The organism is Dyadobacter sp. CY261 (assembly GCF_021440085.1).
GTDB lineage: Bacteria > Bacteroidota > Bacteroidia > Cytophagales > Spirosomataceae > Dyadobacter.
On the sequence record NZ_JAKCPW010000012.1, the window covers coordinates 1 to 57,671 of the forward strand.

At 51.1% G+C, this 57,671-nt stretch carries 42 protein-coding genes (1 of these 42 running past the window's edge); 30 read left to right on the top strand and 12 right to left on the bottom strand.

All coding sequences use genetic code 11. The features are described 5' to 3' along the window. The first annotated feature begins 282 nt into the window (after positions 1 to 282). Positions 283 to 1,323 carry an LLM class flavin-dependent oxidoreductase gene (locus LZD49_RS27735; protein WP_234671079.1) on the top strand — a complete coding sequence of 347 codons (1,041 nt, stop codon included), beginning with the start codon at positions 283 to 285 and terminating at the stop codon, positions 1,321 to 1,323. Between the two features lie 113 nt (positions 1,324 to 1,436). Further along, positions 1,437 to 1,859, top strand: a complete 423-nt coding sequence (locus LZD49_RS27740) for an SRPBCC family protein (protein WP_234671080.1) — start codon at positions 1,437 to 1,439, stop codon at positions 1,857 to 1,859. Between the two features lie 80 nt (positions 1,860 to 1,939). Here LZD49_RS27740 and LZD49_RS27745 read toward each other — a convergent pair whose 3' ends face one another. After that, on the bottom strand, positions 1,940 to 2,512 hold the full coding sequence (locus LZD49_RS27745; RefSeq protein ID WP_234671081.1) for a cupin domain-containing protein: 573 nt from the start codon (positions 2,510 to 2,512) through the stop codon (positions 1,940 to 1,942). A 232-nt stretch (positions 2,513 to 2,744) separates the two neighbouring features. Here LZD49_RS27745 and LZD49_RS27750 point away from each other — a divergent pair, with 232 nt between their 5' ends. The 3 genes from LZD49_RS27750 (at position 2,745) to LZD49_RS27760 (ending at position 5,570) form a co-directional block, all read left to right on the top strand. After that, a complete protein-coding gene (locus LZD49_RS27750; RefSeq protein WP_234671082.1) occupies positions 2,745 to 3,845 on the top strand; it encodes a sensor histidine kinase in 1,101 nt (366 codons plus the stop codon). Continuing rightward, positions 3,842 to 4,615, top strand: coding sequence for a LytTR family DNA-binding domain-containing protein (locus LZD49_RS27755; RefSeq protein ID WP_234671083.1), 774 nt, complete (start codon positions 3,842 to 3,844; stop codon positions 4,613 to 4,615). The genes LZD49_RS27750 and LZD49_RS27755 overlap by 4 nt, the downstream gene beginning before the upstream one ends. Positions 4,616 to 4,745: 130 nt before the next feature. Then, entirely contained in the window at positions 4,746 to 5,570 is an 825-nt protein-coding gene (locus LZD49_RS27760) for an AraC family transcriptional regulator (protein ID WP_234671085.1), read from the top strand. Positions 5,571 to 5,572: 2 nt separating this feature from the next. On the opposite strand, the gene LZD49_RS27765 is transcribed toward LZD49_RS27760, so the two are convergent. Further along, positions 5,573 to 6,373 (bottom strand): AraC family transcriptional regulator, encoded by an 801-nt coding sequence (locus tag LZD49_RS27765; protein WP_234671087.1) that lies wholly within the window; start codon positions 6,371 to 6,373, stop codon positions 5,573 to 5,575. Positions 6,374 to 6,796: 423 nt separating this feature from the next. Beyond that, entirely contained in the window at positions 6,797 to 7,633 is an 837-nt protein-coding gene (locus tag LZD49_RS27770) for an SDR family oxidoreductase (protein WP_234671089.1), read from the bottom strand. A gap of 456 nt (positions 7,634 to 8,089) precedes the next feature. Here LZD49_RS27770 and LZD49_RS27775 point away from each other — a divergent pair, with 456 nt between their 5' ends. Beyond that, positions 8,090 to 9,883, top strand: a complete 1,794-nt coding sequence (locus tag LZD49_RS27775; RefSeq protein ID WP_234671090.1) for a DUF885 family protein — start codon at positions 8,090 to 8,092, stop codon at positions 9,881 to 9,883. Positions 9,884 to 9,973: 90 nt separating this feature from the next. On the opposite strand, the gene LZD49_RS35600 is transcribed toward LZD49_RS27775, so the two are convergent. The 6 genes from LZD49_RS35600 to LZD49_RS27800 all read right to left on the bottom strand — a co-directional run bounded on the left by LZD49_RS35600 (position 9,974) and on the right by LZD49_RS27800 (position 22,293). After that, positions 9,974 to 10,108, bottom strand: a complete 135-nt coding sequence (locus tag LZD49_RS35600) for a hypothetical protein (RefSeq protein WP_255721239.1) — start codon at positions 10,106 to 10,108, stop codon at positions 9,974 to 9,976. Positions 10,109 to 10,119: 11 nt separating this feature from the next. Then, on the bottom strand, positions 10,120 to 11,505 hold the full coding sequence (locus LZD49_RS27780) for an aminopeptidase P family protein (protein WP_234671093.1): 1,386 nt from the start codon (positions 11,503 to 11,505) through the stop codon (positions 10,120 to 10,122). A 105-nt stretch (positions 11,506 to 11,610) separates the two neighbouring features. Next, a complete protein-coding gene (locus LZD49_RS27785; protein ID WP_234671094.1) occupies positions 11,611 to 13,194 on the bottom strand; it encodes a RagB/SusD family nutrient uptake outer membrane protein in 1,584 nt (527 codons plus the stop codon). 21 nt (positions 13,195 to 13,215) lie between these two features. Then, a complete protein-coding gene (locus LZD49_RS27790) occupies positions 13,216 to 16,215 on the bottom strand; it encodes a TonB-dependent receptor (protein WP_234671096.1) in 3,000 nt (999 codons plus the stop codon). Between the two features lie 39 nt (positions 16,216 to 16,254). After that, complete coding sequence (locus LZD49_RS27795; protein ID WP_234671098.1) at positions 16,255 to 19,797, bottom strand: PVC-type heme-binding CxxCH protein; 3,543 nt, start codon at positions 19,795 to 19,797, stop codon at positions 16,255 to 16,257. Positions 19,798 to 19,887: 90 nt separating this feature from the next. Beyond that, the gene (locus tag LZD49_RS27800) at positions 19,888 to 22,293 is read right to left on the bottom strand and encodes a S9 family peptidase (protein ID WP_234671100.1); all 2,406 of its coding nucleotides are present in this window, start codon (positions 22,291 to 22,293) and stop codon (positions 19,888 to 19,890) included. Positions 22,294 to 22,537: 244 nt separating this feature from the next. Here LZD49_RS27800 and LZD49_RS27805 point away from each other — a divergent pair, with 244 nt between their 5' ends. Further along, positions 22,538 to 22,804, top strand: a complete 267-nt coding sequence (locus tag LZD49_RS27805; RefSeq protein ID WP_234671101.1) for a CBU_0592 family membrane protein — start codon at positions 22,538 to 22,540, stop codon at positions 22,802 to 22,804. On the opposite strand, the gene LZD49_RS27810 is transcribed toward LZD49_RS27805, so the two are convergent. Then, entirely contained in the window at positions 22,787 to 23,404 is a 618-nt protein-coding gene (locus LZD49_RS27810) for a TetR family transcriptional regulator C-terminal domain-containing protein (protein WP_234671102.1), read from the bottom strand. The two genes, LZD49_RS27805 and LZD49_RS27810, sit on opposite strands and share 18 nt — an antisense overlap. Positions 23,405 to 23,605: 201 nt before the next feature. On the opposite strand from LZD49_RS27810, the gene LZD49_RS27815 reads away from it, so the two are divergent. The 9 genes from LZD49_RS27815 (at position 23,606) to LZD49_RS27855 (ending at position 38,877) form a co-directional block, all read left to right on the top strand. Then, positions 23,606 to 26,866, top strand: a complete 3,261-nt coding sequence (locus tag LZD49_RS27815) for a TonB-dependent receptor (RefSeq protein WP_234671103.1) — start codon at positions 23,606 to 23,608, stop codon at positions 26,864 to 26,866. A gap of 24 nt (positions 26,867 to 26,890) precedes the next feature. Next, positions 26,891 to 28,690 (top strand): RagB/SusD family nutrient uptake outer membrane protein, encoded by a 1,800-nt coding sequence (locus tag LZD49_RS27820; RefSeq protein ID WP_234671104.1) that lies wholly within the window; start codon positions 26,891 to 26,893, stop codon positions 28,688 to 28,690. A 23-nt stretch (positions 28,691 to 28,713) separates the two neighbouring features. Continuing rightward, positions 28,714 to 29,607: a metallophosphoesterase gene (locus LZD49_RS27825; protein WP_234671105.1), complete on the top strand. Its 894-nt coding sequence runs from the start codon at positions 28,714 to 28,716 to the stop codon at positions 29,605 to 29,607. A gap of 130 nt (positions 29,608 to 29,737) precedes the next feature. Continuing rightward, entirely contained in the window at positions 29,738 to 31,567 is a 1,830-nt protein-coding gene (locus LZD49_RS27830) for a right-handed parallel beta-helix repeat-containing protein (protein WP_234671106.1), read from the top strand. Positions 31,568 to 31,647: 80 nt separating this feature from the next. Further along, positions 31,648 to 34,005 (top strand): glycosyl hydrolase family 95 catalytic domain-containing protein, encoded by a 2,358-nt coding sequence (locus LZD49_RS27835; RefSeq protein WP_234671107.1) that lies wholly within the window; start codon positions 31,648 to 31,650, stop codon positions 34,003 to 34,005. Positions 34,006 to 34,139: 134 nt separating this feature from the next. Further along, positions 34,140 to 34,769, top strand: coding sequence for a (2Fe-2S)-binding protein (locus tag LZD49_RS27840; RefSeq protein WP_234671108.1), 630 nt, complete (start codon positions 34,140 to 34,142; stop codon positions 34,767 to 34,769). Then, positions 34,766 to 35,758: a xanthine dehydrogenase family protein subunit M gene (locus tag LZD49_RS27845; RefSeq protein WP_234671109.1), complete on the top strand. Its 993-nt coding sequence runs from the start codon at positions 34,766 to 34,768 to the stop codon at positions 35,756 to 35,758. Before LZD49_RS27840 ends, LZD49_RS27845 begins: the two co-directional genes overlap by 4 nt. 6 nt (positions 35,759 to 35,764) lie before the next feature. Continuing rightward, on the top strand, positions 35,765 to 38,020 hold the full coding sequence (locus tag LZD49_RS27850; protein ID WP_234671110.1) for a xanthine dehydrogenase family protein molybdopterin-binding subunit: 2,256 nt from the start codon (positions 35,765 to 35,767) through the stop codon (positions 38,018 to 38,020). A gap of 14 nt (positions 38,021 to 38,034) precedes the next feature. Further along, positions 38,035 to 38,877, top strand: a complete 843-nt coding sequence (locus tag LZD49_RS27855) for a sugar phosphate isomerase/epimerase (protein ID WP_234671112.1) — start codon at positions 38,035 to 38,037, stop codon at positions 38,875 to 38,877. Between the two features lie 149 nt (positions 38,878 to 39,026). On the opposite strand, the gene LZD49_RS27860 is transcribed toward LZD49_RS27855, so the two are convergent. Further along, entirely contained in the window at positions 39,027 to 40,817 is a 1,791-nt protein-coding gene (locus tag LZD49_RS27860) for a hypothetical protein (protein ID WP_234671114.1), read from the bottom strand. Between the two features lie 111 nt (positions 40,818 to 40,928). Further along, positions 40,929 to 41,378 (bottom strand): hypothetical protein, encoded by a 450-nt coding sequence (locus LZD49_RS27865; protein ID WP_234671116.1) that lies wholly within the window; start codon positions 41,376 to 41,378, stop codon positions 40,929 to 40,931. A 112-nt stretch (positions 41,379 to 41,490) separates the two neighbouring features. Between LZD49_RS27865 and LZD49_RS27870 the strand changes: the two genes are divergently transcribed. From LZD49_RS27870 to LZD49_RS27935, 14 genes are all read left to right on the top strand, one after another. Continuing rightward, positions 41,491 to 42,279, top strand: coding sequence for a sialate O-acetylesterase (locus tag LZD49_RS27870; protein ID WP_234671118.1), 789 nt, complete (start codon positions 41,491 to 41,493; stop codon positions 42,277 to 42,279). A 120-nt stretch (positions 42,280 to 42,399) separates the two neighbouring features. Beyond that, positions 42,400 to 43,254, top strand: coding sequence for a sugar phosphate isomerase/epimerase (locus tag LZD49_RS27875; protein WP_234671120.1), 855 nt, complete (start codon positions 42,400 to 42,402; stop codon positions 43,252 to 43,254). A gap of 246 nt (positions 43,255 to 43,500) precedes the next feature. Next, positions 43,501 to 44,088, top strand: a complete 588-nt coding sequence (locus tag LZD49_RS27880; protein ID WP_234671121.1) for a DUF4255 domain-containing protein — start codon at positions 43,501 to 43,503, stop codon at positions 44,086 to 44,088. A 28-nt stretch (positions 44,089 to 44,116) separates the two neighbouring features. Next, entirely contained in the window at positions 44,117 to 45,214 is a 1,098-nt protein-coding gene (locus LZD49_RS27885) for a hypothetical protein (protein WP_234671122.1), read from the top strand. 27 nt (positions 45,215 to 45,241) lie between these two features. Further along, complete coding sequence (locus LZD49_RS27890; protein WP_234671123.1) at positions 45,242 to 47,065, top strand: phage tail sheath C-terminal domain-containing protein; 1,824 nt, start codon at positions 45,242 to 45,244, stop codon at positions 47,063 to 47,065. Between the two features lie 34 nt (positions 47,066 to 47,099). Beyond that, the gene (locus LZD49_RS27895) at positions 47,100 to 47,576 is read left to right on the top strand and encodes a phage tail protein (RefSeq protein ID WP_234671124.1); all 477 of its coding nucleotides are present in this window, start codon (positions 47,100 to 47,102) and stop codon (positions 47,574 to 47,576) included. A gap of 8 nt (positions 47,577 to 47,584) precedes the next feature. Then, the gene (locus LZD49_RS27900; RefSeq protein WP_234671125.1) at positions 47,585 to 48,040 is read left to right on the top strand and encodes a phage tail protein; all 456 of its coding nucleotides are present in this window, start codon (positions 47,585 to 47,587) and stop codon (positions 48,038 to 48,040) included. A gap of 228 nt (positions 48,041 to 48,268) precedes the next feature. After that, positions 48,269 to 48,460 (top strand): DUF5908 family protein, encoded by a 192-nt coding sequence (locus tag LZD49_RS27905; protein ID WP_234671126.1) that lies wholly within the window; start codon positions 48,269 to 48,271, stop codon positions 48,458 to 48,460. A 2-nt stretch (positions 48,461 to 48,462) separates the two neighbouring features. Continuing rightward, positions 48,463 to 49,215: a hypothetical protein gene (locus tag LZD49_RS27910; RefSeq protein WP_234671127.1), complete on the top strand. Its 753-nt coding sequence runs from the start codon at positions 48,463 to 48,465 to the stop codon at positions 49,213 to 49,215. Between the two features lie 31 nt (positions 49,216 to 49,246). Next, positions 49,247 to 51,046: a phage baseplate assembly protein V gene (locus tag LZD49_RS27915; protein ID WP_234671128.1), complete on the top strand. Its 1,800-nt coding sequence runs from the start codon at positions 49,247 to 49,249 to the stop codon at positions 51,044 to 51,046. A 65-nt stretch (positions 51,047 to 51,111) separates the two neighbouring features. After that, positions 51,112 to 51,408, top strand: coding sequence for a PAAR domain-containing protein (locus LZD49_RS27920; protein WP_234671129.1), 297 nt, complete (start codon positions 51,112 to 51,114; stop codon positions 51,406 to 51,408). A gap of 13 nt (positions 51,409 to 51,421) precedes the next feature. After that, on the top strand, positions 51,422 to 51,859 hold the full coding sequence (locus tag LZD49_RS27925; protein WP_234671131.1) for a GPW/gp25 family protein: 438 nt from the start codon (positions 51,422 to 51,424) through the stop codon (positions 51,857 to 51,859). Positions 51,860 to 51,871: 12 nt separating this feature from the next. Continuing rightward, positions 51,872 to 55,555 carry a hypothetical protein gene (locus LZD49_RS27930; RefSeq protein WP_234671132.1) on the top strand — a complete coding sequence of 1,228 codons (3,684 nt, stop codon included), beginning with the start codon at positions 51,872 to 51,874 and terminating at the stop codon, positions 55,553 to 55,555. Positions 55,556 to 55,569: 14 nt separating this feature from the next. Further along, positions 55,570 to 57,671 carry the 5' portion of a hypothetical protein gene (locus LZD49_RS27935; RefSeq protein ID WP_234671133.1) on the top strand. 1,222 nt of this gene lie beyond the right edge of the window, so 2,102 of the gene's 3,324 nt are visible here — the first part of the coding sequence; it begins with the start codon at positions 55,570 to 55,572; its stop codon lies off the right edge, out of view.

The window sequence follows — 57,671 nt, forward strand, 5'->3', positions numbered from 1 at the left end:
TTTTGACGAAGTCATGGTCTATGGTCCATCGTCCATGGTCCAACTTGCATGTTGTTTTGACGAAGTCATGGTCTATGGTCCATCGTCCATGGTCCACAAGCATTCGGTCAACAACTCCCCCCAACAGCTATACTTTTGGATACTGGGATGACGGCCTTCTCGCGGAATCTATGTCGCATGTTGCTGGTTTGGTTATTGGGTGCATCATTTTGCCACGAATGGATAAATGTCTTTGTGCCAAAATAGAAATGCCCAAACTGAAATCAGCACTTAACAAGCATCATGGAAATAGGAATCAGTATGTTCGGGGACCTGGCTTTTAACAATGCCACCCGTTCTTTTCAATCACCGCAGGAGCGTTTGCAGGATATGTTGGAGGAAATCAAGCTGGCCGATGAGGTTGGGCTGGATGTATTCGGAATAGGGGAGCACCACCGCCCCGATTTCGCAGTGTCGACACCCGAGATCATCCTCGCCGCTGCTGCATCGGTCACTAAGAATATTAAACTAACAAGTTCAGTTACGGTGTTGAGCTCTGCCGATCCCGTTCGTGTTTATCAGAATTTCTCGACAGTCGACCTCATTTCCGGTGGCCGTGCGGAGATTACCGTAGGTCGCGGCAGCTTTATCGAGTCGTTTCCGCTGTTTGGTTATGATCTCAACGATTACAATGGTCTTTTTTCGGAAAAATTGGAATTGTTAAAGGAGATTAACGACAATGACGTGATCACCTGGAAAGGCAAGTTCCGCGCGACGCTCGACAGACAGGAAGTTTTACCACGTGCTGTCAATAACAAACTGAATATCTGGGTGGCAGTAGGCGGCACGCCGCAGTCGGTGGTACGCGCAGCAAGGCTCGGCTATCCGTTGATTATCGCGATCATCGGCGGTATGCCATCTCGGTTCAAACCGTTTTTTGAATTATATAAAACAGAATACCTGGAAGCAGGCCACGATCCCGCTACAATGCAGGTAGCTACGCATTCACACGGGCTCGTGGGAGCAGATGGGAAAGCATTGAGCGACTTGTATTTTCCATCGTATGCGGCACAAATGGACCGGGTAGGCCGCAGTCGCGGATGGGCATCTTACACCCGAGCGCAGTTCGAGGGCGGGCAGGGCCGTGAAGGGGCTTTATTTGTAGGAGAGCCTGATGCGGTGATCGATAAGATCCTTTACCATCAGGAGATGTTCGGCCTGACGCGCTTTCTGATGCATACGGATGTGGGCGCACCGGCGCACAAGGACCTGATGAAATCCATCGAGCTGCTCGGAACCCATGTGGCCCCTGCGGTAAAAAAGGCTCTGGCGGTAAAACAATGACAGTTTTAAGGCGGGTGTCGCAAACGCACCCGCTTTTTGTCGCAACAGGCATCGCTCCGTTTCCGAGAAACCCGGCAACTTTGTAACATCAATCAACCAATAAAAACAAAGAAATGGAAACGACAACACAACCTGTAACTGTTCAAGCGACTGTCAACACGCCGATCGAAGAAACCTGGAATAAATTCAATGCACCGGAGCACATTACCCAATGGTGCTTTGCCTCCGACGACTGGCATGCGCCTTTTTCTGAAAACGATGTGCGCGTAGGTGGAAACATTAAAACCACCATGGCCGCCAAAGACGGGAGTTTCAGCTTCGATTTCGGTGGTACTTATACTGAGGTGGAGGAAAACCGCTACCTGGCCTACACGCTCGGCGACGGCAGGAAGGTCACCGTGTTGTTCGAAAAAGAGGGCGATGCAACGAAAGTAACCGAAACGTTCGATCCTGAAAATATCCATCCTGTGGAGTTCCAGCAAGCCGGCTGGCAGGCAATTCTTGACAATTTCAAGAAATACGCGGAAGGAAAATAGGCAATCAGCATTTAAAAAGCGGCCGTCAACACGGAGTTCCAATCTTACGGGACCTGTGCAGACGGCCGCTTTTATTTACATTAAATACAATACTTTCTGATCATTTCGCGGTCATAGCCCTTCCGGCAAGCAATCCGGTAGAGGATTGGCATAAGTGGGTTGAGGATCGCTTTTTTACCAGCAAGCCGCATATCGCTGATCACCAGGACGACAGACGCCCGAAGAAGGCCATCCCAGGTTTTAACGTCGGCCAGGCCCTCGTTTTGAAGTCCGTAAAGCATTCGCAGCGAACGTTCAAATCCTTCATGTCCGGGTTCGATCACGACCCTGAAACGGATGGGTTGGCTGCCGGGGTTCGAGAAGTTGTGCGGCATACCGATCGGCACTGTATACTGTTCGCCGGGTTTCAGCAGCAGTTTGTTCGGACCAACCTGCACTCCCAGCGCACCTTCCAGTGGGATGAATGTCTCGGCAAAATTGAGGTGCTTATGAAGCTCGTTTCCTCCCCCTGGCGATAATAAAATCTCCATTTCCGACATCCGGTTCCCGCTTTCGGCGGCGGTGGTCAGGAAAATGACCGTGTACTCGGGATTTGAAATGACACGCTGAAGTGCCTTCTGTTCAATGAGTTCTGATTCGATAAAAGTTTCCATGGCTATTTTGAATGGTTTTAATTGACGATACAAAATAACCCGACTCGCTTCTGAAAAAAGCTGACATTTCACGACAGGAATATGATACTTTACGCCAAATGGACGACGCGTAATAATGCATCCGGAAGCAGATTGATAAGATATTAGTGCGAGACGCCGCCCGACTTGAAAAATAGTAGATCACACATAATGGTACTTTGTTTACTTTTGAGGTTCAGAATTTGGAAAGTAAATGCAATCCCCAATAACATCACGTCTTACCAGCCGTCAAAAATGGGAGCTTGGTCTGGGCCTTGCGGTCATATATGTGCCTATACGCATTTATATGAACGTTTTGCAGATCGATCTGCCCACATTTTGGCACCGGCTGCCACTGTGGACGATGGAGGTGTTGTTCAGCATTGCGTTTTTTATCCTCTGGATCAACGTGATCGAGTGGGTGCAATACTTTACTTCCCGTTTTTTAGGAGAGGATTTTCCGGAACGGTTCCGAGTGGTGAACCAGGCGCTTATGCTAGTCGTCGCGATTGCATTGGCGATGGTTTTCAACCATTGGTACCGCTATCTCTGGCATTGGATGGAGGCTGTTTTTGATAAAAGGAGCTTCGACGTGCTGCCGATCGTGCTCAACGATTCGCCGGTGCTCAAACAACGGGCTAATACCAGCATTACCGTGATGGCGCTCATGGCGGAGTATTATCTCGCTGCCAATAAGCGGGTGTACGAGCGTCTGCAAAGGGTGGTGATCAACGAAGAGCGCTTGCAGAAGGAGAATGCTACGGCGAATTTCAATGCATTGAAAAACCAGGTAAGCCCCCATTTTCTCTTCAATAATTTCAGCGTGCTAACCTCACTTGTGGAGACCAACCAGGAGCTTTCGGTGAAGTTCATCAACCAGCTTTCGAAGGCTTACCGCTATATTCTTGAAAAGTCGGTGCACGATTCCATCAAGCTGGCTACGGAGGTGGAGTTCCTCGAAACCTACATGTTCCTGTTGATGATCCGGTTTGAAAACAAACTAAACCTTGATATTCACATTTCCTGCCAGGAAAAGGAAAAATATTCGATTGTGCCGCTTACGTTGCAGCTACTCGTGGAGAATGCCGTGAAACATAATCGTATGTCGACCAGCAATCCGTTGGTTATTAAAATTGGGGTTGATGGCGATTATCTGGTGATCAGCAATCCGTTGCAAGTCCGCGAGTTACCCGAATCTTCTACCCGCCTGGGTCTTCAGAACATTGTAAACCGTTACAAGTTGCTGATCGATAAGCCTGTGATGGTCGATAAGACCGATGGCTGTTTTACCGTTAAAGTGCCGCTGCTTTCATGAATGTGCTGATTATCGAAGACGAGTCGCTCAGTGCCAACCGTCTTGAAAGCCTTGTTGGTAAGTATGATCCCAAAATTAACGTCATGGGCAAACTGTCGTCAGTCCGGGAAAGCATCCAGTGGCTGAGCGACAATAACAATAGCCTTCCCGACCTGATTTTCATGGACCTTCATCTCGAAGACGACCTCGCATTCAAGATCATCGAAGAACTGAAACTAACCATTCCCATTATTTTTACCACCGCTTACAGCGAATATACGCTTAAAGCATTCAAGGCGAACAGCGTGGATTATCTGCTCAAACCGGTGGACAAGGTCGAATTGGCGGCGGCGATCGACAAGTTTGTCGCGTTGCATGCGAAAGCGGCAGTGGCTCCCGTCCCCGACTTCGCGGCGTTAATGGCCATGTATCAGCCAGTAGGAGAGGAGGGTTACAAAGAGCGCTTCCTTGCCTCGGCAGGACCCAAATTATTCAGCATCCGCACGAGCGAAATTGCCTATTTCACCATCGAACAAAAGGCCACCTTCCTGCGGACTTTTGACGGACAGCACCTCGCTATGGATTACAGCCTGGATAAATTGGCGCAAATGCTCGATCCAAAGGAGTTTTTCCGGATCAATCGCTCGCTTATCATCGCATTAAACAGCATACGCTCGATTTACACGGTATCAGCCGGGCGTTTGAAGCTCGAACTCACACCAGCGGCGTCACAGGAAGTATTTGTTAGCGGTGACAGGATGGCTGATTTCAAGCAATGGCTTGGAAAATAATTTTCTTTCTTCCTCCAAAACCGGGCATTCGGTATTCTAAATCCGGCATTAGCCACCTTTAATTTTCAGGTTTCACCATTGGTAAACATCTTTGGTTACTGACGGTGTTTTCACTGAAACCGACAGTAAGTTGACCATAAACCTAAACCCCGTTTCGCAGGCGCCACAACGACGGCTGTGGAAACTGGTGACTATTCCTAAACCCTTCTTCAACGTGATGAAAGAATTCAATATCGATCAAACCCTAAATCTGGTAAGCTGCGAAGCCCGTGAGCTTGAACAGTCATCCCGCTACGACGGCTTGTTTGGTATTGCATTTGTCACCGAGGGGGAGGGTGTTTTATCCTTTGACGACAGCTCGTGGCATTACGACGAGCACGCGATCTTTCTCCTTTCCCCCGGCCATCATTTCCAATTCAAGTCCTTTTACAGGACCAACTTGCTTACTATCTTCTTCGATCCGTTCCGCATAGCCGGGGCGGCGGATCCTCTCAATGGCTTCGCAGGCATGTTCCGGGCCGTGCGCGATTTGTTTTCTGTACCTGATTTCCTCCGGCAGAAGGAGCTGCGTAGCGAAATTGACCGCCATGCCGTGACACACCTGGTGCGATTGATTGAAAGCGAGCTGAACCAATTGCAGGAAAGCAGCCGCGATCTTGTGACCAATTCGGCTGCACTACTGGTAAGCCTGGTGAAGCGTAATTTTTCGGGTCGAAAGCATATGGAGACTGAATTGCCATACAATCCTGAAACCGAGCGTGTTCTGGCAGAGGTAAGGAAGATGGTGCGCCAGAATGAGCCTTTGACCATCCAGGAAATAGCCGCGGCGATGAATATGTCGCAGTACAATCTAAACAAAATGGTGATCAAAGGGACGGGCGAAACGTTGAAAGCGATTATTTCGCGTTACCGGACTGAAAACGGGAAAGCCAGACAGCTGGATTTGCAGGAATAGCGTCAGGCCTGAACTTTACGGAACTGATTTGGCGATGAGCCGAACATTTTTTTGAAAGCAAAGGAGAAGTGTGATAAATCCTCAAAACCTACTTCGAGATACACTTCGGATGGCATCCGGCCCAGCGTTTCTATTTGAAAGCGCGCTTCTGTCAACCTTTTTTCCATCAGCCATTTTCCCGGCGATGTGTTAAAAACTTTTTTGAAATCTTCCTTAAAGATCGTCAGGCTGCGTCCCGATAGATAACTGAACCGTTGGAGGTTCACATTGAAGCGGAAATTACGGTTCATGAAATCTTCAAGGTCGATCTTGCCGGGATCGCTGAAGTCAAAAAGAATATTCTTTAATGCGGGATTGGTTTTGAGTAGCAAAAGAACCAGCTCTTTGGTTTTTAAGACCATGAAATCACTCTTTTCCTCGCCATCGAGTTGCATGTAGGGACGCATCGATTGCACATAACTTTCCAGCATGGGATGGTGGTTGAGTTGAATAATCGCATTATCCTCCGTGCATTCAACCGTTTCGGCAGTATGCCCGTATTCTTGGGAGAAAACCCGCAAAAATTCCTGGGAGATAAAAACCGACACTGATTTGAATGGTTTCCCGTCGAGCTCGCCTTTATGATACCGCGCCAGATGGTTGCGCGTCACAAAGCAGTAGTCGCCCGCCCGCAACTCGTACATGCTGTTTCCATAGAAAACATTCATAAAGCCCGTTTCGAGGTAAACAAAAATGTGGTCCGGAATGAACTGCTCATTCGAAATCGTCGGCTCGAAATGGCAGGGGTAGCGTGAGGTTTCCATGGTGCTAATATAGGGGATGTTTGGTGTTTTTTGACCGCCGGCCGCCGACCGCCGACTGCCGACCGCTGACCGCCGACCGCCGACTGCTGACCGCCGACTGCTGACCGCCGACCGCTGATGCGGTATGGAGACGGTGGGGTGGAGACCATGGACGACAGACCGCGGACGATGGTTTTACTGTCATGTTGAACTGTTAATGCGGGGGCCGCACCAGCGGTCGGCAGTCGGCGGTCAGGAAACCCCATGGTCCATCGTCCATGGTCTCCCCACGCTGACCGCTGACCGCCGATGCGGTATGGAGACGGTGGGGTGGAGACCATGGACGATAGACCGCGGACGATGGTTTTACTGTCATGTTGAACTGTTGATGCCGGAGCCGCACTAGCGGTCAGCGGTCAGCGGTCATCCGCCGGCGGTCATCCATCACTCCGCCCCCATAAACGGCAAATACGCCTCCCTGACCGACTCAATGTACTCCTGATCCGGAAGATTTAGCCGGTTGTTTACCCGCCGTTTGAAATCCTCATTTCCGATCAGGTAACGAAGCGTATGGGTCCCATCGGTTGCGGCTTCGTAGATCACTTCGGCGACTTCTTCGGCAGTGGCGAGTTGCATACCTTTCAGATTGTCAAACATTTTGAAAGCCGCGCCAAGGAATTCGTCGTACTCGGGCAGCGGTTTGGCAGAGAATTTTTCCTCGCTGGTTTTGATGAAATTGGTGGTAGTACCGCCCGGTTCCACGATCTTCACTGTAATATTCAACGCAGACAGCTCGAATGAAAGCGCCTCGGAAAAGCCTTCCAAAGCGAATTTGGAAGCATTATAAAGCGAGATGAGCGGTAATGTAAACCGGCCCGCACCCGAACTGATGTTAATGATCATACCCGTTTTTCGTTCCCGGAAATGTGGCAGGATCGCCCGGATTGTATTCATGACACCAAATACATTCACATCGAACTGCGCATGAACCTGCTCTGGTGTAATGGCTTCGAAAACACCGTACTGCCCATAACCGGCATTGTTCACCACCGCATCGATAGCACCAAACCGCTCGATGCCCGCCGCAATGGCCGATTCGATGGTTTCCGGTGATTGTACATCCAGCTTGGTAACCAGGATATTATCGCGGCCTGTGAGTTCAGTTTCCCTTTCGGGGCTACGCATGGTAGCAACCACATTCCATCCATTGGCAGCGAAGTGCCGCGCAGCCGCTTTCCCGATCCCGGAAGAAGCGCCTGTAATCAAAATTGTCTTATTCATAATTGGGTTGTTGACGTTTAACAATACAAATTTCGCTAATTGAGCGACCGTCGACTTTGTTGTGGAGTCGGGATTGCTTTGTTTTGGGGCTGGGGGGGAGGACCGCTGACCGCTGACTGCTGACCGCCGACCGCTGACCGCCGAGGCTGACCATGGACGATGGACGATGGACCATAGCTGCCGTAGGCAACGGTTCATCTTCACAGCAATAAAAAATGGTCTATGGTCTATCGTCCATGGTCGGCAGTACAAGCACGTCGGCAACGGTTCATCGTCATCAGTGATAAGGAATGGTCCATCGTCTATCGTCCATCGTCACACATCCGTCGGCGGTCCGGCCGTTAGCTGCGCACCCCTACCTGCTAAAATCAGTCAATAAATGATTAAAACCTGCCTCGTTTCTGCCGGGATTTTCGGGTAATTTTGGTAAAATCCATTTTTATATTCCTGAATCCTATGACGCATATGTACGTAACGCGCACGCGTTGGGCACTTTTCTTATTTTTTTGTTTAGCGGCTTTCGGAGTGAAGAGCCAGGGTACCAAATCGAAGTTTAACTTATATGAACAGACGAGCGAGGTGGCCGGGCTGGTTGTTCAGTATGCGCAGGATATTCACGCAGTAGACTATTTTTACGGACCTATGCCTACCGGCGGACGTGGAAGACAGGGTTCGGGGCCTGCATTGAACTCCCCCGAGCAACGGAAGCGCCTGCGTGAGGTAGACCAAGATTATATAAGCAAACTTGCGAAGACCGATTTCAATGCGATGAGCATTTATGGCAAAGTGGATTACCTGCTGCTGAAACGGAATATCGATGACCATTTGCGCGCATTGAGCCAGGAAGAAAAGGAATATGCGCAGATTGAGAAATACATTCCATTTGCCCCTGCTATTTATGAGCTCGAAAAAGGGCGCAGGCGTGGTGCTACCGTCGATGGACAAGCGGTGGCTGGAAAATTGAATGATCTGCAAAAGGAATTGAAAAAGGCAGAAGAATCGTTCAAAAAGGTGGAATCGATCGATATGTCGCTGTCGCGCATGGGTGTGGAAGCAGTGAATGGCCTGGAAGCGCGGTTGAAAAGTATGTATGAATTTTACAATGGTTACGACCCGATGTTCAACTGGTGGGTGCCGAAGCCTTACAAAACACTGGACAGTACATTGCTGGCCTATTCGAAGCTCATCCGCAGCAAAGGAAAATTGAATACGACACAGAAGGAGGATGCCAGCGGGATCCGGGGCGTGCCCATTGGAAGGGAGGAATTGATCCGTCAGTTAGGTACTGAAATGATCAGCTACACGCCAGATGAATTGATCGAACTGGCAAATAAGGAATTCGCCTGGTGTGATAAGGAACTCCTGAAAGCTTCGGCGGAAATGGGTTTTGGTAACGATTGGAAAAAGGCGCAGGAAAAGGTGAAAAACAGCTATGTGCCAGCCGGCACCCAGCCCGAACTGATCCTGAAACTTTATAATGATGCGAAGGAGTTTATTCTCAAAAATAACCTGATAGATTACCCCGAAATAGCTGACGAGACTTGGGGAATGCAGATGATGACGCCTGAAAGACAACTCGTTAATCCATTCTTTCTCGGCGGTAGGGATATTATCATTTCGTACCCGACCAATACGATGGCGCATGAGGACAAGCTCATGAGCATGCGCGGTAACAACCCCTACTTCTCGCGCTCTACGGTACACCATGAACTGGTACCCGGCCACCATTTGCAATACTATATGAGCAGTCGTTACAAATCCTATCGCAGTGACTTCCGCACGCCATTCTGGACGGAGGGCTGGGCATTGTATTGGGAGCTTCTGCTGTACGATAAGGGCTTTGCCAAGACGCCGGAGGAGCGGATCGGGATGCTGTTCTGGCGCATGCATCGCTGCGCACGTATCATTTTCTCGTTAAACTATCACCTGGGAAAATGGACGCCCCAGGAATGCATTGATTTCCTGGTGGATCGCGTCGGACATGAACGTGCGAATGCGGAAGGGGAGGTAAGGCGTTCATTTGAAGGAAGTTATAGTCCATTGTATCAGGTTGCTTATCTGATTGGTGGTTTACAATTATTTAGCCTCAAAAAGGAGTTGGTGGACAGTGGTAAAATGACTTTCAAGCAATACCACGATGCGGTCATGAAGGAAAACAATATGCCGATCGAGATGGTAAGGGCCACGCTCATCAACCAGCCTCTGAAAGCAGATTTTAAGACGCAATGGAAATTCTATCAGTTTAAATAACCCTTACATTTGAAGGCTAATAGCAAGGACAGCGTCCGGCTGAAAATACCGGATCGGCAGCCAGGTTATTACCAATTGATGGATCACGCTTCACATATCGACAAGCTTCCTGATTTTACCTTCCGGCCCCATGCTTGCGAACTTGTAAACGAAGCGATTTGTGCCCGTCGTGTAACGATATTTCGGCTGTTTCAATGTTTGCAGGCTGAGGAGTTCTGCCTGCAAACATATACTATTTATCCCCTCAGCCCCTCCACCTCCGCCACACTTTTCACTAGCCCCTTCCCAAGTACCCTATTCCCATTCTCAGTGATTAAAAGGTTGTCCTCAATGCGGATGCCCGTGAAATCGCGAAACAGTTCCAGCTTATCGTAGTCGATGAATTGCGAGAGTTTATTTTCGGCTTTCCAGCGGTCGATGAGAGTGGGGATGAGATAAAGGCCGGGTTCTACGGTGAGAACGAAACCGGGTTCGAGGGCGCGGCCGAGGCGGAGTGATTTCCAGCCGAATGCGGTCCCTTTTTGGAGATCGTCGGTGTAGCCGACATATTGTTCACCCAGGTTTTCCATGTCGTGAACGTCCATGCCCATCATGTGGCCGAGGCCGCATTGAAAGAACAATGTGTGTACGTCGTGCTCAACAGCTTCGGCAGGGTCGCCTTTGACAACGCCCATTTGTTTCATGCCTTCCACAAGTTTGGTACAAGCCAGTTTGTGCACATCTTTGAACAAAACACCCGGTTTACATGCTGCAATGGCCGCTTCCTGCGAGTTGAGTACGATTTCGTACATTTCTCTTTGATGGGTCGTGAATGTTTTGCCGACGGGTATGGTACGCGTCAAATCGCCGCAGTAGCGCATCGCGGTTTCGGCACCGGCGTCGCAAAGTGCCATCTGCCCTTCCCGGATGGCGAGGTCACGGGCGTGGGTGTGCAGGATTTCGCCGTTGACGGTCAGGATAATGGGATAAGAGATATCTCCGCCTTGTGCGATGGCGATACTCTGCAAATTTCCCGCGATTTCCTTTTCAGTCATGCCCGCACGGGTGGTACGCATGAACGCAAGATGCATATCGATGGACGTATCCACGGCCTTTTCGATTTCGGCCACTTCTTCCTCCGTTTTGTAAGACCGCATGGAAACTACCGCCTTAATGAGGCTTACAGAGCTTTTTTGCTCTGCTTCGGCTGGATTGATGCGCAGCCATTCCTGTAATTTCAGGTAATGCTCGCCGCGGTAGGGAGGTAGGAAATGAATGGTCTGCTGGCGGGATAATGCGTCTTTCAGAAAGCCAGCAATCGCGGAAGCGGGTTTTACTTCGGTAACACCCACTTTTCCTGCTTTTTCGGTAAGGGCCTCCTTCGGGCCGGTCCAGACGATGTCGTCGATGGTCAGCTCGTCGCCGAAGATGATTTCGCGATCGTTATCAATGTCGATCACAGCGGTCAGCGAAGCCTGGTCAATGCCGAAATAATATAGAAATGTGCTGTCCTGGCGGAATGAATATACGTTATCGCGGTAGTTCATGCCGCTTTCTTCGTTGCCAAGCAGAAGAACGAGGCCGCTGCCGAGTTTTGATTGAAGTGTCTGCCTGCGGTTTAAGTATGTCGATTTAGAAAACATGGGATAAAGACGGTTTTGGGATAAAACAAAAAATTTGCCCACCGAAGCAAATATACTTCGTCCGGTGAGCAAATAGGAACTACCTAACCCAAATTAATACATGTATCAGTAACCCAGGTTCTGTTTCAGATTAGGGTTTTTATCGATTTCATTCTGCGGGATCGGGAACAGGGCGCGCTGGGCAGCTTGCGGACGGTGGTTGAACCATTTTTTGGTTTCATATATCCCAAAACGGATCAGGTCCTGACGGCGGTGCGCTTCGGCCGCGAACTCCCAACCCAGCTCATCGAGGAAACGCCCGAACTGGACGTCGTCACCACCCTGCCGTTCGGTAATGGTTCCATCGGTGGCCTGGTAGCCATAATTGTACTTGCTGCCTTTGGCCAGATCTGCTGCCGTGACAGTGGCTTTGGCAGGATTGCCTTTGAATGCACGCTGCCGCACCTGCGTTACCAGTTCAGCGGCTTCGGCTGCCTTCCCGGTTCTCAGCAATGCTTCGGCTTTGATCATCAGCACATCCGCGTAGCGCAGAAATGGGAAGTCGTTGTCGAGACTGCCGGTGGCGTTCGGTTTGATCTTATATTTACCAATGCGATAGCCGTCGGTAGAAGCCGTTTTCTCCATTCCCGGAACGGATTTGCTGTATGTGATCACCACAGCTCCGGTGGCCGCACTTTTTTGCGGTCCCATGATCCAGGTGTCGGCCAGGCGACTGTCTTCGGCATCGTAGGTGTCGATAAACTGTGGCACGGCGCAGTTTCCACCCCACGGACCAGCATTCATCGGGTATACCGAACGGCTCAGCGGGTCGAGGGTTTTCATGTGAATCTGGTTGCCGGTTCCATAGATTTCGTCATAAGGAATCGCAAAAATGATCTCTTTGGAATTGAAGTTAGTCCAGGTGAAAACATCCGAGTAGTTGGCGTCCAGTACATATTTGCCGCTTTTGATCACATCGTCGGCCTCCTGGATCGCCTTCGCCCATTGGGGAGTGCCGGTATATACCTGGGCATTGAGGTAAATTTTGGCAAGCAAGGTTTTGGCACCCCATTTGTTCATCTGGCCATAGGTAGTGGTTGCGTTCTCGCTCAGGTTTGGAAGCGATTCGGTCAATTCTTTTACCACAAAATCATAAACTTCCTTACGCGTGCTTTGCTTGGGTAGAGTAACATCCTTAAAATCAGTCACAATGGGCACATTTCCGTGATTGTCCATTAAGAGATAATAGGCAAAGGCGCGTACGGCACGGAGCTCTGCGATGGTTGCTTCCTTGCCATTCGTAATGGGCAGATCGCCTTCGGCTATTTGCGATAGTACACGGTTTGCGGTGGTAATGCTCCGGAATGAGCTTTGCCAGGCGTTTTCGGGTTGCCATTGCAACGCTGTCCAGGCGTGCTGGTGCATGCGGCGGTAGGTGCCACCATCGTCCCAGCCATTCGGGCGTACAGGCGTGATGATAGCATCGGCGGCTTCTTCCTGCAAATCGAAATAGCCTTGCCAGCCCAGCATCAGCGAGCGCAACGATGAATAAACAGGCGCTACAATGGCAGGCAGGTCTTTTTCAGTAGGCTGGTAGCTGCTGCCGAGTACTTCGGAGTACACTTCTTCATTGAGGTCCGTGCAGGAGTAAAGCGGCGCTCCGGTCAATAATGCAGCGAGGACCGCGTATTTTATATTTCTATTTTTCATTGTTCCAAAAGAATTGAATGGTCAGAATGTTACGCTCAGGCCGGCAGTGAATGTCCGGGTAGTCGGGTACTTGTCGCGGTAGTCGCTGCCCGGTGAAAAGCCGGTGAATGTCACACCTTCGGGATCAATACCCGTATAGCCGGTAATGGTCGCGAGGTTAAGCCCAGATACGAAAATGCGGGCGTTTTTAAGACCTTTGATCGTATTGGCAGGCAGCGTATAGCCCAGCGTCACGTTATCGATTTTCCAATAATCGCCTTTTTCGATATAGTGTGAAACATATACGAGGTCGGAGTTGAGCACCTTGCCGTCGATCGGGTCATAGGCGGTTTTGAGCATATTGTAAGCCTTGTTGCGCGGGTTGTTGTAGAACATGCTTTGGAAATTCAGGATGTCGAACCCGAATGCGCCACGCATGTTTACAGCGAGGTCGAACTGCTTGTAGCGGACGTTGTTGTTCCAGCCCACGATGTGCTTTGGAATGCCATTACCATAGTACTGGCGGTCGCCCGGAGTAGCGTCGGCAATAGGGATCACCTCACCATCTTTGTTTTCCACAAGCCAGGCGCCTTTATCATCCACGCCTACGCTTTTCCATACAAAGAAACGGCCGATAGGCTCTCCCACTTTCACGCGGTGGGTACTCACCTGGATCGGCTCGCCGGTATATCCTGCGTCGAAGAAGTCGTTGGCGGCCTGGAATTGGTCATTCGAAAGGCTTACGAGCTTGTTTTTGTTGGTAGAGTAGGTAAATCCGGTGTTCCACTGGAAATCGCCTGTTTGAATAGGCACGATATTCACCAATACTTCAACGCCTTTGTTTTCCATTACCCCGGCATTGATAAACATGCTGCCCGTTAGATACGGCGGAACAGGTACCGGGAAATTGTAGAGCAGATCTTTCACCTTGCGGCTGTAAAAATCGATCGAACCATTAATGCGGTTTTTCATGAAACCGAAATCGACCCCGGCATTGTATTCTTCTTTCTTCTCCCAACGCAAATCGGGGTTGAAGTTACGTGCAGGAACGAAGCCTGGTACCCATTTGCCGTTGATGAATGCCCCTTGTCCGCGATCGAAATTGTAGCTGATCTGAGACATGTACGGGTTGTTCGCGATGGTACCCGTCACCCCGATACCCGCACGGAGTTTGATATCGGAAGCCGCACCAAAGCCGCCCATAAAGTTCTCTTTGCTGATCCGCCAGCCAATGGAGGCCGCGGGGAAAGTACCCCATTGGTTGTTCACACCGAAGCGGGAAGATCCTTCGCGGCGTACGCTGGCCATGAAAAGGTATTTTTCGTCGAGGCTGTAAGTCAAACGGCCAAAGAAACCTGCGAGTTGCCATTTGTTTTTCGAACTGCTCATACCGGCCTGCCCTCTTTGCAATGCGCCGCCCGCACCGAGGTTGTTCCAATCGTAAGTGTCGGTTGGAAAATCCCAGTTATTTGCGGCAAAGGTTTCGTAAGTCGCATCCTGCCAGCTATAACCTCCAAGCACCGAGAAACGGTGTTTACCGATGGTTTTCGAATAATTTCCGGTTAATTCCAAAAGGTTTTCATTGTTGGCATAGGTGTTGCGGAAAGCGGTCGCATTCTGGTTGCCAAGTCGGGTACTGGTGTGGTTAAATGTGGTTGAACCGCCTTCCAGGTTGCTGTTTTGTACATTTGAAACCAGCAACTTGAAATTCAGATCGTCGATCGGTGCGTAGTCGAGGCTACCGGCCATCCGCATTTCTTTGAACGAACTTTCGAAATTGGATTCATTCAGTAGCGAAACGGGGTTTTCGTAGAAATAGCCGTCGCGTTCCTGCCATTTGCCATTATCGTCTTTCACGCGATCGGTGGGGTTGCGGATAATAGCCTGGCGGTAGGCATATCCGTAAGCGGCATCGTCGTTGGCCGGGCTTACCGCGCCATTCGAGCGGGTAATGCGGTTGATGAGTTGAAGATTGGTTTTCAGTTTGTTGTTGAACATGGAATGGTTCAAATCCGCACGACCGGTGAAACGGTTCTGTCCGGACCTTAGAAATATCCCTTCCCAATTCCGGTAGTTCACCGAGCCGGTAAAGTTGGTCGTGCTGTTACCTCCAAAAAACGTCAGATTATGGTTGTGGCTTACCGGCTTTTGCATGATCTCGGAAAGCCAGTCGGTATTGCCGCCGTGGTCTGTATAATCAATGCCTTCCTTGATTTTCTGACGGTAATCATCGCCGGTCAGCAGTTCGGGACGGCGGGCGATGGACTGGATGTTGACATAATTGGAATACTCGATCGTCGAACGGGCATTGCCGCGGTTTTTACGCGTCGTGATCAGGATCACCCCTCCGGTAGCGCGGGTACCATAAATCGCCGCAGCCGAACCGTCCTTCAATACATCCACCGACTCGATATCTTCCGGTGCGACGGTATTCAGGCCGCCGGGGATACCGTCGATCAGGATCAGCGGGTTGGAGGCACCTTCAATGGAGTTGACACCCCTGAGGTTGATCTGCGTGTTGGAGGTAGGAGAGCCGCTGGGTGTCGTAATACGCAAACCAGCTACTTTTCCCTGAACAAGCTGCGCCGCATCACGCACCGTTCCCTGGACGAAATCCTCGCGCTTGATACTCGCCACAGAGCTGGTAATGTCGCCTTTTTTTTGCGTACCATACCCGATCACCACCACCTCCTGCAATTGTTTCTGGTCGGGGGCCAGTTCTACATTCACTTCGCTCTGGTTGCCCACGGCTACTTCCTGGCTCACATATCCGATGTAGCTCAGGATTAATGTAGCCCCCTCTGGCACTTCCAGCTTGAATTTTCCTTCGGTATCAGTCGCTGTACCAACGGTATTTTTACCCTTCACAATAATGGTCACGCCGGGCAGCGGGTTCTTGTCCTCGGTGGACACCACTTTGCCGGAAATCTGTCGGTCGGCAGCGAATGCCAGGGCATTTTCGGTCAGGAAACAGGCGACCGCCGCCGCGAGGAAGCAAAAGCGGTGCAGTTCCCGGATCAGGCGGGATAATGGTCTTTTCATATCAATTGGAGTTAGATGGTTAAACTTATTTGAGGGTACTCATTGCACTTTCATAATACCGTTCATGATCCGCCAATGGCCGGGCACGGTGCATAGGAACGGGTAGTCACCGGGCTTTTCGGGCGCGATGAACACCAGCGTCGCATTGCCTTCGGGACTGACAAGTTCCGTTGCATGCAGTACTTCGGACATTTTAGGCACGTAGTTCATCGCGATCGCATTGGCTTCGCGCGCCAGCAGGTCGGCCGCATTGCCGACTTTTTCCAATGTTCCGGGTTTGATAATGAGCAAATTGTGCTGCATAAAATCCGGATTGGTAAACTGGACCGTCACTTTCTGGCCAGGCTTCACGGTAAATGTTTTCTGGTCAAATTTCATTTCATGCTCTATCACTTTGAGCTTCACTGTTACCGGCGTGCCTTTGCCTTTCATTACTTCCACAGGTGCCTCAGGGTTTACAGCGACCTTTTTAGGTGCCTGATCATGAATGACCTGGTTCAGTTGCAGCGTGCTTTTAATGTCCAGCCAGCCTTTCAATCTGGCATTATCACCATATTCGCCCACCTGGTTGCCGTCACGCAAGTCGCGGCCCAGCCGGATATCGTCCGGGTTAAATGGATGGTGAAAAAGGCCTGTTGCCTGGCCTGCTACGGGAGTTTCATCCTCAATCGCCAGCGTCATTTTGCCGCCTTCCGACAGGGTTGCATAAGCCGTAAAGCGCTCGTCGGGCAGTTTGCGGGTGGATGTTACCTGATACGATTTACCATCCTGCCGCACAAGCCAATGCAATTTGCCATCCTGCATGTACAGGCTGTAACCATTCTGTCGGTTGCCCTGGGATGCTACCACACCCGAAAGGTCTTCCTGCGCTTTTGTAATGATAGCTTTAATCCTGAGTTCTTTGTGCGAAACATCCGGAGGGTAGATCGGTGGCGACCAAAGATTGAGCATATAAGTTTCCTCAATCAACCCGCGTTCGATGCGTGCCGTTAATGTCGAGTCTTTCAGTTTCGCGGCGGTCGCTTTGAAACCGGCCTCGTGTTTGATCACGCCAGTGAAAATGGCTTGTGCAAGGTATTCGTCGGCTGCATTCTGGGAATCCTGCCCTGCCAGGTAGAGCATTCTTCCAATTTCCTCGGAAGCTGGCAGGTCGGTCAATGCCTGGATGGTCGCGAGCCTGACTTTCAGATCTGGGTCATTCAATGAATTTGTCCATTTCAATGCGGAGAGCGTCTTGTCGTTCCGAGGAAGCAGTTTTACGGCTGTTTTCCGCACGCCTGCCGCCGGGTGGCGAATAGCGCGTACCAGTGTGTGATAGGCCTCTTCGTTCGAGCCATTCAGTGCGTCGAGTCCATCCAATGTCCATAATGCATGTACTGCGGGGCTGTTCAATCCGATCTCGTCCACGGATTGATCATTCATCAATTTGATGAGCTCGGGAATCACCGAAGTGTTTTTCGATTCCACGATCAGCCGCTGCGCCGTGGTGCGCCAGAACATGTTATCGTTTTTCAAACCTGCCACCAGACTGGCTGCGTCGTTTTTATCAAGTTTTGGATAGGAAGGGTTTGTAGCGTTTTTCCAAACGACCCTATATATACGTCCGTGCTGGTTGTCTCGCAATGGATTGATATAAGCATTCCCCTTCCCATTCTCGAAACCGCGCGGGGTAGGATTGTGCTGGATGATGAAGCTGTACCAGTCCGCAACCCAAACAGCGCCGTCGGGACCTACTTCCGCATGCACAGGCGAGAACCATTCATCCGCGCTGGCGAGGAGGTTGAACCCATTCTTTTCCTTGAAACCTGCCCCTTTTGGTTTCAGTAAAGCCTGGTAGAGCAGCCGGCCGGTTGGTTCGCAGACGAACGCTGTCGAGTTCCAGTAAGATTTAGGAAAATTACGGGCGGTATAAAGGTTATGACCCGCAGCAGCAGTAAATCCGCCGTGAAAGTCCACCTGGCGCAATGCAGGTGTTAAATAGTTCATTTCGTAATGCGAATCCAGTTTGTAAACCGTATTGCCGGAGCCGTCCGCCACGGAACGCTTCACGTATTCGAGTGGCATGGCGAAATGCCCGCTGTAATTGCCGTTCGCTGTTGATATAAACACTTCGAAATCCTCCGAAAAACCCAAACCCCAGGTATTATTGGAAGTGCGGCCAATGTATTCCAGGTTTTTGCCATCGTTGTCAAACCGGTAAATACCCTGACTGAAATTCAGCTGCTTGCCTGTATTCGTGCCGCGGAAACCTGCATAGCCCAGCACACCCCAGATCTTGTTGTCCAAGCCATACTTCAAATTCGAAGGCCCGGCGTGCGTATCGCTTTTACCCCAACCGGAGATAATATTCTCGCGGATATCGGCCTTGTCGTCTCCGTTGGAGTCTTTCAGGAAAATGAAATGTGGTGCCTGAGCCACGATTATGCCACCATTGGCAAACACTATACTGGTCGGGATGTTGAGGTTATCCGCGAAAACTGTGAATTTATCGGCCTTGCCATCTCCATCGGTGTCCTCGCAAATCTTGATACGGTCCTTACCAATGCCGTCCTGATCGCGGACTTCGTTGGGGTAATCCTGGGTTTCGGCTACAAAAAGGCGTCCGCGCTCGTCCCAGGCCATGGCGATCGGCTTGGTAATATCGGGCTCCGATGCGAATAATTTCAGTTCAAAATCAACCGGTACCTGCGTCAGTTTCTGCGATTCGGCAGGGGATAATGGCTGCTGGAATTTCGGTGCGGGATCCCGTTTTTCGTAGTTGGGCACATCGGCGTCAGTGAATGTTGGTTTAGGCAAATTGAGTTTCGCCAAACGCGCTTTTGCATCGTCATCAACAGCCCACATAATGCCGTTGGCAACCAGTTCCTGAAATGCTGCCTGCTTCCAGGTGCGCTCGTCGTGCCCGTAAGCAGTGTAAAATACGCGACCCTTACCCTGCATCCGCACCCACGTCCACGGCTCGTGGTGATCGCCTTCCACACGCTCTTGCAGTACGGTAATGTCGGGATTGAGCTTGGAATGCACATAGGTTTCATCCCAGGTTTCAAAAGTTTTCCAGCCCTGCATCACCGGGTGGTCGGCCTTCACGACCGGCGCGGTAAATGTGCCATACTTATGCGACAAAAACTGACCGCCTACCGCTTTGATGTACCAATCCGAATTCTGAAAACAGAATGATGCCGCATGCAATGGAATAAGCGCTTTTCCACCTTCCACGAATGTCTTCAACGCAGTTTCCTGCGCAGGCGTGATCGTGTTATGGTTAGCATAAATCACCACGCCGTCATAGCGGCTGAGGTTTTCCGTGTTCAATGCATTGGGGTCGGAAGTGTAGGTCAGGTTAATGCCTCTTTGGAACAATGGTAGCGAGAGCATCGGGAAGTATTTCTCCGAGTAATGGTGTTTGCTGTCGTGCCCAAGGAAAAGGAGTTCGATGCGGTGGCCGTCGCCACGGCGGCCGTCGCTACGGCGGCCGTCGGTGCTTTCGGCGGATGCCGTCGGTGTTTTTAGGGCGACCTTTTTTCGTGCGCAACCCACGAAAAGCATTTGAAGAACGGCCAGTATGAGTAGTGTTTTTTTCATAGAATTTAAAGCTAAGGGCAAAAGGGTAACTGCAAGGCGGGAGGCCGCCTTCTGACAAATGCAATCGTCAATTCAATATTCAGGCACGCTTCATCGCCCAAGCGCAGTTGGCTGAGCGGCGATCTGCCTGTTTCTGTTCGGAGGATTTACACCTAAAAGTTTTTGTACAAAAAAGTCGCGTTTCTTGCGGCGTCCATACGGCCCGCCGTCGCTATGGCCCATACCGGGCACCACCAGCAGGTCAAATTCCTTATTCGACTTGATCAATGCATCGGCCACGCGATAAGTGCTTTCCGGCGGTACATTGGTATCCACCTCGCCCACGATCAGGAGCAAATCGCCCTGTAAATTCGCCGCGTTGGTCACGTTCGACTGCTCGTCGTAATGCTTCTCGATGGGGTAACCCATCCATTGCTCATTCCACCATTGCTTATCGACACGGTTGTCGTGGCAGCCGCATGCCGAAACCGCCGCGTCGTAAAAGCCCGGGTGGAAGAGCAACGCACCCAGTGAATTTTGTCCACCGGCAGAGGTTCCGTAAACGCCAACACGCGTCGAGTCCACCTGAGGATATTTTTCGGCCAATGCCTTCATCCACGCGATCCGGTCGGGGAAGCCGGCGTCGGCCAGGTTTTTCCAGCATACGTCGTGGAATGCTTTGGAGCGGTTATAAGTACCCATGCCATCCATTTGCACCACAACAAAACCGAGCTCGGCCATGCTCTGCATCTCGCCGTAATGGCGGAACGCTTTCGGGACGAATGAATCTTGCGGACCCGCATAAATGTTTTCGATGATCGGATATTTCTTCTTCGGATCGAAGTTGCTGGGGCGGTACACGATGCCCCAGATGTCTGTCTTACCATCGCGGCCCTTGGCTTTGAAGATCTCGGGCAGTTTGAAACCTAATGCGAGATAGGGAGAAAGGTCGGCGGTTTCGAGTTTCAGTACGAGCGAGGCATCAACTGTTTTCCGGAGCTCCGAAACCGGTGCTGTCGTCATAGTCGAGTAAGTGTCCACATAGTACGTTCTGTCGGGAGAGAATGTGAGCTGGTGCGTGGCTTTGGCGTGGTCGGTGAGTTTTACCAATCCTGTGCCATCGAACTTAATGCGGTAGTAATGAATGTGATAGGGATCCTCATTGGCATTCATGCCGCTGGCTTTGAACCACACTTCACGTTTCTGGGTGTCGACGCTGTCGATGTCGCGCACGACCCATTCGCCTTTGGTGATCTGGTTTTTGATTTTGCCGGTTTGCTCGTCGACCAGGTACATATGCCGCCAGCCATCCTTTTCTGAAACCCAGATGATCTCATGATTTTCAGGCTGGTAATGCGTGTAGATCATGTTCTGGTAAATGAAAGTCTCTGTTTTTTCATCGATGATATTTCGGGTGGCGCCGTTGGTGGCGTCCACTTCGATAACCCGGAACCGTTGGTGCCCGCGGTCTACTTTTTCATAGGTAAAATGCGTGGCATCGCCCTTCCGCCAGCGGATCACCGGGGCATTGAAGAAGTCGATCGCTTCGGACTGCACTTTGGCCGATTTGCCGCTCTCCACGTCGATCACCTGCATTTCGTAGCTTGTAAATTCATCTCCTGGCTGCGCATAACCCCGTGTTTTGACCTCGCCACGGGTCGTGTTCGGTAATGACGAGAAGATAATGCTCACCTGCCGTTCTTCACGACGGTCAATGCGGTAACACACCAGGTAACGGCCATCCGGCGACCAGCTGAGCTCGCCGTAAGGTTTCAGCGGGTTGCCGTCGTAGGTCAGTTGCTTACCGTCTTTGCTGTCTTTTTTACTTAGATAAATATTTCCATTTCGGACGAAAGCCTTGGTCTGCTTATCAGGCGAAACGCTGTCGGCACGGAAGCGGCCCCAGCGGCTGAGCTGCTTTGTCCAGCCGATTTCTTTAGGTTTAGGGAGATCTGGTTTGGTAATTTTCTGTGCCGTGCCGGCTTGGGTGTCATAGGCAAACCATTTACCCTTGCTTTGCAGGAAAATGCTGCGTTTTTCAGCATCAAAATGGATGTCCTGCACCCAAAGTTTGGTCGCGGAAAAAGTGGAATCATACGCTTTGGACAATGCCGCCGCCACTTTCGCATTCTCAAAAGCCAGCGTTTTCTTCCCTTCTCCGGGTTTTACCACCCAATATTCGGTCAGACTATCCTTTAACACGTTCCGGTACCAAAACGACTGACCGTCGGCGAGCCAGTTTGGTTGCACCTGTGCTTTCAGGACACTGCCTTTGGTCAGCGAGTCCATCAGCGTCATCCTTTTATAAGATGCGGCCAGCTCTGTGGGGTTAGGCTGGTAGGCTGGCAGCGACTTCTGCGCCAATGCCGATGCCCCGAGGCACATTGCCGTGAGTGCGTGGAAGTAGAATTGCTTGCTTGGGTTAGGGATTTTCATAGCTATTTCAATGAATGTCAGGGCAATAAAATGCTTCCCGCCTATTGACAGGCAGTTGGCAATACGCTTTCGCGCGGTCATTTCCGGATATTATCTATTTGTAAAATTAGCAGGTCGGAAAACCAAAAACTTGATGTGAATTAGCGGTTTTTTTACCGATATTAACTTATTTACCTCCGAAATTCCGCAAAACTGTGAATTTGGGTGATTTTATTTGGTTAATTACCAAAATGAGCGAATAATGGCTTGTTTGCGGTTGCGACGGGGCTATTTGGCTGAATTCCCGCGCTACATTAATATTGTAGTGCTAACAGACACCTTACACATGAACACCGAATTTTTGCTGGAGACGATGGGATGGCTAGGGGTAGTGTCTTATGTGCTTGCCTACCTGTTGCTTACAATTGGAGTGTTGAAACCGAGCGGTTACCCTTTTCATATATTAAATATGATCGGCGCGGCCAGTCTGATCGTCTACTCCCTGGAATATGGCGACAAACCCAATGTAGCTGTGAATTTCATCTGGCTGATGATCGGCATCGGCGCGGTGGCCAGGCGGTTGATCCGCGGCCGGTCATCCGGCAATTTCTGACAGTTCCTTTAAGTGCAGGATGGATAATGCCTGCTGCCGGTATTTCGCCAGCCGCAGTTCGTATTCTTCTTTATCGGTTACGAGGCTGAGATAAAAATAAGCGCCGTCAATGAGGACAAAAATGTTGTCGGCAGCCGTTTCGACGTCTTCAATATCGAGTACGCCGTCCTGGCGGCATTGGTCGATGTGGCCAATGAGCATTTCGCGGAGCGAATCCAGCAGCTTTTTATAAAGGTCCCTCACTTTTGGATCGTGGAATGCCATGGCGTAGCAGCCGTAAAACAGGCCGTCGTCGAAAAGGCTGTTCCATTTTTTGGAAAAAATATTCCCAATGATTTCGAGTAATGCCTTTCGCGAGTCCTTCGCATTGGTGGTGCCTACCTTATAAATAAGCTTGTATTTGTCGAGAATGTAATCGACGAGCCCGTAAACGAGGTCTTCACGAGTCTGGAAATAATGGATAATAAGGCTTGGGTTGATCTCCATCTTCGCGGCGATCTTGGCGATGGAGGTATTTTCCAGGCCGTTCTTCTTGGCCAGGCCATAAAACACTTTAATGATTTCTTTTTTGCGGGCTTCTTTGAGGCTCTTTCTTCCCATCGTCGGTTCGGGGTGTATCGGATCGGCAATATACGGATTTTTACGAAAACCGGAAGTTGGCAAACGCTGTAAAAATTAATTGAACATTCATTCAATTTATAATCACAATCAGGTAACTATTTTTTAATATTAGCGTAATTTTTGATTAGGACATTTGTATTCCCAAAACGCCCAAAATTTACTGAAACACAAATCTTAGTTATGATGAAAAGTGTACCCAGACCTTCCAGTACCAGGCTGCTGCAACAAGCGTTGCTGGCCGTACTGCTGACCTGTGCATGGCTTGTGCCTGCAACCGCGCAAACCGCGCGCGTAACCGGATCCGTGACCGACGGAAAAGATCTGCTCCCCGGTGTGAACGTCGTGATCAAAGGAACTCAGAAAGGAACCATCACCGACCAGAACGGTCAGTATAGCCTCGACGGCGTTTCGGGAAACGACATCCTCGTTTTCTCGTACATCGGCTACAAATCGCAGGAGGAATTTATAAAAGGCAGAAGTGAAATCTTCGTAACCCTGCAGGCCGACCTCGGTAACCTTGAAGAAGTGATCGTGATCGGCTATGGCGTGGAGAAAAAGGTGAATATCACCGGTGCTGTGGACCAGATCAGCGGCAAGCAGTTCGAGGCGCGCCCGGTTGCGAACGTGATGCAAGGCCTGCAAGGCGTGAGCCCAGGTTTGAACATCACTTACCAAAGCGGAACACCCGGAACTGTGCCCAATTTTAACATCCGTGGTTTTACTTCCATCAATGGCGGAGAGCCGCTTTTTGTGATCGACGGCATTGCGGCGGCCAACAGCAACGATCTGCTCCGCCTCAACCCATCGGACATTGCCAGCTTTTCCGTCCTGCGCGACGCGGCTTCGGCGGCCATTTACGGTGCCCGTGCGGCGTTTGGTGTTGTTTTGATTACGACCAAACAAGGTGGACGTGGCAAGCAATCCATTACCTATAATAACTTCTTCTCCTGGGGCCAGCCAACAGTGCTGCCCAAGCCGGTGACGGACCCCTACATTTTTTCCCGCGTACTGGAAACTTCCACGGACAATACGCCCTGGGATTATGTCAATTATTCCGACGAATATTACGCCTGGGCAAAACAGCGCTCCGACGATCCGTCGGTGCCCGACACCCGGCTTGATCCGAGCGACCCTACCAAATGGGCCTACATGGGTAGCAACAACTGGTACGACTACTTTTTCACCAAACGAAGCTTCTCGCAAAACCACAGCCTGGCATTCACGGGAAGTGCCAAAACGGCCAACGAGCGCACCGTGGGTTATTACATTTCTGCGGATTATAACCACGAAGGTGGTTTGAACAAACTGACGGACGACTACTGGAATCGCTATTCGTCGCGCGCAAGGCTGGATTTTTCACCTTTGAAATGGCTGAAACTGGATAACAACCTGTCAATTTACCGGACAGAGCGTGCATTGCCGACGGCCGACATTACCGACATCTACACGCTCAAACCCACACAGGTAGCAGTAAACCCCGATGGCACCTGGGCCAATACCGACGCAGGCCGCCTCGCAGCGCGCCTTACCGATGGTGGTAATAAAAAGCAGGATATGTTCGGGTTCCAGAACATCTTCCGTGGGATTGTCACCGCATTGGATGGCGATTTGCAGGTGACCGGCTCCGCGAGCTTTAAGCGTGAACAATGGAATACCAAGCAGGACGTGCGTACGTACCGCATCGGATTTGGCCCGAACGATGTGCGCGCACAGGGTGACGTAGGCGGTGTGTATGAAACCAACGCCACGCTGGACAACAATGTGCTGGATTTATTTGCAAACTATACCAAAACATTGGGGAATCACCGGATCAACCTTCTGGCAGGTTATAACCAGGAAAGTTACGGCTACAAAACCACCAAAGCGCAGAAGGTTGGCTTGATTTCGCCTTCGCTGCCTTACATTAACCTGACCAGTGGTAATTCATTTGCTTATGCTGCCGATAGCAGTTACGCAACCCGCAGCTTTTTCGGACGTTTGAACTACACGTTCAATGACCGCTACATTATCGAAGCAAATGGCCGCTACGATGGCTCTTCACGTTTCCCGTCGAGCAACCGCTGGGGCTTCTTCCCGTCGGTATCCGGCGCCTGGATCGCGAGCTCGGAGTCGTTTGTGAAGGAAGCGTTGCCATTCATTCCGACCTTGAAACTACGTGCTTCCTATGGGGATCTTGGAAACCAGAATGTAGGTTATTACAGCTTTCGCCAATCCCTACCGGCTGATTTGTCCAATTATCTGATCGGCGGTAGTAAGCAAACTGTCATTACCCGATCGCCGGCATTATACATCGACCCTTCAAACTACACATGGGAACGTGTTTCGACGCTCAACTTTGGTGCGGACCTTGGTGTGCTGAAAGATCATGTGACATTTGGATTCGACTACTATATCCGCAATACGAAGGACATGCTTACACCCGGGCAAGAGCTGCCTGGCGTACTTGGCACCACGGTACCCCGCCAGAATGCAGCCGACCTTCAAACAAAAGGGTGGGAGCTGACCGTAGGCTACAACGATTCTTATAACGTGGGCGGAAAGCCGTTATCACTGAGTGCAAAATTAATCGTTTCAGATTCCCGCTCTCATATTACGAAGTTCAAGAACGATCAGGAATTATTCTCTGCCTCTTACCGTAAGGGACAAGAAATCGGCGAAATCTGGGGGCTTACCAACGATGGTCTTTTCCAAAATGCAGACGAGATTGCCAAACTCGATGAAACCGACATTATTCCCTGGGGAGCATTGTCTATCGTGCCGGGCTGGCCGAAATACAAAGACCTCGACGGCGATGGCCGGATTACGAAAGGCCTTACCAAAAAAGACCCGAAAGACCTCTCGGTTATCGGAAATACTACTCCGCGTTACCGCATTGGTTTCAACCTGAACGCCGACTGGAATGGTTTCGATTTCTCGGCAGTGTTGCAAGGCGTGCTCAAAGGCGATTATTACCCGCAGCATTACCTTTATTGGGGACCATACCAGCAGCCTTATGGCAATGTGTATCCGTGGAACCTCGATTTCTACCGTGGCCAGGCCGACTCCGATCAGCAGCGTGCGAAGCATTCTCAATCGTACATTGCGGCCGGGCTGGCAGACGCCAATACCGATGCCAATTTCCCCGTGCTGCAATCGTGGCTGGCGGATAACAATTACGGATCCGGTCTGGACATTCCGCAAACCAAATATCTGCTAAGCGCTGCCTATCTGAGGGTCAAGAACCTGACGATCGGCTATTCGTTGCCGGCTGCATTTTTGCAAAAGCACAAGATCAGCCGCGTGCGTGTGTTCGCAAGCGGGGAAAACCTTTTTGAATTCTCAGAACTCAAAAAATACTTCGACCCGGAAGTAATCTCGAGCAGCAACACGTTTGATAGCTCAAAAGGCTTTTCGTACCCGTTCCAGCGGAAGTTTGCATTCGGAGTGAATGTCGAGTTTTGATTTCCAACACAATCAGCCTAAAACATGAAAAAGCATATATTACTGATCGCATTGCTGATGGGCGCAAGTGCCTGCAATGACGACTTCCTTGAAAAACTTCCGCAAACCTCCATTTCTCCCGAAGTGTTCTTCAATGCCGAAGGCGACCTGAAATTGTATATCAACGGGCTCCTGAGTATGCCCGACATGGGTTCTTACCTCAGCGACCAGAGCACCGACAATGCCGCCACGACAGGCGCCGTAGAAATGAAGGTGATCATGACCGGCTCGCCGAGCTCACAGACCATCACCGGCGGCTGGGACTGGGGCCGCTTGCGGAACGTGAATTACTTTTTGGACAACTATAACAAGGCAAATGCCGCCGCCGATATCAAAGCGCATTATGCGGGCATCGCGCGCTACTACCGTGCGCAGTTCTATCTTGACAAAGTGGCGCGCTTTTCGGACGTTCCCTGGTTTTCCCAAACATTGAACCCCGGAGACGAGGATCTTTACAAAACACAGGATCCAAGGACGTTGGTGATGGACAGCGTCATGGCGGATCTTGCCTATGCGGCAGCGAACGTCAAAGACGCCGCCGATCTGGTGCCGACCGGTACACCCGGAAAATGGGCTGTTATGACCCAGTACGCCCGTACAGCATTGTACGAAGGTACTTACCGCAAATACCACCCAGAACTGAACTTGCAGGCAACAGCCAACAAATTTCTGGAAACTGCGGCAACGGTTTCGGCGGAGATCATGGCTTCCGGCAAGTTTTCAATTTACAAAACCGGCAAACCTAATGCCGACTACGCAGCATTGTTCGGTAGCCAGGACCTGTCGAGCAACCCGGAAGTGATCTTGTTCAATGCTTTCGACCAGACGAAGGACCGTAGCCAGAATGTCAATAGCACCGTTTTCGGCGACTACGAGCAAGCTCCGGCGCGCGACCTGGTGCAGGCTTATCTCATGAAAGACGGATCACGTTTTACCGACGTGCAAGGTTATCAGCAGTTTGGCTTTGTCAAGGAGTTTCAAAACCGTGACCCGCGCCTGGCACAAACGCTCGTGTACCCGGGCTGGGTGCGCGCGGCAGAAACAGCGCCCTATATTTTGCGGTTGAACAAAAACTTTACCGGCTATCACCAGTTGAAGGGGTATGTCAATTCCACCGATAATGTGGCCCTGAACAGCGTGGATGTGCCGGTGTACCGTTACGCGGAAGTGTTGCTGACTTATGCCGAAGCGAAAGCGGAGCTCGGGACACTCACACAAGACGACCTGGACAAATCGGTGAACCTCATCCGCGCGCGGGTGCAAATGCCGGATTTGAAACTGGCAATTGCGAACGGCAGTCCCGATCTGGTAATGGCGCAAAAATATCCAAACGTGACCGGTGCGAACCGTGGTGTTATATTTGAAATCCGCCGCGAAAGAAGGGTGGAGTTTGCATTCGAAAACCAGCGTTTCAATGACGTAATGCGCTGGCAGGCAGGCAAGCTGCTGACTGCGATCCCGGAAGGCTTGTATTTTTCGGGTTTGGGTAAATACGATCTGACCGGCGATGGTGTAGAGGACATTATCCTGATCGACAAATCGAAGACGATCCCTGATGAAAAGGATAAGGAGAAAAATAGCCTCGGCGTGGTGCTGATCTATTATCGCGCCGGAGCTATCGGCGAAGATGTGACGGTATACCTGAAAAACGGCAATGCAGGTGGCACCATGGTAACCGAAACGGCAGCCCGCAAATTCGAGGACCCTAAATACTATTACCGCCCGATCCCCCAAAAGGAAATGCTGCTGAATCCCAAGTTGAAGCAGGTTTTTGGTTGGAATTGATTTAACAACTGACTATAAATACAATGAACAGACGTTCCTGGATCCGGAATTCCGGATTGCTCACGGCTGCTTCGCTGACAGGCCCGGCTACACAGTCCGGGCTTGTTGCCGATAAGCCGGTACTGAAAATCGCGCACATTACCGACGTGCACATTCGTGAAGGTGACGATGCCCCGAACCGTTTCAAGAAATGCCTGCATGACGTTTTGAAACACAAACCGGATTTTTTTCTCAATGGAGGAGATTCCATCCATGCCGCAGATTATAAGGACGTTACCCGCGAAACCATGCTCGGTTACTGGAAACTGTGGGATGATTGCACCGGGTTGCTGAAAGGTTACGAAGTCCACAGCTGTATCGGGAACCATGATCCCTGGTGGGCGGCGCCTTCGAAGGAGGATGAGATGTACGGCAAGAATTATGTCGTGAAAAGGCTCAAAACGCCGGGCCGTTATTACAGTTTTACAAAAAAGAACTGGCATTTCGTGGTCCTCGACGGGAACAATGAACACGTGTCCCTCGACGAGGAGCAGTACCAATGGCTGGAAGCGGACCTCGCCAAACTGGCACCGGATACATTCGTTCTCCTGATGTCGCATTACCCGATCCTCGGCACGACGCCCATGCTAGCGGGTGGTGGTGGACATTCGGATTACAAAAAGCTGAAAAACCTTTTTTATAAACACCGCGACAAAGTGCGGATTTGCCTGAGCGGGCACCAGCATTTGCAAGACCATACCGAGTACAATGGCATCCAATATTGCTGTAATGGCGCAATGAGCGGCTTTTGGTGGGGGAAAGGGGATGCGGAGTCGGTCGCGCCGAACTATTACCAGGAGACGCCGCCCGGGTTTGCGATCCTTGAATTGTATGCCGATGGGAAGGTTGAAAATACTTACTATCCGCATCTTTATTAAAGTTTGAGCGGTGTCCGATAGCCTGTCTGTGTTCCTGGTTGACAGCCAATGAATGCGGACAGGCTTATTTTGTATAAAAACTATTTCAATTTGCCCTAATTTGCGGATCTGAATAATTTTTCCTGACCTGATGTCCTTCCTGACCCGATTTTACCTGTCGTTTTTCGCCGGATTAATGCTTTTTGCGCATGCCCAGGCTCAAACCATTTCGGTAGCCGACGCTGGCATCCGTGCCGATACCTACGAAAATGTGACGCCGCGTGTTCAAAAGGTGATCGACGAGGCCATTCTCACAGGGAAAACCACCCTGGCATTTCCAAAAGGCCGTTACGATTTCTGGCCCGACGGCGCCATCAAAGCCAAATATTTTATTTCAAACACTTCGACCGAAGAAGAGGATTCGCTGAAAATCCGGACGATTGGCATGCTTTTCAAAAATGCACGGAACCTGACCATCGAAGGCAATGGCGCATTGTTCGTATTTCATGGTAAAATGACAACGATCGTGCTGGAACAATGTGAAAATGTGCGTTTGCAAAACATTCACGTCGATTTTGAACGGCCCAGCATGTCCGAAATGCGTTACGGGAAGGTGGTGGACGGAGGTGTCGATCTGGAAATCCATCGCGACGCCCGGTATGCGATCGCGAACGGACGGTTGGAATGGTTTGGTGAAGGTTGGAAAACTACCCATTTCCATGCTATCGAGTTTGATACTACGCTGAAAACCATGCGTTACAGCGACTGGAAGACTTTTCATAACAGCAAAGCCACCGAGCTGCGGCCCGGACTTGTGCATTTCGACGTCCCGGCGGGTTTTCGTCCGAAACAAGGCAATATCCTCACTGTTCGCGACATCATCCGCGACCAGGTAGGCATGCTGATCCTCGAAAGTAAAAATATGACATTGCAGGACGTGGACATGCATTATATGCACGGCCTGGGCATCGTAAGCCAGTACACCGAAACCATCACCATGCGAAGGGTAACCTGCGCGCCGCGGCCTGAAAGCGGTCGGATTATCGCCTCTTCCGCTGATTTTATGCATTTCTCGGGTTGCAGCGGTAAGGTTACTGTGGAGGAATGCCGTTTTTCGGGCGCGCACGATGATCCCGTCAATGTCCATGGCACCAACCTGCGTATCGTGGGGCAGTCCGGTACCCAGTCGCTCAAAGTGCGGTTTATGCACGGACAAAGCTACGGTTTGAATGCATTCTTCGCCGGTGATACGGTTGCCTTTGTACACGCGGCAACCATGGAACGGTTTGCAAACGGTACTGTCAAAACCGTGCAACGGCTGAACGATCGCGAGTTGCTCCTGACTTTCGAAAAGCCCGTCCCCGCCGGTTTGCAGGAACATGATTGCGTCGAAAACATGACCCGCACGCCGGAGGTACTGATTCGCGGCAACTATTTCACCCGTACGAACACTCGCGGCGTGCTCCTGACGACCCCACGCAAAGCGGTTATTGAGAATAATACATTTTTCCGCACCGGCATGAGCGCCATCCTTATCGAAGCCGACGCCGAAGGCTGGTACGAATCGGGACCCGTTCGTGACGTGACAATCCGCAACAACGAATTCATCGATTGCGCTTATCAGGGCGGTCCGGGTAATGCAGTAATCGCCATTAACCCATCCAATAAAATCGCCGATTTCAAAAAGCCGGTCCATTTCAATATCCGCATCGAGGGTAATGTTTTCAAGACATTCGATTACCCTGTATTGTATGCCAAAAGTACCCAGGGGCTTATTTTTAAAGACAATGCGGTTGTGCGTACCAATGCATTAAGCCCGCAAACGGAACATAAGCAGATGTTTTACTTCAATGGCTGCTCGGATGTAGCAATCAGCAACCTGAAACTTTCGGAGGATGTTTTGGGCAAAAATGTGAAGCTTGAAAATATGCCGGCCAATCAATTGAAAATCACAGGTAGTGCCAAACTGACTGTCGAATAGTAAGAAAGCAGAGTCTTAGTGCCTCGTTTTTTTATTCAATTCATGCTCCTAATTTTACCATTATTTCCAAAACCGACGTGATGAAACCTCTTTCCAGACTCATTTTACTATTATTCCTCATTGCTAGTTCCCCATCATTCAGCCAGCAGCCAGCCCGGCCATTGGTACTGTGGTACAACCAACCTGCCAAAGAGTGGATGACGCAGGCATTGCCGGTTGGTAACGGCCATGTGGGTATGATGTTCTTTGGCGACCCGTCGGAAGAACGGCTGCAATTTTCGGAAGGCAGCCTTTGGGCTGGGGGCAAAGGGGCTAATGCGCAGTATAATTTCGGTTTGAAAAAAGGAGCCTATCAACATTTACCCAAAGTGCGCGAACTTCTGGCGGCCGGAAAAATGGAGGAAGCGCACCAGCTAGCCAACAAGGAGCTGACGGGTGCCATTCATGAAAAAAAGGAAAATACGCCTTCGAGCGATTTTGGTGCACAACAAACGGTGGGTGATTTGTATGTAAAAGTTTCCAGTAAAGGAAATGTTCAGAACTACCGCCGCGAGCTCGATATAGCCAATGCAACTGGAAAAGTAACTTACGATGTAAATGGCAGCCACTTTGAGCGGACTTTCTTTGGAAATTACCCTTCCAAAGTAATGGTGTACCGATTTATCTCGTCGACACCCGAAACATATTCAGTGCGATTTGACACGCCCCACGCGAAGGATTATGAACGGTTTGAAAAAAATCAATACACTTTCGGAGGGCATTTGAAAGACAATCATCAAGAGTTCGAAACCGTCTACCGCATCGATACCGACGGTAAAGCGGCATTCGAAGATGGTGTGCTCACGGTCAGCAATGCCAAATCTGTGGTGCTCGTGCATACAGTTGCGACGGATTATGTCATGCGTTTCCCGGATTATAAAGGAAATGACTACAAAAAGGCCAATGCTGCCACGATAGCGAAAGCGGCCGGGAAAAACTATGCCGCATTATTTGCCGAACAACAGAAGGATTACCATAACCTTTTCGACCGCGTGGCACTGCAACTGGGCGGCGCGCAGCCCGCGAATGTTCCTACTGACGAGCGTCAGCGTGCGTATTTCAAAGGCCAGTCCGACAATGGTTTGGAAGAACTTTATTTCCAGTACGGCCGCTACCTGATGATCTCTTCTACCCGCCCCGGCACCATGCCAATGAGCTTGCAAGGAAAGTGGAACGACAGCACCAACCCGCCCTGGGCGAATGATTACCATACCAATATCAATGTACAAATGCTGTACTGGCCCGCCGAGGTAACCAACTTATCGGAATGCCATTTGCCGCTTATGGATTTTACCCAATCGCTCGTTGAGCCCGGCAGGCTGTCAGCCAAAGAGTTTTTTAACGCGAAAGGCTGGATCGTCAATACCATGCTGAATGCTTACGGCTACACTTCGCCGGGATGGGACTTTCCATGGGGCTTTTTTCCTGGCGGCGCGGCCTGGCTTTGCCAGCATTTGTGGGAGCATTATGCATTTACAAACGACAAGGTTTTTTTGAAAAATACCGCTTACCCGGTGATGAAGGAAGCCTCCGAGTTCTGGATGGATTACCTTTCCGATGACGGCAAAGGCCACCTGGTATCTTCACCATCCTATTCTCCGGAGCACGGCGGTATTTCTACGGGTGCCACAATGGACCACGAAATGGCCTGGGACGTGCTCAACAACACCGCCGAAGCTGCCGCCGCTCTCGGTGTCGATGCTGACTTCGCACAAAAAGCGCGTGCTGTCCGCGATAAAATTCTACCCTTGCAAATCGGCCGCTGGAAACAGTTGCAGGAATGGCGCGAGGATGTGGACGATTCGACGAACCACCACCGCCACGTCTCGCACTTGTACGCATTACATCCAGGCAAGCAAATTTCCATCACCAAAACCCCTGCCGAAGCGGAAGCTGCCCGCGTGAGCCTCGATGCCCGTGGCGACGATGGCACCGGCTGGTCGCTTGCCTGGAAGGTCAATTTCTGGGCGCGCTTACAGGATGGCAACCGTGCGCACAAGCTGTTCAAAAGCGTTCTCCGGCCCGTCGCCGACCAGGGTACTAACATGGCCGATGGCGGTGGTTCCTATGCCAACCTCCTTTGCGCGCACCCGCCATTCCAACTCGACGGTAACATGGGTTCCACCGCAGGTGTAGCCGAAATGCTGCTCCAATCACAAACCGGCGTGATCGAACTACTGCCCGCTTTGCCCGACGCCTGGCCAACCGGTTCGGTAAAAGGCTTGAAGGCGCGGGGTAATGTGACGGTGGATGAAGTTTGGGAAAACGGCAAGTTGAAAAATGTGACATTGTCATCGCCCAACGCTCAGAAGCGAGTTTTGAAATATGGAGGTAAGACAATCAATGCAGAGATCACAGCAGGCAAGGTGAAGACATGGAGTGTAGGCGATTTTAAATAGAGGCATTTCCCTCCTTACTATTTCCAACAACTCCTGACTACACTTGACTAAACCTGACGCCCCGCCGGTTTGCAACCGGTAAATCAAGCCTAAAACTCGCTTTTGAAAATGTATTCACAGAAACGATCACAGATATGGCCAACGACCAGACAAATGCTTCGCCTGATGCCTCCAATGAGGACCGGCGCTTTTTTCTGAAACAATCGATAGCCATAGCCGGTCTTTCAGCGGTGCCGACGGGGCTTTTACAAGCGGCCCTGGAGCCAGACGACGGGCCGGTTGGCAATGCCGTAAAGATCCAATTATCACTGACCATCAATGGAAAACGCAAGCGTATTTCCGTCGATCCGCGCATGTCATTGCTGGACTTGCTTCGGGAGAACCTGGGACTTACGGGGATCAAAAAAGGTTGTGATTTCGGGCAATGCGGGGCTTGTACCGTTCATATCGACGGGCGGCGAACATTGTCATGCCTGACTTTCGCGGTCATGCAACACGGCCGTAAGGTTACCACCATTGAGGGTTTGTCGCACGGCGGGCAGCTGCACCCTTTGCAGGAAGCATTCATCAAGCACGACGGCTTTCAATGCGGTTACTGCACGCCAGGGCAGCTGATGTCGGGCATTGCGTGTATACGTGAAGGGTATGCAGATTCTCCAGACGAAGTGCGGGAATATATGAGCGGGAACCTTTGCCGCTGCGGTGCCTATCCGAATATCGTAGACGCGATTCTGGAAGTTAAAAAGGAGGGTTTAAAGGTATGAAGCCATTTCAATATCTCCGCCCGAAAACGGTCAGCGAGGCTGTGAGTATGGCTTTGGACAATCCGGAAGCGCAGTACATCGCAGGAGGTACGAACCTGATCGACCTCATGAAGCGTGGCATTGCTTCGCCTCCCAAACTCATCGATATCAACCACCTCCCTTTAAAGAAAATAGAACACCGGTACGACCGAATTCGAATCGGCGCGCTGGCCCTAAACAGCGATGTGGCACAGCATAAACTAGTAAAAACCCGTCAACCTTTGCTTGCAGAGGCGTTGCTGGCCGGTGCATCGGGCCAGATTCGCAATATGGCAACAGTGGGCGGTAATTTGCTGCAACGAACACGTTGCAGTTATTTTTATGATGTTGCACTGCCCTGCAACAAGCGGAAGCCAGGTTCGGGCTGCGGCGCGGAAGGAGGCATTAATCGTACGCACGCCATCTTTTTTAACGGTAGTGAAGTGCCTTCCTGCATTGCCGTTCACCCGAGCGATATGTGCGTGGCCCTCGCGGCCCTGGATACATCGGTAGTGGTGGCTGGCCCGGCCGGGGAGCGCAGGATCCTGTTCAAAGATCTTCACCGGCTATCCACCAAAGAGCCTGAAATGGACACAACTCTTAACCCCGGTGAGTTGATCACCTCGATTGAGGTTTTGGACAATGCATTCACGGGCCACAGCCATTACCTGAAAGTACGCGACCGCGCCTCTTATGCCTTTGCGCTGGTTTCGGTTGCGGCAGCTTTGCAAATGGACGGCGGAAAGATATGGGATGCGCGCCTGGCACTCGGTGGCGTGGCACACAAGCCGTGGCGTTACTGGGCGATCGAACTGATGCTGAGGGGGCAACCGCCTTCGGAAAAGCTTTTCAGGGAGGTGGCGGAGCACGAGTTGCAAAGTGCACGGGCCGGCGAGCACAACGCCTATAAAATCAAATTGACAGCTAATGCCATGATTGCAGCATTGAAAATCGCAGCGGGCATTTCATGATGTGGTATGAAAAGACAATTTGCAGATAACGAGCTGGATACCTCGCTCAGCCGCGTCGATGGAAATGAGAAAGTGAGCGGCGCAGCCACCTATTCCGCAGAATATGCGGTTCCCGGGCTGGTACATGCCGTGCTGGTAACGAGTAACATCGCAAAAGGCAGTATTACAGCGATAGAATCGCGCGAGGCGGAAACTGCGCCGGGCGTTTTAGCGGTGATCAGCCACCTGAATGCCCCGGCTGTGCCCGGCTGGCCAGCCCTAAAACAACCCGCCGAACGTGCACCCGTTGGGACGGCTTTTCGCGTTTTTTATGATGCATTCATTTATTTCGATGGCCAACCCGTGGCTATGGTCGTGGCGGATACGCAGGAGCGGGCCATCCACGCGGCGGCGCTGGTGCGGGTGACATATCAGCAGGAAACCCATCAAACGCATTTTGAACGAAATGTTAAAAGCGCAGGCATTCCTCAGAATGTCCAGCGCAGTAAAAATTCACCTTTTCAGGATTACGGCCGTGGTGACGCCGACGCAATAGCAGAAGCCGAGGTGCGGATCGAGGCGGAGTATACCATTCCAACTCAACACCACCAGCCGCTCGAACCGCATGCCATCATTGCCGTTTGGGAAGCGAATGACAAGCTGACGGTTTACGATAAAAACCAGGGTGTTAAATCCGCGCAGGGACAACTCGCGCAGGCTTTCAAGCTGCCCAGGGATAATGTTCAGGTAGTCTCGAAATACATCGGGGGAGCATTTGGTTCAGGTATCCGGGTTTGGCCGCACACAATAGCGGCTGTAATGGCTGCTAAGCAAGTTAAGCGGCCGGTGAAGCTGGTTCTGGGAAGGGATCAGATGTTTACGTCGGTGGGTTACCGGCCTTATACTGCACAAAAATTACGCATAGGCGCCTCAAAAGACGGACGGTTGCACGCAATGGTGCATGAAGGTACCGGGCAAACGTCAATGTATGAGGAACATCTGGAACGAACGGTCCTCGCGACGCGTGCGATGTACACATGTCCGAACGTATCCACCCGCTACCGCCTGCTTCCGTTGGATGTCAATACGCCCACGTGGATGCGCGGGCCAGGCGATGCCACAGGAATGTTTGCACTGGAATCCGCGATGGACGAGCTGGCATTTGCGCTTAAAATGGACCCGCTTGAATTTCGGCTGAAAAACTACGCAGAAACCGATCCCGAAAGGAATTTGCCCTGGTCGGCTAAGTCGCTGAGGGAATGCTATAAACTAGGCGCCGAAAAGTTTGGTTGGGAAAACCGTCAGATCGAGCCTGCATCGATCCGCCGGAAGGGAATGCTGGTTGGGTACGGAATGGCATCGAGCCTGTATGGGTTCCACCGGCATCCGTCTAAGGCACGGGCGGTGATGCGGGCAGATGGTTCGGTGACTGTGCAGAGTGCGACGATGGACATCGGCCCTGGTACCGGCACGGCCATGACGCGCATTGCAGCCAAAGTTCTAGGTTTGAATGCGAAAAAAGTAAAGTTTGAATTGGGACATTCCAATCTGCCGGACGCTCCGGGCCAAAATGGCTCCGCGACGATCCCGAGTGTGGGTTCTGCGGTGCATGTGGCTTGTGAAGCATTGAAAAGCAAATTGATCGCTCTGGCGGTAAAGATGTCGGAAGCAGGGAAATCGGGAGGTCAGGTGGTGGTCACGGATGGTCAAGGGGTAAGGAATGGCCGGGTGTTTGGTTCGGGGGCTGATGATGAGGGCGTTAGCTTTGCCGATATCTTGAAATACCATAAACTGAACGAACTGGAAGCGACGGAAGAATCGAAGCCGGGGCCGGAGCGGGATCAGTATTCGATGTTTTCGTTTGGATGCCATTTCGTGGAAGTGCATGTAAACCCGCTTACGGGCGAGGTGCGGGTGGTGCGCGTCGTTACGTGTGCGGATGTGGGCGCGATCATCAATTACAAAACCGCGCGTAGTCAGTCGATCGGCGGCGTTGTCGGTGGGATAGGAATGGCGTTGATGGAGCATTCGGAAATGGACCACCGTTTTGGGCGGTATGTTACTACCGATTTTGCCAGCTACCACATTCCCGTGCATGCAGATATTCCACCGATTGAGGTATATTACGTCGATAAACCCGACGTGCACGTCAATCCCATGGGCTCCAAAGGTCTGGGCGAAATCGCCATCGTGGGCGTTGCCGGGGCCGTTGCCAATGCGGTTTTTAACGCTACCGGCAAGCGGATCAGGACGTTGCCCATTACACCCGATAAGCTGATTTGAAATAAGTCAACGATATGAAAAAGAATACATTACTGATTGTTCTCAGCGCGATATTGGTCGCCGCTTCTGCATTATTGTACAGTTTTCGCCCCCAAGGCCCAGGCGTTGGCATGAAGTGGAAGCCGGGTGTAGCCCTGTATTCATTCAACCATTTTTCCTTTGAACAAGCACTCGATAAGGCCGACAGTATCAACGCGTTGTATGTAGAAGGGTTCTTTTTTCACAAATTGGGCGATGCCTTCAACGGCCATTCCATTCCGAACCTGAGCGACGATGAAATCAAGCAAATGAAAGGAATGCTCGACAAACGCGGTTTAAAAATGAAGTCGCTTTATGCCGACGGCAAGAGCGAGGAAGACTGGAAAGCGAATTTTGTATTTGCCAAAAAAATGGGTCTGGAATTCCTGAATGGCGAACCGCAAAAGCAGCATTGGGATGCGATCGAAAAGCTTGCGGAGCAATACAAAGTAAAGGTGGCCATTCATGAACATGCCAAAGGTTCGAGCTATTTCTGGCATCCCGACTCGGTGGTGATGGCTATGCAGGGCCGCCCGCATTTCTTCGCCTGCGCCGACATCGGTCATTGGGTACGCAGTGGCCTCGATCCGGTGAAATGCCTGCAAACGCTGCGAGGAAAGATTATTTGTCTGCATATCAAAGACCTCGACGCGGCCGGTGATATAAAAGCCAACGACGTAATGGTCGGTACAGGTGTGATCGATTATCCGGCCATCGTGGCTGAGCTCAAACGCCAGCGATTCGATGGTTACGTTTATATCGAGCGCGAAGGCAATTGGGACAAAAACCTACCCGATGTGGATCATGCGTTGAAGTTTTTGGATCGGTTGAATAGGTGATTTTTGACCATTGACCATTGACCGCCGACGGCCGACCATGGACCGCCGACGGCCGATCATGGACCGCCGACGGCTGACGGCCGACCATGGACCGCCAGCCATTGCAAGTAGTATTGACCATACTGACTACCCCTGGCAACAACGAACCCTTAACCGCCACTAACTTCTTTGCCTGTTGTTAGCAGATAGCGATTCGGGCCGCTGATTACGCCGAGCGTCAGTTTATATTTCTTGTTTTTGCACAGATACTGCCTCAGCATCCCCATCGACTCGCAGTAGCCTCCATAGTAACGGCCGGTACGCAGGAAACTGAGAAATGAGCTTCTGCGCATACGCATGGGCAACACATGCATTTCATCATTGGAATGAATAATCAGGTAAATGCCGTCGTCGGGTGCACACCGGAACACCGGTGCCTCAACGCCTACTACAATGAAATCGGTTGTCCGGACCACAATGTCTGATAATCCGCGCACGTCTGCCTGCCGCAGATCTTCGAATGGAAGATCGGGAAACTGGTAAATCCTGTTTTTTAATGCGTTCTCAAAAATTGAATCTACCGTCTTTTTTACCGCAAGGTAAATCGGCGCGGAAGGGAATTCCCGGTTTTTTGTCCAGCCATAAGCGTCTATGAGAATGGTTTTCCGTAGATACATCATGTCGCCCCACGTTTGAAAATAACTGGCCCCGAAGTAAACCAACGCACCCGCTTGCAGGATCAGCAGATGCCGGCTCAACAAGCGTCGAAACGCCGGCAGTTGCAACAATAACAAATAGTTGAATACCGCCCAAAACGTAAACATATGTTTGTATCTGCTCAGCAAAATACTGTGTGCACCATAGGCAGCACGCCCAAACGCGAATGCGATAAAAGTAATCAGCAAAAACAAAATGCAGCCTGCAAGCCACCACTGGCCCGGGGTAATGGCGTGTCTGCCTCGCAGCAGCTTTTTGCCGAACTGCCATGTGCTGCTTCCGACAAGCGAAAGACTTGCCACGCCTGCAATGGTCGCATAAGCCAACCTGGAAGTTTCGCTTTTCTCCAAAAGCACATCGGCCATCATGCCCGGCATAGCAATAGCCATTAAAAGCATGTCCCGCCACGATGATAAATTCTGATACAAGGTCGGACGAAAATCGGGCACTGCGAGCCCTCTGAAGTAAAAGATTGTGACGGAAGCGAACAACAATATGCAGCACGTTGCGGCAACCCACCTCCGACTGGCCAACAGCATGAGTGCAACAACCGGCCCGATAAATATGCCTGTTACATCGGAATAGATGGCTAAAACCCCCAGAGCGAAACCGCACATTACACCCACGCGCGTATTCCGGCTGATCAGCCAGATGCTCGCAAATCCCCAAACGTACACACCTATATGTTGCAGCGGAACCATTGCCTGGTATAGCGCTGCGTAGTTGAAATTGGAGAAGAGCAAGTAGGGGACTGGCAGGAACAAGGCTAACGGAGGATTTCGCTCCGACCTGAACCAGGCGAGGACCAGTTTAAGAAAAACCAGATAGGAGCAGATACCGGCAAAAGCGACCACACGAAAATCAACAGCGCCGCTTGCCCAGTACACCAGGCAAGCCACTAGCCTGACAACGACAATTCGACGTTCATCGTCCTGCTTTGATACCGCCGACCAGAATTCTCGAAGCGAAACAGGCCCCTCCGCTATCGTCGCGGTGGATTCCAGAATTGCGTCAATATCGTCCTGGAAAGGGAAGTTGACCGTGGTGATCGCCCATACCGTGAAGAATATCACGGCAGGTGTTATGCAGGCAAAAAAGAGAAGGATATCGCGGAATTCGACAGACCCGAATATGGAGTAACCTGGCCGCGTACGCTTAAACGGATTGGCGGACTGTAAGTAAGCTGCAAACAGGGAAACACTGCCGACAAAGACTGACAATGTGACGAAAACTAGTAAATTCATTCTTGGTGGTTTGAGTGCAAGCCACCAAACTATTTGCTTTATTTCTCCCTATTATCAACGAACGATCCTTGGGCAGGGGCTGATTATCACGCGGCTTCTGACTGCCGAACATTACCCTTTAAACCACTTCACGATCAGGTTCGCAACCAGCAGTATCTGAATGGACCCCAGCGTTACCAGTCCCAGGGCGAAGCGTGTACTGAGGTCGTCCCATTCCCGGTATTGTTGGGGTGAAATGGGTGCCCATGTTGCCGCGTCCGTTTGGGGCGGAGTGCCCATAGCGCTCACCAGATACAGTGTTATTCCAATCGTTCCCAGGACATGTGCGGCCGTGAGTTGCGGGAAGCCTGTCCGCGTTCGGGAGAGCCAATAGATAATGCTGGCAATCAACATAACAGTGATCAGTGCTTCTGCTACCAGACCCATATTGAGGACATAGTAGGTGTCGTAAAGCTGCAAATCTGCCGCGTAATCGCGCCTTAGCCAGGCAATAAGTCCGATAACCGGGCAGGTGAACAGTAGTACGAGGTACGGTTTGGTATGGATAATGCTTTTGCGCATTGCATTGTAGTTATTTGGCGCAAATTAATGAAGTGTTCATGAAAATGAATGGATAAATTTTCCGGGCATTTTGCTTTTGCTCATAACGTGCATGTTAAAATGTTTATATGTAATGAAATTTATAGAGCTCAAAACCTTGATAATGCTGCTTGCCATACTCTTAACCGGTATTTCGACCTTCGCCCAAACCACACCCGTCCAGATGGATCTTTACTTGCTGATAGGCCAATCGAATATGGCCGGTCGGGGCGTTGTGGATGCCGCCTCACAGCCCGATTCGCCCCAAGTATGGGCCATTAATCGCCATAACGAATGGAAGATGGCCGGCGACCCACTGCATGAGGACAAACCAGCCGTGGTGGGCGTCGGTCCCGGCCTGACGTTCGCCCAGGAAATCCTGAAAAAGCAACCAGAGCGCGTGATCGGACTCATTCCCTGCGCCGTAGGTGGCAGCGGGATCGAGGACTGGCAACCCGGCGCGAAACATGAGCAGACGGGTATTTACGCCTACGACGAAATGCTTTTGCGCGTGAAGGAGGCGCAAAAGCGCGGGATGATCAAAGGCATTATCTGGCACCAGGGCGAATCCGACAGTTCGCCGGAAAAAAAAGATGCTTACGCCGCAAAGCTGGGAGCATTTTTCGAGCGCCTTCGTCGGGATACGCATACGGAGAACGTGCCATTGATTGTCGGTACTTTGGGCGATTTTTATGTTGCAAAACATCCTGATGCGGCGCTTATCAATCAGGTTATTGTTGATTACGCCAAAAAGAACAAGCTGGTTTACCTGGCTTCTGCATCCGGTTTGACGCATAAAGGCGATGATACGCATTTCGACACAGCGTCGGCGAGGGAGTTGGGCAGGAGGTATGCGGAGGCATTTTTGAAAAAGGAAGAGTAGACTTTGAGCACCCCAAAGGGTAACACACACTACTATTCGTCAAATACATTAACCTCGGAATTGTATAAAATTTTGCTAAATATTAATACACAAAACTCAAAACCTGACCACTGTTCCCACATGAAAATCAAACATTTAACGCTCCTCGCCGCATTAGCTTGCGGATATTCTGCTTCGGCGCAAAAAGGTAAAGCACTTTTTCCCGACGAGCCGGGCATGGTTTCCTATACGTTTCGCGCGAGTCTTTCCAAGGATGTGGCCGCCACGCTGGATACGATCAAGGCCCTGAAAGTAACCGATATGGAATTTTCCAGCTTGTTTGGCAAAACGGCTCCCGAGATACGCAAGGCGCTGGACGAACGCGGAATGAAATGTTCGTCGTTTGGTGTAGGCTATGACGATGCGCTGAACAAGACGCAGGAAGTTGGGAACAATGCCAAAGCGCTGGGAGCAAATTACGTGCGTGTAGCCTGGGTGCCGCATAAAGGGCCTTTTACGCTAGAAATGGCGGAGAAGACGGTGGCCGATTTCAACAAGATCGGCAAGCAGCTGAAAGATGAGTTCGGGCTCACATTTTGCTATCACAACCACGGGTACGAGTTCGAAAAGCACGGCGACGGGACATTAATGGATTATATTATCCAAAACACGGATCCGAAATATGTCAGCTTTGAGCTGGACATGCTCTGGACCTATTTCCCGGGCCAGGACCCGGCCGCGCTGCTCGCCAAATATCCGGGCCGGTTCAAGCTCATGCACATGAAAGATTTGAAAAAAGGAATTACCGGCAACCTTTCGGGTGGCACGCCGGTAGAAAATGATGTGGCGCTCGGTACCGGGCAAATCGACATCCCGGCTGTGTTGAAAGCGGCGCGCAAGGCGGGCGTGAAGCATTATTATATCGAGGACGAAAGCCCAAGCTACGCAAAGCAGGTGCCGCAGTCGATCGCCTATTTGAAAAGTTTGAAATACTGATCTGAAAATTTACGATGCCGGTTGAAAGGTGCCCCTCCCTGCACCCTCGACCTGTTCCTATACCATACGCGTGTCTGTTTTCAGCATTGTCTGGAAACAGACACGCGTATTCTTTTTTTAATTTTAAATATTATTTTACCGCTAAATAAGTGAAAATGACATTTTAATAATTCAGAAGGAATATTGTTTACATTTGATTAGGTAATCAATTCCACTTCTTAAATACACGATCGGCGTGTCAGGGCTATGTTAGACAACTGCCTCAGGGAAATCGTTACCCGTTTCAACGATTTTGTGATGTTACCCAAGACGGTCCTCAGCGGAGGTATTTCGGGCGTTTCCGAAGTGCTGGTGCTGGCCGACATTGCACGTCACGAAAAACAACAGGAAAGCGACGACCTTATGCAGGACAAACTGATCCTGACGCTGATCAGCCTCGAAGAAGAAAACACGCTTAAAAACAATTATCCCGTCAAACAGGAACAATCGGTAACCATCTTTCAAAAGCCTGCCCTTTACCTGAACCTGCATTTATTGTTCTCCTCTAATTTCAAGTTGTACACCGAAGCATTGAAACATCTGAGCCTGGTATTACAGTTTTTTCAGGCCAATCAGAACATTATTTACACGGACGAATTCAGCAATACCTATAAGCTGACTTTTTCCATGCATAACATAGGGTTTGAGAATTTACACAATTTGTGGACTGTACTGGGCGGCCATTCCATGCCGTCGGTTGTTTACAAGGCACGTTTACTGTATGTTCAGCAGTCGCCGCTCGCCGGGGCTGATGTGATCACCAACATCCATTCAAAAGAGTATCTGGATCAGTAAGATTAAGAATTACTAAATTTCTGGTTATATGCTAAGTATTGAAAACCGTAAGCTGGTTTCAATCCTGTTCAGGCATGCCTATTACCAAACCAAACGCAGCAGCGATTTCACGCTCGTTCCCACGACGGCGTGCCTGCGACGCTTGGAGGAGCATGGACTGACCGTGAAGAGCACCAGCGGCCAAACGATGGTTTTGCAACAAATGGAAGCTTTGGCACCCGCATTGCCATTGACAGCACCGGTATGTCTTTCTTTTTTGGTATACCTGAATAATTCGTTGCTCTGGAATGTGACCAACGTGCCGGCTTCTGCAAATCCCGACGCGGCACACTTGCGTCAATTTTACCTAACCAACCTGAAAGACGATGGTACATGGCAATCCGTGCCCACAAAACAGGCCCATCTCTCGGCCCAGGACGCACTGCCGGTTTTGAAGTCCTCACGGTTTACGCTCAATATCCCCAAAGGACAAACGACGGAAATCAAAATCCGGAAACTACTCCTTGCGGAAGGATGGAAACCGTTCAGGAACATCCCCGTTCAGCCCGATCAGGAAGTGGTGCTGGTTAATTTAGCTGAGCCTGGTTACTACGAGATTACTAAGGGTTTAGCCGGAGAAACGCCTGCGAAAATCGTGGTCAGTGACGACGCTGTCCGTGCAGGAAACTTTTTCGCAATACTGGATCTCTGGATCGATAATAATACAAATGAGGGGTCGGAGTGTATTGCGTATATAGATAATCGTTTGCTTGAATGGCACTATGTGCTGATCGACATCAAAAGTAAGAAAGTCCAGTACGGCGACCCCTCAGGGATTACCATTAGTTACGCCAGGCACACCGCAGACACCGAATCGCCTTCGCCTGTGACATTCGCGAGGCTGGCCGAAGCCGACATGGACGACAAACTGAAACAGCTCGTGCAGCAGATTCGTGACGGCAGTCCCGATTCGGTCGAAAATGTATTTGTTTTCAAAAGCGACGTGCCGGTGCCGTTGATGGAACACCGACCCCCGACGGTAAAACTGGGAATGAACGGTGTATCCAGCTTTGCGAGCCTGCCCGTACCCGACATCAGCACGGTGCGAATCCGGGGTAACAGTTCACTAGTTTATTACAACATATAAATCCTGAAACAATTAAATGAATTGATTATGGCTGCATTACCAGATACCCGGATGCCCGGCGTCATCACGCAGGAGATCCCGACGTTACCGCCGTCCATCGGCGCGGTGCCCAGCGCGGTGCCCTGTTTTATAGGCTACACCGAAAAAGCGGAAAAAGACGGGGAGGATGTAACGCTGAAACCGGTCCGTGTACGCAATATGCGCGAGTACGAGGAATGGTTCGGGACCTCGCCCAACCAGCCGATCACGATCGATCTCAATGAAACGATCGACGAAAGCGACCCGTCCAACCCGCGCACGGTGCGTGTCGATGTGCGGGTGGTGGCCGTAACCGATTTTAAGTTCAGGATGCATTATGCCATGCAATTGTATTATGCCAATGGCGGAGGCCCGAGTTTTATCATCTCGGCCGGAAAACAAAGCGACGGAACGGTGAATCCCAACGAGCTCATAGCCGCGATAGATGCCGCGAAAAGGGCCCGGGCAGTTACGATTTTGTCATTCCCCGACGCGGTGAAGAACATTAGCGGTGATAATTATTACAACACCGTCACCGCAGCTGCCTTGCAGCACTGCGATAAAATGAAGAACCGCGTGCTGATTCTTGACGTAAACGACGACGAGAATGACAATGCCAAAATCACGGCCAATTTCCGCTCCAGAGTGCCGCAGAGCATTAACCAGAAATATGCAGCGGCTTACTACCCGATGCTCTCCACCACGCTCGATTACAAGTTCGACGACGAAGGGGTGGAAGTGCGTTTCCATCGCAAAAACGGCCAGCTATCCAGTGATGTGAAGACCGTCAGCGATGCATTGGACGCATTCAACACGGCCAATGCAAAGGCGAAAGCATCAGTGAAGAAGGAGGCCATGCTGATATTGATCAAAACAACCGTCGACCAGCTTATTACTGCCACACCGGCCATTACACCCGCCGAATTATCGGCGGGTGCTTTGGCTGTTGTTAAAAAAGAATACAAAGTCGCCGAATGGGAAGGGGATTTGAAAACCGCTTTCGAAGCCGCCGATGCAAATGCGGTGAAGGCGGCCATCGACCCGTTGGTAACGGCTGCTACCGGCCAGGTAACGACCGACCAGAACGACGCCAATACCAAAAAAACAGCCTACACCACCGCGGCAGACACGCAAAGGGGCAAACCCGTAGCCAATGCCGACTATTCGTTCAAAACGCTTTCGGTGGTGGAAACCAACAATAATCTCTTTTACAACCGCATCCGCGAGGCCGTGAATGACGTGCCGGTAATTATGCCGCCCAGCCCGGCCATTGCAGGGCTTATGGTACAGACCGACGCAACCCAGGGCGTCTGGAAAGCACCGGCCAACATGGGATTGGCTGCCGTTATTTCCCCAACAGTGGATGTGGACGACGATTTCCACGCCGACCTGAATGTAGATGCCAGTTCGGGTAAATCGGTGAATGCGATCCGGGCCTATGAAGGCAAAGGCATTCTCGTTTTCGGCGCACGCACGCTGGCGGGCAACGACCTCGAATGGCGGTACATTTCGGTGCGGCGGACTTTCTGTTTTATCGAAGATTCCATCGCACAGGCCATGCAGGACTTTGTTTTTGCGCCCAATACCCGCGATACCTGGATCAAGGTCAAAGCGATGATCAGTAATTTCCTGATCGAGATCTGGAAGGCAGGCGGGCTGTTTGGAAATACTACCAACGAAGCATTCCAGGTGAATGTAGGGCTTCCCGAAACAATGACCGACGTGGATATTCTCGAAGGCCGCTTGATCGTCGAGATCAAGCTCCGGGTGTCGCGCCCCGCCGAATTCATCATTCTGCGCTACGAGCACAAGTTCCAGGCCAACGCTGCTTAATAGGTTGTTTTATTTAATTTAAAATCAAATAGTTATGCCTGATACTATTTTTTATCCGATACCGAAATTCCGTTTCAAAGTGAAATGGGAAAACATCTCGAAAGAGGCAGAAATCGGCTTCACCGAGGTAACCGGACTAGACTATCAGATCGATATGATCGAATACCGCGATGGCATGGACATTGGTATGGCCAAACGAAAAATGCCAGGCATCCGGAAATTCAGTAATGTGACGCTGAAACGCGGCGTTTTCAAAGGTCTCAGCGATTTTTATGACTGGATCGACGGTGGAGAAAAAGCAGACGACAAGTCCGTGGTGAAACGGAGAGTGTACCGTCGCACCGTCACGGTAACGCTCATGGACGAAGCGGCCACCGAAGTGATATCATGGACATTGGCGAATGCATTTCCGATTAAAGTGCATTTCAGCGACCTTAAAGCGGATGGGAATGAAATAGCCATCGACACGATCGAGCTGGTGCATGAAGGGATGACGGTCAACTATATTTAGCGTAGTCTATGTCATTTTATCCTCCTATCGGCTTTCTGTTCAAGGTCAGTATCAAAGGTGTTGACGACGCCGAGGCTGATTTTCAGGAAGTGTCGGGCCTTTCGATGACCCTGGAAACGCTGGCATTGAAGGAAGGCGGACAAAACCGGTTTGTGCATCAGTTGCCGGTTCGGACAACGTCCGACAAGCTGGTATTGAAACGCGGGCTGAAATTGTCATCCGGACTCACAAAATGGTGCCGCGAGGCGATTGAGGAGTTTTCATTTAGCCCCAAAACGATGACCATTTCGCTGCTGGATCCCGGAATCGAGGACGCGCTCTCCACACCGCTTGTGACCTGGGAAGTGACGCATGCATACCCGGTAAAATGGTCGTTATCGTCATTTAATGCGATGAACAACGATCTGGCAATCGAGACGGTGGAAATTCAGTACCGGTTTTTTACAAAGGTATTTCCGGAATGATGGGCGGTGTTTGTTGGGATTTGTTGTTACAAGCCTACAGCATTAAAAGTCATCTGTGCTGGAGCATTGTGCTACCAATATTACATCGCTAACGCGATTTGAATTGAAACGACCATTGGAGAGCGCCGCAGGAATGCGAGAACCAAGTGCCGTTAGGCACGTAATATCGGTAGCAAACCGGCATCCCGAACATTTTAAAGTCCCGTCGGGACGTAACTTTTTTTTAAAATGGTAGAAATCAAAGAACTGGTCATCCGCGCAAGCTTTAATCAGAGTCCGAAGGAGAAAACGGCCTCGGATAAGGACAAACCCTATGCCGACTGTGCGCAAGACGGCACCGTGGAAGGTGCCAGCGAGGACATTATTGAAGCTTGTGTGCGACAAGTTCTGGCCATTCTCGAACGACGAACCGAACGCTGATCATGGAAACACCTTATGTAAACAAACTGCGGATCGCATCGGTACATTTATCCGGAGGCTTGATCTCATTAAGTTCGTTGCAATCGCTGGCGGGGGGGATTTTCGAACTACCCATTAACCCGGAGCAGTACGCACGGAATTTTAAGATCAAGTACAATTGTCCTCCAGAGCTCGGCGGCAGCAGCAAATCGTCGGAGCAACAGTTCAGCGAGGTGGAGCCGGAGGTGCTCGAATTGAAATTCACCATCGACGGTACCGGAGTGATCCCCGTGGAGCAGCCCGCTATCGACCTGGTTTCGCAAGCGTTTATCGCGGCCGATTCGGATGGCCAGCTGGCGTTTGTGACGGCGAAGCTTGCCCAGTTGCAATTGGTGGTTTATGGCATTCAGAGCGAATCGCACCGGCCGCCTTTTATTGTGGTGAACTGGGGTAAACTCGTTTTCCTCGGTGTTTTACAGGATATGACCCAGACATTTACACTTTTCCATCGCTCGGGCTTGCCGCTCAGGGTGGAGGTGCATTTGAAGTTGCTGGAATTCAAAATGAATAATGCCGTGGCGGCCGCCTTGTCGCTCTTGTCGCCCGATCTTACCCGAAAACGCACCGTAAAAGCCAGCGACAATCTGCTTACACTCTGCGATGAAATTTACGAAACACCACACTACTATCTGGAAGTCGCCAAAGCCAATGGCCTGACCAATTTCCGGAAGATCAAGGCGGGTACCGAGCTGATGTTCCCTCCGGTAGCCCAGTGATTTTTATACAAAACATGAAAACCCCAAAACGATGAGCCCAGTAGACGAAGCCAAGTCGGCGCTGGATACGGCCACTGCGCAACCCACCCATACCGTCAGCGTGACTGTGCTGATGGACGGGAAAGATATTACCAAAAAGCCGGGCGGCTTGTCGTCGTTGTCGATCTACAACGAGGTGAACCGCATTCCGACGGCCAAACTCGTCATTAGCGATGGCGAAGTGGATAAGGGAAGTTTCAAGAAAAGCGGTTCCGCGGATTTTGTGCCGGGTAAGAAAGCCGATGTGAAACTGGGTTATCAAAATAAAACCGAAAGTATTTTCAAAGGCATCGTGATCCGCCATTCCATTAACGCGTATCCGGGCAAGGCCTCCGTAATGGAGCTGGAATGCAAGGATGTGACAGTTTGCATGACCACAGTCCGCCAAAGCCGGTATTATGCCAAAATCAAGGATAGCGCGGTTTTTAAACAGCTCATTGAAAATTACAAAGATAGTGATGTGAAGGTCGGCGACCTGGCGGAAACCGATTTTGAGCACCCTGAACTCGTACAATACCATTGCACCGACTGGGATTTTCTCGTGCTCCGTGCCGAGGCAAACGGGTTGGTGGTCGTAGTTGACAATGGAACGGTTCATGTAAAAAAGCCAGCCAAAGCTTCCAAAGCCAATCATTCGGTCATGTGGGGGGAGGATATCATCAATTTTGAAGCCGAAATGGACACCCGGACACATTATCCCGACGTCACCACCGCAACCTGGGACCACGCAGGTCAGAAAGTGGTGCAGGAAGAAGGTTCGGGTAATTCAGGTGGTGGAGCGGTCGGCGGGCTCGGTGGTGGGCTCTCGGGCGCTGCTGCTGCGGTAGCGACCGTGGCAAGCGCTTTCGGACTCGATCTCGGCCTGGAAGATGATAAACACCATTTTCCGGATGTACTTTTCAAAAATCGGAAACCACAACTTTTCCACGGAGGCGCTTTGGCAGGGAAGGAACTCAGTACCTGGGCGAAAGCCTTCAAAGCACGGGCCGAACTCTCGCAGGTGCGGGGACGTGTGCGGGTGCGGGGGAAGAATTTCAAGACAGGCCAGACGCTGGAATTGAAAAAAACGGCAAGCCGGTTCAACGGGACGCATTTTATGACCGGTGTGGTGCACCAGCTTTTCAGCGGCACCTGGCAAACAGACATTCAGTTCGGGCTATCGGTCAAAACCCTTGGCGAGACGGCGCAGCATTTGATGGCACCGCAGGCCGGGGGATTGTATGCGTCCGTTCATGGCTTGCAGATCGGCACCGTCACGAAGCTCGAAAGCGATGAAGAGCCGGGCGGGGGGCGGGTCAAAGTCCGGATTCCGTGGGTGGGCGAACAGAAGGACAGTAACAAGGATGGCGTTTGGGCGCGTGTAGCGGCTGTTACGGCCGGCAAGGAACGCGGATTTGTGTTCAGGCCGGAAGTGGATGATGAAGTGATCCTGGGTTTCATTAATAATGACCCCAACAATGCGGTGATCCTCGGCTCGGCATTCAGTTCCGACAGAAAAGCGCCGGTTGAGGCTTCCAAAGACAATTTTCAAAAAGGTGTTTTTGCCAAAAGCGGGATGAAATTTGTGTTCGACGATGACCAGAAAAGTATTGAAATGACCACGAAAGAAGGTTACTCGGTAAAAGTCGATGAAAAAGGTAAGCAAGTGGAGATCCGGCATAAAAAGCAGCAGACCTTCATCAGGCTCACCGACTCGGGCATCGAATTCAGCAGCGCAGGCGACATTACCCTGAAAGCTGCCGGAAAAGTGAAGATCAAAGGCAAGGAAGTCCGGCTCAATGACCCGGGCTAATGAGTGAATGATTCCCCGTTCCACGCCGGATCATTCACTCATTCACTCATTCAATCATTTCCCCCATGCCCTCCGCCGCACGCCTCAACGATATGCATCAATGCCCAGCCCCAATGGAGTCGGGCGGGGGCACGCACGTGGGTGGAACCATTGTAGTGGCAGGCCTTCGGACGGTGTATGTAAACGGCTTGCAAGCTGCCACGGCACAGGACCAATGCGTATGCCCCGGTAGCCCGAACATGATTTCAAAGGGTTCGCAAACCGTCTTTTTCAACGGCAAGCCGGCAGCGCGAAAACAGGACCCGACAGCGCACGGCGGGCAGATTGCCTCGGGTTCGCCGAATGTATTTATAGGAGATTGAAAAATGTATTTTTATGGAAACTAATCCATTATATGTCCCGGCGGAACGCCGCAGTTTTCTCGGCACGGGCTGGGCTTTTCCGCCCGAGTTTTCAAAACAGCAATGCGGAGCGTTGACCGTGTCCGACGAAGAGGATATCTGGCAAAGCCTGCAAATCCTGTTCAGTACCAGCCTTCGGGAGCGCCGCATCACGCCGGGCTATGGTTGCAACCTCGAAGACTTCGTATTTGCAGCCATTAATACCTCGCTTTTATCGCTGCTGGAAGAAATGCTGAAAGAAGGCATTCAGCTCCACGAGCCAAGGATCAAACTCGATCGGCTGGACATTACCACTACCGAGCTGGAAGGCAGGCTGGACATCCTGGTGAGCTACACGGTGCGTGCTACCAATACCCGATTCAATAAAGTATATCCCTACTATTACAAGGAGGGAACCAATGTTGACCTTTAAATAGACGAGGCCATGGCTATTACCGACGATTCCATCCACCCGCTCGAACGACGCGGCACCGCGCAACGCGAAAGGCTCCTGAAAACGCTTATCCCCGGCGAATTGGTGCTCGACGATCGCAATATGGCCGATTTGCTGGCGTTCTCGGGGGAATATGCCAGGCAAATCCGGTTTTGGAATAGCGGAGACCAGCCCGAAGGCGACTGGACATGTTTCTGGTCGGCCGATGCGACCCCGCTGCTGGCGAAGATCGCCGCTACGGACCTGGACCAGCATCGTGTGGAGTACCGCGACGCCGAGCTTACATTCATCCGCGCCTGTAAAGCGGAGAAGCAAGCAGAGGAAAAGACTTATTGCGAAAAAGCTTCCGCGCAGCACTTGCCCGGTTTGGTGGAGTGGATTTTCAAACTGGCCGTCAATATTGCGGAAATCTGCCATTCCTTGCCGGATAACCATTCTTTAAAAACGGAAAGCAGAGCGCTCATCCGTGAGAAATTAGGTTTTGACGGAACGCTCAATAAAGGGACGCCGATCGAGAAGTTAATCCAGTTCCACAAAACGGCCCATGAAATCCTGAAAAAGCGTGGCCAGGCCGATGGAGAACTCATTGAGCGGTACCAACCATTTTTTGGAGATTCACCCTGCGCAAAATCGTGGGGATTGACGGTCGACGATTTCAATTGTATTGATTTTCACCCCGAACTCACTGCCGGGGACAGGGACGCACTATGGCAACTCTTTCTGGCTTTTTTCAAGATATTATCCCTTTTGATTAACAAGGCGCAAAAGGTTTTTCAGCAAGCATTAAATGGCCGTAGCGACCATCCGCCGCATATTGCGCTCTTTCTGGCATTTGCGCTGTTATTCCGGCGATATCACCAGACTGACCTGAACGCGATGGCCGACCGGCATCTGGCCTATTACTATCGGGACGTATTACGCTTGCAGGATCGCGGCGCCATTCCCGATAAGGTCCATATCGTATTCGAACTGGCACGTAACACGGAAGCTTACCGCCTGGAAAAAGGCACTTTACTGCTTGGCGGAAAAGACCCGAAAGGCATCGATCTGCTGTACGCGCTGACCGACGAAATGGTGGTCAATAATGCTGTTTTGGTAGAAAAACAGAGCCTGTATTTTTTAAGGTACGAAGGAAAAACCATACCCGTTGCACTACCGGCGGCTGATCGGAAAGACGGTCTCAAAATACCCTACGAAAAACACAAAAAAGCCTGGCATCCACTTTCAGGTAAACGGCTGTTTCAAAAATTGGCGACGCGGCAATGGCTTTTAGAAAAGGCGGTGAAAGGCCAGGAGAAAACGCTGATAGAAGCTTTGGCGAATGCGGAAAACCTTGAAAAGATTGTCGCGAATCCGGGGCTGATGATATCCACGCCTGAATTATGGTTGGGTGAGGGCGGCGTGCGCGCGATCCGCATTGAGATTGAAGGGTGGAATAACCCGGAGCTGCTCGCGCATTGTTACACCGAGATCAGTACAGCGGACGGTATCCTCAGGCTGGAAAATGAGCAATCGGGCAGCATGAGATTGAGTGGTAAAAAACGGGCGTCGATTTTCCGTGTTGTCGAAGGGAAGCCGCTCGAATGGCAAATCGGCTTGCTGGCGACAGATGCCGCCATTACACCGTTACCCGAAGACCCCGATCCCCAGCGCGGAAGACAGCCGTTTATCCGGCTGCGTTTGAAGGATGGGGAGGATTATCAGAAATTTTCGGAAGCCTCTTTTCGCAGTATCCGGATTAAAACATCCAATAACGATTTGCGCGACCTGACTTTGCAGCTGGGGAGTACGCAATACCAGGCGTCGTCGGAAATCCCGCTGATCGGGTCGACGGTCCGCCAGCGATTGTCGTTATATGCCAGTGCACCCGAAATTTCATTGAAGACGTTCAACAAAGCCGGGAGCAGCTTGGATCTGGGTGGTTTGGACGACATTGAGGAGGGAGAGGCGGGAAGCCCTAAGGTGATCACATTCGGCAAAAAGGAGTTTTTGAACAAAGGGCCCGTGGATACGCCTTCGGCTTCCGGAGACCTGTTTTATTCTCCCGTTTCAAAATATTCATTCCTGAAAAAAGAGGTCGTTATACCGGCTTCGAATAGCGAGAAAAAGCCGATTACAATCTATAAAATCCCGGGAGAGAGCATTTCCCTGAACTATGATTCGGACGGCGTGGAAATGTTTCCGGGCAGTGCCGGCCTGTATCATGTCGATTTCCTGGGCGGTTATGCGCCGGCCCGTACCGGCACTTTTCTGCCGGGCCGTGCGATGCCTGAATCTGATCCTGTCATTACCGTCGACTCGCGCTGGGGCCAGGGGATAACGGTAACAAAACCCCGGGTCGATACCGATGGCAACCTGCGGCTAGGCTTCGAAAACCTTCTTCCGGGCCAAACCATTTCAATGCTTTTCCATTTTACCGATGGTACCGGCAATCCCGATCACATTGCCCCCGACGAGATCGTTTGGTCTTATTTAAGGTCCAATGAATGGATACGCATTCCGGCGCAATTTATGCTCATGGATGAAACGCTGGGATTACGGCAGACGGGCATTATCCGCATCCAGATCCCTTCCGACATTAATAATGGCAATACGGTGGCGATTGGCCCGCAAAACCGCACGGATCTGTACTGGCTGATGGCCTCGGCAGCGGAAGATCCCGGGCAGAATATTTTTGTGGACGCGCTGCCGACGCTGGCCGACATTTATGTGCAAGCGGCGACAGCCGAATTCCGGAACGACAGCGGCAACGACCTGATCCATCTCGAAAAAGGGCTGCCCGAAGAATCCATTACCCAACTGCGGTTCCGCGATCCCGCCATCGCTACGGTAAAACAGCCATTTACCTCATTCGGTGGCCGCTATGCCGAAACGGGGGATGTGCAGAGCTACTACCGCCGGATTCACGAACGGCTGCGGCACCGGCAACGGGCCGTTAATGTGTGGGATTATGAGCGCATTGTGCTCGAAGAATTTACTAAAATAGCGATTGCAAAATGTCTCCCGCATACACGTGACACGGACGTGCGCAGGCCTGGCTATGTGACCCTGGCCGTGATCCCGTTCCCCGGTAGTCTGACTGCCGACCGCATTTATTACCCAACATTCAATGCCGGCGAGCTGGAAACTTTTGAAAATCACCTGAACAGGCATAATAGCTTCTTCGTGAGCGGGCAAGGTGGAGGCGTGGTGTGCTGTTGCGAAGGCGACGGTTGTGGCTGCCACGGCGATGGTTCCTTGCTTGTGCGGAATGCCATTTTTGAGCCGGTAAGACTTTCGGTATGCGTCCGGTTCGGGCGCGGGCGGGATATAGCGTGGTACAAAAAGCAGCTCAATGAGGATTTAAAAACATTTTTAGCACCCTGGGCGGCAGATCCCGGGCAGCCGGTCAGCTTCGGTGCCCGGGTCGATGCCGTGGAGCTGCTGCGTTTCCTCGAAAACCTCGATTATGTGGATGTGGTGATGGATCTAAAATTCAAACATTTCCCCAACCGTCAGATTTCCGAAGTGGCCGAGGCAAGCATCGGTTTTGAAGAAACGGACGTGATCGTGCCATTTACCTCGCGCTCGGTGCTTACGACTTACGTCGATATGCTCAATGAAGACAATCCCAATGTGACCGACCACGATATTCGTGTGGTGGAGGATGAGGCCTGTTGCGCAGGTTGTAATTAAAATGAACGAAAAACATGGCTAATTCCCTGACTATTCCCGCGAGAACATCCTATCCACCCGCCATGGATTATAGCCTGTTGCGGCGCGAAGGCCTGCGGCACCTCGAACGGCTTGGGTCGTCGATCTGGACGGATTTCAACAGCCACGACCCCGGCGTTACCACCCTGGAAGTGCTTTGTTACGCCCTTACCGACCTCGGCTATCGCACGCAATTGCCATCGGCCGATTTGTTTTCACCATCCGGCAAAGACCGCAAGCCCTTTTTTACTGCGGCCGAAATATTGCCGAATGCACCGGTAACAGCATTGGATTTCAGAAAACTGCTCATTGACATTGACGGGGTCAAAAATGCCTGGCTTGAAGCGGATAAGGTCAAAACGCCTTTTTTTCAATATGACTTGAATAATGCCTCGCCGGTTGATCTGGCGGCGGTACCCGGTTTTGCGGATTATCTGCAGAATTTTACCGACGCGGCCCCGGTTTCGATCGAAATAGGGTGGTCGGCGAACGCGAAGGCATTGTGGAGTGCGGTGGAGCTGGCAGTGAAGAACAAAGCTGCGCACAAAGAAATCCGGGAACTGGTGAAGCTGTTCAATGACGGCTGTTGTGTGGAAATGGCGACAAACCGTTTGCCTGATGCGACGAGTGTTTATGCTAAATCGGTGATATTGTTTTTGACGGCCCATCATTTTGCTGAAATACGGTCGTCCGTATTGTCGCGTATGAATGCAGAAAGTCCTTCGGAACAGCAGCGGGCGTTCATATTGCTGGACGATCTGAACCGACTTAAAAAAGCGATTGCGGCCTATTTGAATGATGGAAAAAGAGACCAGGTTGACAATGCCTGGACACCGCTCGCAAGCCAGACGGATTGGCTCAATGTGGTGATAGCAGATTGGGGGAAGTCGGTGTTACTGCGCGAACGACTCATAGTAGCACCGGTGAACGATACCGATGTGAAATATCCCGTTTTTCATCCCAAAGGTATTTACAAAATATTTCTGCAGCCGGACGAAGGCCGCGAAGCCGACCGGGACCACATCAGGCAAGAGGCATATCGCCGCCTGCATGCCAACCGTGCACTATGCGAGGACTTTGGCAACATCCGCATCATCGAACCGGTTGGCATTGGTATTCAAACAACCATCGATATTACTACGGATGCGGACGTGACGGACGTTTTTGCGGCGGTACTGCTTGCGATCGAAACATTTCTTTCGCCTGCGGTGCGCATGTATGGCTTGCAGGAAATGATGGACCGCTATGCGCAGTTCACATTCAGTGCCGACGATCTTATTAGTCTGAGCGACGCCGGAATGCCCGACGAGTTCATTTTGGCGCTCGAACCCCTGATTACACGTGCTTTCGATGGTAAGAGTGAATGGGAAAAAGCGGTTTCAAATGCCATAGGAGCAGTTGCGGCGGCGGATTATGAGTCATTGTTGCTCAAATATGTCGGTAAGCGTTACGAATCGCACCGGGTGTTCCAAGGGCCGTTGCTGACGCACGGTTTTATCGATGACGCGGAACTTGAAGCGGCGGTTTGGCGGAGGACCGTTTATCGGTCCGATCTGTTTCGAGAAATCACCCGAGTGTCCAACGTTCTGAAAGTGAAAGATTTGAAGGTACGAAAATGCCCCGCCGATGACGAGAATCCGCGTACGGTGGAAGGCGAGTGGTGCCTGTCGTTCGATTGTGAATGCCAGCCTACGCTCGAACTGGATTTCCTGACCGGGTCAGGCGATAGTTGCTCCGCCTTCAATTTTACTAAAAACGGAAGCCCGGTGACGCTTACCGATTCGATGAAATGGGAAGTGTATGACAAACTGATCCGATTGCGTGGCCAATATGCCAAAATCGACCGCACCGGCCGTCTCGACCTCCCCGTTCCCTCAGGCGTGCAGCGCGACGATCTGGCCGATTTTACCAGTATTCAGGAAGAATTTCCAAGAACCTACCACGTCGGACGCGAGGGTATTTCCCGTTCAGAGACGCCGCTCCGCCGCTCCCAGGCGAAACAATTAAAAGGCTATCTGATGTTTTTTGACCAGCTTCTGGCCAATTATTTGCAACATTTAAACCAGATACGTGAAGTGCTCTCGCTTGATGGTGACCT

Excerpts from the sequence above, each read along its gene's own strand:
- LZD49_RS27840 (WP_234671108.1), top strand. The coding sequence starts at position 34,140 with ATGGCCAACGACCAGACAAATGCTTCGCCTGATGCCTCCAATGAGGAC.
- LZD49_RS27905 (WP_234671126.1), top strand. The coding sequence starts at position 48,269 with ATGGTAGAAATCAAAGAACTGGTCATCCGCGCAAGCTTTAATCAGAGT.
- LZD49_RS27805 (WP_234671101.1), top strand. The coding sequence starts at position 22,538 with ATGAACACCGAATTTTTGCTGGAGACGATGGGATGGCTAGGGGTAGTG.
- LZD49_RS27915 (WP_234671128.1), top strand. The coding sequence starts at position 49,247 with ATGAGCCCAGTAGACGAAGCCAAGTCGGCGCTGGATACGGCCACTGCG.
- LZD49_RS27800 (WP_234671100.1), bottom strand. The coding sequence starts at position 22,293 with ATGACCGCGCGAAAGCGTATTGCCAACTGCCTGTCAATAGGCGGGAAG.
- LZD49_RS27735 (WP_234671079.1), top strand. The coding sequence starts at position 283 with ATGGAAATAGGAATCAGTATGTTCGGGGACCTGGCTTTTAACAATGCC.
- LZD49_RS27875 (WP_234671120.1), top strand. The coding sequence starts at position 42,400 with ATGAAAATCAAACATTTAACGCTCCTCGCCGCATTAGCTTGCGGATAT.
- LZD49_RS27865 (WP_234671116.1), bottom strand. The coding sequence starts at position 41,378 with ATGCGCAAAAGCATTATCCATACCAAACCGTACCTCGTACTACTGTTC.
- LZD49_RS27750 (WP_234671082.1), top strand. The coding sequence starts at position 2,745 with ATGCAATCCCCAATAACATCACGTCTTACCAGCCGTCAAAAATGGGAG.
- LZD49_RS27745 (WP_234671081.1), bottom strand. The coding sequence starts at position 2,512 with ATGGAAACTTTTATCGAATCAGAACTCATTGAACAGAAGGCACTTCAG.
- LZD49_RS27880 (WP_234671121.1), top strand. The coding sequence starts at position 43,501 with ATGTTAGACAACTGCCTCAGGGAAATCGTTACCCGTTTCAACGATTTT.
- LZD49_RS27780 (WP_234671093.1), bottom strand. The coding sequence starts at position 11,505 with ATGTTTTCTAAATCGACATACTTAAACCGCAGGCAGACACTTCAATCA.
- LZD49_RS27855 (WP_234671112.1), top strand. The coding sequence starts at position 38,035 with ATGAAAAAGAATACATTACTGATTGTTCTCAGCGCGATATTGGTCGCC.
- LZD49_RS27835 (WP_234671107.1), top strand. The coding sequence starts at position 31,648 with ATGAAACCTCTTTCCAGACTCATTTTACTATTATTCCTCATTGCTAGT.
- LZD49_RS27845 (WP_234671109.1), top strand. The coding sequence starts at position 34,766 with ATGAAGCCATTTCAATATCTCCGCCCGAAAACGGTCAGCGAGGCTGTG.
- LZD49_RS27825 (WP_234671105.1), top strand. The coding sequence starts at position 28,714 with ATGAACAGACGTTCCTGGATCCGGAATTCCGGATTGCTCACGGCTGCT.
- LZD49_RS27890 (WP_234671123.1), top strand. The coding sequence starts at position 45,242 with ATGGCTGCATTACCAGATACCCGGATGCCCGGCGTCATCACGCAGGAG.
- LZD49_RS27785 (WP_234671094.1), bottom strand. The coding sequence starts at position 13,194 with ATGAAAAATAGAAATATAAAATACGCGGTCCTCGCTGCATTATTGACC.
- LZD49_RS27930 (WP_234671132.1), top strand. The coding sequence starts at position 51,872 with ATGGCTATTACCGACGATTCCATCCACCCGCTCGAACGACGCGGCACC.
- LZD49_RS27870 (WP_234671118.1), top strand. The coding sequence starts at position 41,491 with ATGAAATTTATAGAGCTCAAAACCTTGATAATGCTGCTTGCCATACTC.
- LZD49_RS27850 (WP_234671110.1), top strand. The coding sequence starts at position 35,765 with ATGAAAAGACAATTTGCAGATAACGAGCTGGATACCTCGCTCAGCCGC.
- LZD49_RS27755 (WP_234671083.1), top strand. The coding sequence starts at position 3,842 with ATGAATGTGCTGATTATCGAAGACGAGTCGCTCAGTGCCAACCGTCTT.
- LZD49_RS27925 (WP_234671131.1), top strand. The coding sequence starts at position 51,422 with ATGGAAACTAATCCATTATATGTCCCGGCGGAACGCCGCAGTTTTCTC.
- LZD49_RS27765 (WP_234671087.1), bottom strand. The coding sequence starts at position 6,373 with ATGGAAACCTCACGCTACCCCTGCCATTTCGAGCCGACGATTTCGAAT.
- LZD49_RS27775 (WP_234671090.1), top strand. The coding sequence starts at position 8,090 with ATGACGCATATGTACGTAACGCGCACGCGTTGGGCACTTTTCTTATTT.
- LZD49_RS27810 (WP_234671102.1), bottom strand. The coding sequence starts at position 23,404 with ATGGGAAGAAAGAGCCTCAAAGAAGCCCGCAAAAAAGAAATCATTAAA.
- LZD49_RS27860 (WP_234671114.1), bottom strand. The coding sequence starts at position 40,817 with ATGAATTTACTAGTTTTCGTCACATTGTCAGTCTTTGTCGGCAGTGTT.
- LZD49_RS27820 (WP_234671104.1), top strand. The coding sequence starts at position 26,891 with ATGAAAAAGCATATATTACTGATCGCATTGCTGATGGGCGCAAGTGCC.
- LZD49_RS27895 (WP_234671124.1), top strand. The coding sequence starts at position 47,100 with ATGCCTGATACTATTTTTTATCCGATACCGAAATTCCGTTTCAAAGTG.
- LZD49_RS27885 (WP_234671122.1), top strand. The coding sequence starts at position 44,117 with ATGCTAAGTATTGAAAACCGTAAGCTGGTTTCAATCCTGTTCAGGCAT.
- LZD49_RS27920 (WP_234671129.1), top strand. The coding sequence starts at position 51,112 with ATGCCCTCCGCCGCACGCCTCAACGATATGCATCAATGCCCAGCCCCA.
- LZD49_RS27900 (WP_234671125.1), top strand. The coding sequence starts at position 47,585 with ATGTCATTTTATCCTCCTATCGGCTTTCTGTTCAAGGTCAGTATCAAA.
- LZD49_RS27795 (WP_234671098.1), bottom strand. The coding sequence starts at position 19,797 with ATGAAAAAAACACTACTCATACTGGCCGTTCTTCAAATGCTTTTCGTG.
- LZD49_RS27770 (WP_234671089.1), bottom strand. The coding sequence starts at position 7,633 with ATGAATAAGACAATTTTGATTACAGGCGCTTCTTCCGGGATCGGGAAA.
- LZD49_RS27910 (WP_234671127.1), top strand. The coding sequence starts at position 48,463 with ATGGAAACACCTTATGTAAACAAACTGCGGATCGCATCGGTACATTTA.
- LZD49_RS27740 (WP_234671080.1), top strand. The coding sequence starts at position 1,437 with ATGGAAACGACAACACAACCTGTAACTGTTCAAGCGACTGTCAACACG.
- LZD49_RS27790 (WP_234671096.1), bottom strand. The coding sequence starts at position 16,215 with ATGAAAAGACCATTATCCCGCCTGATCCGGGAACTGCACCGCTTTTGC.
- LZD49_RS27830 (WP_234671106.1), top strand. The coding sequence starts at position 29,738 with ATGTCCTTCCTGACCCGATTTTACCTGTCGTTTTTCGCCGGATTAATG.
- LZD49_RS27815 (WP_234671103.1), top strand. The coding sequence starts at position 23,606 with ATGATGAAAAGTGTACCCAGACCTTCCAGTACCAGGCTGCTGCAACAA.